This window comes from Amycolatopsis sp. 505, assembly GCF_031625235.1.
GTDB lineage: Bacteria > Actinomycetota > Actinomycetes > Mycobacteriales > Pseudonocardiaceae > Amycolatopsis.
This window is the reverse complement of the sequence record NZ_JACKQP010000005.1, coordinates 479044-533482: the sequence shown is the minus strand read 5'-3', so window position 1 is coordinate 533482 and position 54439 is coordinate 479044. Positions and strand designations below refer to the sequence as shown.

Genomic DNA, 54439 nt, shown 5'->3' with positions numbered 1-54439 from the left:
GTGCTGGTAAACGACCAGGACGAGGGCCTCCTTGGTCGGGAAGTTGCGGTACAAGGTGCCCGGCCCGACCCCGGCGCGCTGCGCGATCTGGTTCATCGAGACGTCGCCGTCCTCGGCGAACGCCTCGCGGGCGACCTGCAGGATGCGAGCCCGGTTCTCCCGGGCGTCCGAGCGGACCATCTACCCTCCTTGCTATCCGGAGAGGTCTCCAGTACGTTAAGTGGAGACCTCTCCAGAACCGTACCGGAGCGTCACCCGCCACACCAAGCTCGCCGACCTGAGCAGGCCGGTGCGTCACCGCGCGGTTCGACGGATCAACGACCCTCCCACTCATCCTCGTGAGGTAACCCATGGCTGAAGTACTGGTCACCGGCGGCTCCGGCTACATCGGCAGTTTTTGCGTGCTCGCGCTGCTGGCCGGCGGGCACACCGTCCGCACCACGGTGCGTGACCTCAAGAAGGAGCCCGCAGTGCGCGAGATGCTGCGTGCCGGCGGCGCACCCGAGCACGCGAAACTCACCGTCCTGCAGGCAGACCTGCAGCAGGACAGCGGCTGGCGCGAGGCCGCCGAGGGGTGTGACTACGTCCTCCACGTCGCCTCGCCCACGCTCACCACCCTGTCGCAGGACGACGACGACATGGTCGGCCCCGCCCGGGACGGGGTGCTGCGCGTGCTGCGGGCAGCACACGCGGCCGGGGTGAAACGGGTCGTGCTGACCTCGGCGTTCGGCGCGGTCGGCATGGGACACCCGGAAAAGTCGCGGGTGTTCACCGAGGACGACTGGAGCAATGTGGACGGTGGCCTCGCGCCCTACCAGAAGTCCAAGACCCTGGCGGAAAAAGCGGCGTGGGACTTCGTCACCGCACACCCCGGCCTGGAACTGGCGGTCGTGAACCCCGTGGGCGTGTTCGGGCCCGTCCTCGGCCCCGACTACTCCCCCTCACTCGGCCTGCTCCAGCGGATGCTCGACGGCGAACTGCCCGCGCTGCCGAAGTTCGCGATGGGCTACGTGGACGTGCGCGACGTCGCCGACCTGCACCTGCGCGCGATGACCCACCCGGCCGCGGCGGGCGAACGGTTCCTGGCGATCTCCGGCCACAGCCTCTGGGTCCGCGACATCGCCGCGATCCTGCGCGACCGCCTGGGCGACCGCGCGTCCAAGGTGCCCACCCGCGAACTGCCGGTCTGGACCGCGCGCGCCCTCGCGCGCGTCAACCCCGGGCTGCGGATCCTGCGCCCGCAGCTGGGCAAGAACTTCGACGCCACCTCGAAGAAGGCGCAGGACAAGCTGGGCTGGTCACCGCGGCCGATCGAGGACACCATCGCCGACACCGCGGAGAGCCTGCTCGCCCTGCGCGGCACGACCGTCTGACGGCGACCGGGCCGAAGTGCCGGTCACCGCGAAATGGCCAGCAGGACGCGCCCGAACGGGCCGTCCTCGGCGAGGTGGCGTTGCGCCTGCGCGGCCTGCTCCAGCGGGAACACCCGGTCGACCAGGGGCGTGATCTCCTTGCGAGCGACCAGTTCGAGCAGGCGGGTGTTGGCGGCGTTGATCCGTTCCGGGGTGAACAGGGCGAACGGAGCCGCCGACCCCGTCGAGGACGATGTCGACGCCCTTGCCGTCGGTGAGCCGGTGCACGCCGTCGCGCAGGGACTCGGTGGACAGGTCGATCACCTCGAACCCGGCCGCCCGGCCGCGCTCGGCCTTCGCGGTGCTCGTGGCGGTGGTGATCGCCGCGCCGGCACCGAGCACGCGGGCGACGTCCACGCCGCCCTGGCCGACGCCGCCGCCGACACCGGGTGCGAGCACCGACTGCCCGGGCCGGACCCGGCGAGTTCGGTGAGCGCGGCCGCGGCGGTGTCGTCGGGGACGGGCACGACGTGGCGCGGGTCGACGGCGATGTACTCGGCCCAGCTGCGTGTGCGTCACCGGGTTGAGCGTTGTCCCCACGGCGGCACCGTAGGCGAGGGCGATCGCGCCGCCTCACCGAATCCGCATGGTGAGGCGGCACGCGGGCGACGGAACCGAGGAAGCCGTGACCGTGCTTCAGGGTGCCTATCGGGCGGTGGACCGGTCACCGACCGGTGCGGGTGCCGGAGCGGCAACCCTTTCCCCGCCGAGGAAGACGTGGGCGATCGACCGCAGCGAGGCGATCGGGTCCGTGCCCACCGCGTGCAGGCCGACGTGGTTCGCTCCGGCCGCCAGCTCCGCTCGGACGCCCGCCGCGATGGCCGGTTCGTCGCCGTGGAGCACGAGGGCGTCGAGAAGCCGGTTGCTGAAGGGGTCGGTGAGTTCCTCGTCGGTGTACCCGATCCGGCGGAGGTTCGCGGCGTAGCTGGAAATGCCGAGGATGGGGCGCAGCCCGGCGCGGCCGGTTTCCCGGGCGCGCTCGGTGTCGGTGTCCGGCACCACGCCGTGGCCGGGGATCACCAGCTTGCCCGAGCCCAGCGCCTCCCGGGCGCGGCGGGTGTGCTCGGGGGTCACCTGGAGCGTGAGGGTGCCCGCCGCGCGCTCCGCCGCCAGCCGGAGCATCCGGGGACCCAAGGCGGCCAGCAGGACGCGGCCGGCGGGGACACCGGCCGCGTGCAGGCGGTCGAGGTAGCTCTCGACCTTCGCCACCGGGGACGTGTAGCCGGCGTCGGTTTCGCGGTGGCCGGCGCCGATGCCGACGAGGAGCCGTCCGGCGTGCTTCTCCGCGATCCGGTGGTAGGCGTCCGCGACGGTGCCCGCGTCGGTCTGCCACACGTTGAGCACGCTCGTGCCCACCACGATCCGGCTGGTGGCGTCGAGCAGGCGCTCCGCCTGGCGGAGGTCGGCGGGCGGTGACGCGGCCAGCCAGATCGCGCCGTATCCGGCTTCCTCCAGCGTGACGGCGTCCGCCGCGGTCGCCTCGGCAGTGGTCAGGTAGGCGCCGAGGAGGCCCAGTTCGATGGTCATGATCCCGACTTCAGCAGCGGACGGCGCCGTGTGCCAGCACCAACCGCCACGTGCTGCGATAAGCTCCGCTTATCATGGAGCTGCGGGCACTGCGGTACTTCGTCACGGTCGCCGACGAGCTGCACTTCGGCCGGGCCGCCGAGCGGCTGCACATCGCGCAGCCCGCGGTCAGCCAGCAGATCGCCCGGCTGGAACGCGAACTCGGGGTCCGGCTCCTCGACCGGTCGCCCCGCCGGGTCCGGCTCACCGCCGCCGGGCAGCGGGTGCTCGAAGCCGCGCGCCGCACACTGGCCGCGGCCGGGCAGGTGGAGCTCGCGGCGAAGCAGGCCGTGCCGACCGTGCGCATCGGCACCGCGGCCGGCCTGACCGCCCGCCTGGAACGCGGGATCGACGCCCTCCGCGAGCGGGCGCCGGAGTTCGACGTGATGCTGGTCGACCTGCCCGTCGAGGCCCGGCTCAACGCGCTCCGGCAGGGTGACCTCGACCTGGCGCTGACCAGGGGTGTGCGTTCGGTGCCCGGGCTCGAGGTCCGGCCGGCGTGGACCGAACGGCTGTTCGCGGTGGTGTCCCGGCACCACCCGGCCGCGGCCCGCCCCGCCGCGGGCCTGACCGAGCTGGCCGGCGACACGCTGCGCCTGCCCGCCCGCGAGCACGATCCGGCGCTCCACGACGCCGTGGCCCACGCCCTGCACGAAACCGGTCTGTGCGCGAAGCCCGGCCGGCCGACCGGCACGCTCCAGGACACGATCGTCGAAGTCGGCTCGGATCCCCGGAGCTGGACGGTGCTGCCCGCCGACCAGGTCGCCGAGATCCGTTCGACCCGGGTCCGCTCGATCCCGCTCGAACCGCCGATCACCATCGCCGGCAGCGTCGTGGTGGCCCGGCACCAGGCGAACAGCGGCGCCGAATGCGCGGTGGCCGCCTTCCGCGACGACCCGGCGCGCTGATCGGGCCGGGTCACCCGAAGCGAGGCAGGCTCCGGTAGAACGCCCGGTGCGCTTCGGCGGCCGCGGCCCACGTGTACCGCCGCGCCAGCGCCCGCCCGGGCTCCGGATCGACCCCGCCCAGCGCCGCCCGCAGCTCCCGGGCGAACCCGGGCGGGTCGGCGGCGAACCTCGCCGCCCCACCGAAGACCTCGCGCAGCACCGGCAGGTCGCGCGTCACCACGGGCACCCCGGCGGCGAGCGCCTCCATCGCGGCCAGCCCGAAACCCTCCTTCGTGGACGGGAAGGCGAACACCGTCGCGGACGCCACCAAGGAGGGCAGCGAGTCGTGCGCGACCGGGCCGAGCACGACCGGCGAGACGCCGAGTTCCGCCGCGCGTTTCTCCCAGCGCGTGCGGTAGTCGCGGTAGTCGAAGAGGGTTTCGCCGCCGGCGATGAGCAGGCGGACGTCCGGCTCGGCCAGCAGCGCGTACGCCTCCAGCAGGTCCAGCGAACCCTTCCGCGGCTCGATCCCGCCGACCGCCAGCACGTACCGGCCCCGCTCCGAAGTGCGCGGGGCGGTCGCGAAGCGGTCGTAGTCGACGCCGTTGGGGATCACCGTCGCCGAGATGCCCCAGCCGCCGCGGACTTCCGCGGCGACCGAGGCGGACACGCAGAGGTGGGCGTACGGCCGGACGATCGCGCGTTCGTGGCAGGCCGCCAGTTCCGGGGTGGTGAAGGTGTCGAGGTGGTGGATCGTCCGGACGCATCGGTCGACGGCGTTCGCGCTGATGCAGTCCTGCGCGTGCACGACGTCGTAGGCGTCCGGGGTGAACGCCGCGCGCAGCACCGCGATCGACCGCAGGATCCGCTCGCCGACGGACTCGGCCGGGACGTCGGGGAACGGGACGACCGCCGGCCGCACCCGCGGGTCGACCGGCCGGAAGAACCCCGCGTCGCCGCCGCGGCCGAGCGTCCACACGGTGACGTCCTCGCCGAGTTCCGCCAGCGCCTCGGCCAGGGCGAGCGTGTGCACCACCCCGCCACGGGGCTTGGTCGAGTAGCTCAGCAGGGCGATGCGCATCAAGCCTCCCGGTACACCGACGGTTTCCGCTCCCCCAGGTGGTGCAGCACCCGGCGGGCGTTGGCGATCTCCTGCCCGATGTCGAGCTCGGCCACCGCGATCCCGGCCTTGGACCAGGTACGGGCCAGGATGTCGCCGCCGGGCCCGACGACCTTGGCCTGGCCGAGGAACCGCATCCCGCCCATCGCGCCGGTCTGGTTGGACGAGACGAGCACGACCTGGTTCTCCGCCGCCCGGGCCTGGTCGTAGAGGTCGAACAGCCGGGACTGGCGGTCCTGGGCCATCCGCGGCGCCCGGTTGGTGATGCTGGTCGGCCACGCGCTCAGGCAGGCGACGATGTCGGCGCCGTCGAGGGCGAGGGAGCGGGCCGACTCGGGGAAGGTCTTGTCGTAGTCGATCAGCATGCCCAGCCGCCCCACCGGGGTGTCGAACGCGGCGAACCGGTCACCCGGCTGGTAGGCGACGTTCTCCCCCGGCGGCTGGTGGACCTTGCGGTGCCGGCCGAGCACGCCGTCCCCGGTCACGCAGACCGCCGAGTTGTACCGCCGCGGCCCGTCGGCCTCGCAGTAGCCCACGCAGACGACCATCTCCGCGGCGAGCGAGGCGATGGTCTTCAGTTCCGCGCAGTCCGGGTCGAGGGCCGGGGGCAGGGCGTCCGGGTCGGGGTGGCGCAGGTCGGCGAGGTAGCCGCCGAGGGCCGCGTCCGGCAGCACCAGCAGCGCGGCACCCGACGTGCGCGCGTGGTCGATCAGCGTCGTGATGCGCTGGAGGTCGAAGGCGAGGTCGCGGCCGAAGTGCGCGGCCACGGCGCCTATGCGGATCTGCCCCATCCACGTGACACTAACGCGTAGGTTTCGGGCCGTCTGTCGGCCAGGTGTCCCATCGACCGCCGCGCGGTCTCCAACGCCGCCCGGACGTCGAGTTCGGCGACCGCCAAGCCCTCGGCGACGCCGGTGTCGGCGAGGACGTCGCCGCCCGGGTCGACGACCTTGGCGCTCGCGACGAACCGCAGGTCGCCGAACGCGCCGGACTGGTTGGCCGAGAGCCAGACGATCTGGTTCTCCAGCGCGCGGGCCCGGTCGAACAGGTCGAACCGGCGTTTCCAGCGGTCTTCGGCGAGGTCGGCGGCCGGGTTGGTCCGGCTGCCGGGCCAGGCGCTCATGCAGACGACGATCTCCGCGCCGTCCAGCGCCAGCGCCCGCGCGGACTCGGGGAACGCCTTGTCGTAGCAGATGAGCATGCCCAGCCGCCCGACCGGCGTGTCGAACGCGGCGAACTCCCGCCCCGCGCCGTAGCTGGCGTTTTCGGCCAGGGGCTGGTGGACCTTGCGGTGGTGCCCGAGGACGCCGTCGCCGCTGACGCACACCGCGGAGTTGTAGCGGCGGCCGCCGTCGAGTTCGCAGTACCCGGCGGTGACCACGAGGTCGCCGGCCAGCGCGGCCAGCCGCGCGATCTCGGCGCCGTCGGCGGCGAGCGCGGGCGGCCCCTCGGCCCCGCCGTCGAGGTTGGCGAGGTAGCCGCCGAGCGCGGCCTCGGGCAGGGCCAGCAGCCGGACGCCTTCGGCTTTCGCCTCGCCGATCAGCTTCTCGATCCGGGCGAAGCCGGCTTCGAGGTCGCGGTCGAACGGCGCGGCGGCCGCGGCCATTCTCAGTGTCGTCATGAGTTCCCCAATCCGGTGACGCCGCCGTCGATGACGGTCGTCCGTTCGCCGTCGGGCCAGCGCAGCGTGACGCCGGCGCCCGCGACCAGTTCGCCGCAGGCCGCGGTGACCGCGGGTCCGGCGGGTGCCGGGGCACCGGCGGTCAGCATCGCGAAGCCCGGGAAGCAGGTGAGCCAGTCCCCTGTGGACGCTCCGCGCGGCCGCGGCACGCGTTCGACGTCGAGCACCGCGCCGCAACCGGAGGCCTCGGCGAGCATGCCGAGGGTGCCCGCGATCCCGGCCATCGAGACGTCCTTGGCCGCGGCCGGTCTCGCGGCCGCGACCGAGCCGAGCAGGGCACGCAGCTCGGGTGTGCGGCGGAAGCTCGTCGAATCCCACTGCCGCCCGGTGTAACCGGGCCGCCAGCCGCCGCCGAGGTCGGCGGTGAGCCAGACGCGCTGCCCCGGCCGCCCGCCACCGCCGGGCACCGGGTCGGCGGTCCGGCCCAGCGCCGTCACCGACAGCGAAGCCGGCACGCCGAACTGCGTGTGCCCGCCGAGCACGGGCACGCCATACGCCTCGCTCGCCTTCCGCAGTCCACTGAGGACACGGGCGGCGAAGGACGCGTCGCGGGCGCCGAGCGCGTCGAGCAGCCCGGTCGGGGCGGCGCCCATCGCCGCCAGGTCGTTGAGGTTGACCAGCACCGAGCACCAGCCCGCCCATTCCGGGTCGCGCTCGACCATGGCCGGGACGATCGCGTCGCAGGCGGCGACGACGTCGGTGCCGGGCAACGGGACGCCGTCGTCGCCGACGAAGCCGGGCACGCCGGTCAGCCCGCGCAGCAGCGGGCCGAGCGCGGCCTTCGTCGCCCGGGCCAGCGCGGCGATCCGGCCGATCGGCCACCGCATCAGCACGTGGTCGCGGCCGGCGACGGTCACCGGCCGCACGCGCTGCCACCCGAGCCGGGTGAACAGCTTTTCGGTGCGGGTCTGGACGGTGGCCTCGAACCGCAGCGCGCCTTCGGCCTCGGCTCGCGCGCAGGCCGCGCGGACCAGCACCGAGCCGATGCCGGGCGGCGAGCCGGGGGCGACGACCAGGCGGCCGCCGCGCCACCAGCCGAGGTCGGGCCCCTCGGTGGCCGGGCCGAGCCGGACCCCGCCGAGCACGGCTCCCCCGGTGTCCCGGGCGAGCAGCACGATGGTCCGCGAATCGAGGTCGTGGTCGTCGAGGTCGTGCCCGGTGAACAGTCCTTGCTGCGCCACGAAGGCTTCGTGGCGCAGCGCGCGGTAGGCCGCCAGGCCGTCGTGCCCGGCTTCGGCGATGTGGAACGCCGGGCGGGCGGCGACGCTGCGGACGTCGCCGAGCAGCGCGAGGATGTCGTGGTCCACGTCAGCCTCCGACCGCGCTGAGCAGCCCGCAGGCGCCGCACGCGGCGCAGCCCGCACCCTGGTCGGCACCGACCATCCCGGCGGCCCGCAGCAGCGTCGCGACCCGGCTGGTGACCTCGGCGACCAGCGACGGCGAAGGCGCGGTGGCGCCGTCGCGGCGGGCCAAGGTGCCGAGCATCGGCCGCATCGGGACGACGAACGGGTAGACGCCCAGGCCGATCAGCCGCCCGGCCCCGGCGACCAGGTCGTCCGGGTCCTCCCCGAGCCCGATCAGCAGGTAGGTCGAGACGCGGTTGCGGCCGAACACCCGGACCGCTTCCGCCCACGCCGCCTCGTACTCGGTGAGCGGCACGGTGGACTTGCCCGGCATCCAGCGCCGCCGGACCGCGTCGTCGAGCGACTCGACGTGGATGCCGATCGAGGTCGCCCCGGCGTCGCGCAGCTCGGTGAGCACGCCGAGGTCGCCCGGTGGCTCGATCTGCACCTGGATCGGCAGGCCCGGCACCGCGTCGAGCACCGCCCGGACGCACCGGACGAGGTGCCGCGCGCCGCGGTCGGGGCCGGCCGTCGTCCCGGTCGTCAGCACCATCTGCCGGACGCCGTCGAGCCGCACCGCCGCTTCGGCGACCTCCGCGAGCTGCTGCGGCGTCTTGGCGGCCACGGTCGCCCCGGCCCGCAGCGACTCCTCGATGGTGCAGAACCGGCACCGCTGGTCCTCGGCGTACCGGATGCACGTCTGCACGACGGTCGTTGCCAGGACGTCCTTACCGTGCAGCAGCGCGATCTTCCGGTACGGCACACCATCCGAAGTGGACAGATCGTAGAACCGCGGCCGCGCCACCGGGGTCACGCTGAGGCCGAGGTCGACGGCACCCCGGTGGATCCGGCCGTCGCGGACCTCGTACGGGCTGTCCGGGTTCAGCGGCAGCGTCGCGTTGGCACCGTCGACGACCAGGTGGCCGTCGTCGCTCGGCCCGGCGCCCTTGCTGCGTTGTACGGGTGCGTCCACTCGCACCCCGCGGACGGCGATGTCGGCGCGGGTGTCCAGGTCCTCTTCGATGCCAACGCGCACGAGCCGCTCCTAGAACATGTAGGTGGAGTTGATGATCGCGCCCTTGCGCGCGTAGTGGATCAGCGCGTCCTGCACGTCCAGAGGGTGCGTCGGGATGACACCCTCGATGAGGTCCTCCTCGCGGGCACCGTGCAGCGACAGGCCGAAGCGGCAGCAGTAGGCCTTGCCACCTTCGGAGATGAACGTCTTGAGCTGGTCGTTGATGTTCAGCTCGCCCGGGAACGCGGCGTTCCCGGTGGTCGGGAAGCCGCGGGTGGCCAGGCAGTTCAGCGAACCCGGGCCGTAGAAGTAGATCGCGGCCTCGAAGCCCTTCCGCAGCGCGCGGGTGGCCTGCAGGATCGCCACGAAGCTCACCGACGACTCGTGCGCGATGCCGTGCACGAGGGTGAAGTAGCTCTGGCCGGGTTCGGCTTGGTAATCCGGGAAGACCTTGGTCCCGCCGTACAGGCTGGAGCCCTGCGGCAGCGACGGGTGCGGGATCTCGTCGAGGCTGGTCTTCTCGGTCTCGGTCAGCTCTGCCATCGGTCTATTTCCCTTTCTTCGGTCCGTACAGCACGTCGAACGTGCCGCGGAAAACCAGGTCGGCGAGCTCGCCGTCGCCGGCCGCGGCGGCCAGCTTGGCGAGTTCGCCCTCGTGATCGCCCCACGGCTGGTCGGAGGCGAACAGCACGCGGTCGTGGCCGAGACCCCGGCGTGAGATTTCTTCGACGAGCCAGCGCGGGGTGAAACCGATCGCCCACGACAGGTCCGTGTAAACCTGCTTCCCGGCGGCGATCCAGTCGAAGAACCGGCCGCCGACGAGCTTGATGTGCCCGCTCATCCCGCCGCCGAAGTGCACGAGGTGCAGCTTGACGTCGTCGGCGTAGGCGTCGACGAGCTGGCCGACCTCGTCGATGTCGGAGGCGGCACCCGGTGAGGTGTGGACGTGCACGACGAGGTCGTGTTCCCGCGCGGTGGCGAAGATCTTCTCCAGCTGCGGTCGGCAGGCCGGGTCGGACGCCCGGCCGCCCAGCAAGAAGCTGAGCTTCAGCGCCCGGACCCCGCTTTCCCCGGCCAGCTTCAACGCGTCTTCGGTGCGTTCGGCGTCTTCGGGTCGTGGGGACACCCACAGCGCGGCGCTGATCCGATCGTCCTTCGCCGCGGCCTCGACGCAGAGTTCGTTGAAGGAGAACGCGATCGCCGGGTCGGGGACACCGTAGTTCGGGATCACCAGCGCGCGTTCGGTGCCTTCGCGGTCCAGATCGGCCAACAGCTCCCCGATCGTCGCGCGGGCGCCGATCGCGGGGGCGACCGGTGGGCCGCCGTAGAACGGGTACGTTGGCAGCACGCCCAGGTGCCGGTGGGCGTCGTTCGTCCACCGCATCACGCCACCGTCCGCGGAGCGACCCAGTCGTCATCGGCCGGGTAGGTGCTCACCGGCGTGCCCGAGATCCACCGGACGTCTCCCCGGCCGCCCCCGGTGATCCGCCGCGTCAGGTACTCCGCGTCCGCGGCGACACCGCAGAACCGGCCGGACCCCCAGGTGTGCTGCCACGGCAGGCCGATGAAGTACAGCCCGGGACAGCTGGTGACACCGCGGTGGTGCGTCGGGTAACCCTTGCCGTCGAACACCGGGACGTCGATCCAGCGGTGGTCACGACCGAACCCCGTGCACCAGACGACCGCCGAAAGGGCTTCCGCGTCGAGGGTGCGAGGCCCCTCCGGCGGTCCCCACACCGGCTGGTAGCGCTCTTCCGGCGGCGCCGTGATCCCCTGTTGCCCGATGAAGGCGTCGATCGAATCCTTGATGCCCTCGGAGACCGCGTCCGCGGCGTCGAGGTTGCGGCGCAGGTCGTCCGCGAAACTCAGCTGTCCACTTCGGACACCGAGCAGCCTGCCGTAGAGCTGCATGCCTTCGGTGGCGAACGCACGCAGGTCGATGTCGTGCCCGCCGTCGCGGCCGGTGACGTAGTGGTTCGCCCGGAACCGCACGGCGTCCGCGTCCGCGAACTCGTCGATGGCCCTGGCGTAGTAGCCCATGTCGTCGAGCCAGGCAACGACGTCCCGGCCGCGGTAGCGCCGGGCCACCCGCGGCGCCGACCCTACGGCGAGGTGCACGCGGCGCCCGGCCAGGTGCAGGTCCTCCGCGACCTGGCAGCCGGACTGCCCGGTCCCGACGACCAGCACCTCGCCGTCCGGCAGCTGCGCGGGGTTGCGGTACTCGGCCGAGTGCAGCTGGACGACGTGCTCGGGCAGCCGCTCGGCCGGCCGCGGCTTCAGCGGCACCTGGTAGGGGCCGGTGGCCAGCACCACGTGGTCGGCGGTCAGTTCCCCGGCCGACGTCGTGAGCCGGAACCCGCCACCGGCCAGCTGCCGCAGCCGCGTCGCTTCGACACCCTCGCACAGCGGGACGTCGAACTCCTTCACATAGGCCTCGAGGTAGGCGACGATCTCGTCCCGGCCCATGAACCCGTCCGGATCATCGCCCGCGTAGGGGAATCCGGGCAGCCGGCATTGCCAGTTCGGCGTGACCAGGCAGAAACTGTCCCAGCGGCGGGTCCGCCATTCGTGCCCCGTGCGCTCGCGTTCGAGCACCACGTGCCCGACCCCGGCGGTGGTCAGGCAGTGGGACATCGACAGTCCCGCCTGGCCGCCGCCGACCACGATCACCGGCCGGTGCAGGCCGTCGAGCTGGAAGTTCATGCCGATCAGTGCACCGGCGAACCATTTCCGGACGGTTTCATCCGGAACACCGGCGTGTTTCCAGGCCGCCGCAGCGTGACAACTTCCCCCGGCGCCGCTTAACATTCACCCGCCCGGGGTGGCCGGTAGCCGGCCTCGCCGGAGAACTCAGACCAGGGGCTCCCCACCGTCGACGGCGAGCGAAACCCCTGTCAGGAAAGCGTTTCCCAGCGCGAACACGACCGCTTCGGCGATTTCCTCCGGACGCCCGATGCGCCGCGCCGGGCTGGTGCTCGCGCGGGCTGCGAACAGCGCCGCCTTCTTCCGCTCGCCGAGACCGTCGTAGGCGCCGGTGTCGATCGTGCCCGGGGAGATGGCGTTCACCCGCCGCGGCGCCAGCTCCACCGCCAGGCCGCGCACCAGCGCGTCCACCGCCGCGTTCGTGGCACCGACGGCCAGCATGCCCGCGGCGGGCTTCCGTGCGGACGAACCCGAGAAGAAGACGAACGAGCCGTCCTCGGGCAGGCGTGGTGCGAAGTGTTTCGCCAGCAGCAGCGGGCCCAGCACCTTCACGTCGAACGACCTGAGCACGACATCGTGCTCGAGTTCCGCCAGCGCACCGCGGGCCCGGGCCGACGCGGTCGACACGACGTGGTCGACCCGGCCGAGCTCCTCGGCCAGCGCCGCGACGGAAGCCTCGTCGGCCAGGTCGACGTACGCGGTCTCGATGCCCGGGTCGGCGTAGGCCCCGGCCAGTGCCGCTCGGTCCCGCCCGGCCGCCACGACCTGCGCCCCGGCCACCCGCAGCGCTGACGTCACCTCCCGGGCGATGCCGCCGCCGCGGCCGACGACGAGGACTTTGCGGCCTTCCAGCGAAGCCATTTCAGTTCCCTTCCGGAACGCGCGAGCGCAGCTCGTCGGGGTCGAGCCCACGGTCGATGCCGTGCGGGGTGACCGTCTGGCCCGGTTCGAGGACGAGCTTGCGGCCGTCGAGGGTCACCTCGACGACGTCGGGCTCGAACGACACGAACCCGGACACGCGCTCGACCTCGGGCCACGCCTCGGGGTACGACCAGGCCGCGCGCCGGCCGGATCCGATGTCGAAGTAGCCGGCCAGTCCCTTGTACGGGCAGAACGTCTCGCCCTGCACCGGCGTCAACGCCGCCAGGTCGATGTCCTCGCGCGGCACGTACCAGCGCGGCGCGAACCCCGACTCGTAGAGCACGACCGGGCGCCTCGTCTCGGCGACGACTCGGTCGCCGTCGCGCACGACGAGGTGCCGGGAGGTCCGCCGGATGTCGATGCGGTGGTACGGGTCGGCCGCGTGCCCGACGATCCGCTCGTCCTCTTCGTAGAAGGCGTCCATCGCCCGCCAGGCGAAGGCGACGCGGTCGCGCAGGACGTCCGCGTGGCCGGGGAGATCCGGGTACCGCCAGGCCGCGTGCGGCGCCGCCTGGCCGCCCGCCCGCACCGTGAACCACTCGGCCGGGCCGAGCTCGGGGTGGTTCGTCGTCCGGTTCTCGGCCGCCAGCACGTCTTCGCGGACGTCGGCGACCGGGAAGTACGCGACCGGGTAGCGCCCGGGTTCGTGCAGCAGGACGACGTCCTCGCTGTCGGCCACCCAGTCGCCGCCGAACCGCACGCGCATCCGCCGCCGCAGCGGCTCGGCGAACAGCAGGCGCTCGGGCAGTGGCTGCTCGACCAGGAAGTGACCCACCGCCCGGGTGGCCAGTGGTCCTTGCTGCCAGGCCAATCCCATGACCATCTCCTAACCCTTATAAGTTGGTTTGATGGTTAGACATGGAAGCAGCGCATGCTGTAACCTGTCAAGCATGGGTTTGGAGGTTAGGTTGACGAAGACCGACGAGGCGCTGCTGCTCGACCTGCTCAACACCACCCCGGTCCGGGACGGCCGGGCCGGGGACGACCTCGCCGGCCCGCGGGCGGGCCGGGCGTGGCTGGCCGGCCACGGGCAGCCGGCCACCGACGACGAGCTCCGCGCCCTGCTCGAAGTGCGCCCCGTGCTGCAGGCCGTCGTGCGCGGCGACGCCTCCCCCACCGCGGCCGCCCGGTTCGTCGACGGCGCGAGCTACCGGGCCGCTTTCGGCGACGACGGCGTCGAGTGGGTCCTCGACGTCCCGCCCGGCCGGTCCGCCGCCGCACGGGCCGTGCTGGCCTGGGACGCGCTCGCGAAGTCGAGCCCCGGCCGGCTGCGCCCGTGCGCCAACCCCGAATGCCGGCTGTTCCTGATCGACCACAGCAAACCCAACAGTGCCCGCTGGTGTTCGATGGCCGTGTGCGGCAACCGCATGAAGGCCCGGCGGCACTACCAGCGCACGCGGATCTCGGCCGACTGAAGCCGCCCGAAGGAGACGACCACCATGGCCCGCTTGGTGTCACTGAACGTCGGACTGCCCCGGGACGTGCCCTGGCAGGGGCGGACCGTCCACACGGGAATCTTCAAGTACCCCGTCGAGGGCCGCCGCATGGTCCGCCGGCTCAACGTCGACGGCGACGGCCAGGGCGACCTGGGCGGCCACGGCGGCGAGAACCGCGCGGTGCTCGTCTACCAGCGCCAGTCCTACGAACACTGGCGGCGGTTCCTCGGCCGCGACGACCTCGAGGACGGCCAGTTCGGCGAGAACTTCACCGTCGACGGCCTACCCGACGACGAAGTGCACATCGGCGACCGGTACCGCATCGGCGAGGCCGAGTTCGAGGTCACCCAGCCGCGCGTCACGTGCTTCCGCGTCGGGATGCGCCTCGGCGAGCCGCGGATGCCCTCGCTGCTGGTGGCCCACCACCGGCCCGGCTTCTACCTGCGGGTCATCACCGAGGGCCACGTCCAGGCCGGCGACGAGATCGTCCGCACCCGGACCGGACGGCACGAACTGAGCGTCGCGGCCGTCGACGCCCTGCTCTACCTGCCCGGCCGCGACCGGGACCTGCTGCGCAAGGCCGTCGACGTCCCGGCGCTCAGCCCCGGCTGGCAGGGATCGTTCCGGGACCTGCTGGCGGAGGAGCCCCCGGCACCCCGCGGCTGGAGCGGGTTCCGGCCCCTGCGCGTCACCCGCGTGGTGCCCGAGAGCACGACGGTGGTCTCCTTCCACCTGGCCGCCGAGGACGGCGCGCCGCTCCCCCGGCCCGAGCCGGGCCAGTACCTCACCCTGCGCGTCCCCGGCGCCGCCGACCCGGCACCGGTCCGCAGCTACTCGCTGTCGGCGACGCCATCGGAGCGCGAGTACCGCATCAGCGTCAAACGGGACGGAGTCGTCAGCAGCTACCTCCACGCACAGCTGACCGCCGGCGCCGTCGTCGCCGTCGCGGCCCCGCGCGGCGACTTCGTGCTGGCCGAAGAGGACCGGCCCGTGGTCCTCGTCTCCGCGGGCATCGGCGTGACCCCGGTCCTGGCCATGCTGCACACCCTCGCCGCGAACCGGACTCCGCGGGAGGTCTGGTGGCTGCACACCACCCGGACCGCCGCCGAGCACGCGTTCGCCGCCGAGGCACACGCCTTGCTGGCGAGCCTCCCGCACGGCCACGAGCGCGTCCACTACACCGCGGAACACGGCCGGCTGACCCGCGAGACGCTGTCGGACCTGCCGGTCGACGGCGCCGTCTACCTGTGCGGACCGGACGCCTTCATGACGGCCGTGCGGGAATCCCTGACCTCTCAGGGGTTCGACCCGGCACGTGTCCACAGTGAACTCTTCGGCGGCGTGTCCGCGATCAACCCGGGCCTCACCGGCGTCGTCCGCAAGACCCCGCATCCTCCGGCCGGCGCGGCCGGAGCGGGCCCCGCGGTCACGTTCGCGCGGAGCGGGCTCACGGTGCCGTGGAGCGACCGCTACCCCAGCCTGCTCGAGTTCGCCGAGGCGTGCGACGTGCCGACGCGCTGGTCGTGCCGCACCGGCGTCTGCCACACCTGCGTGACCCCGGTGCTTTCGGGCCGGGTGCGCTACGACACCGAACCGCTCGAACCGCCGGCGCCGGACGAAGCACTTGTCTGCTGCGCCCAGCCGCAGGACGACGTCGTCCTGGACCTGTGAGGACCCGATCGAGGACCGCAGCTGTCCGCATCCGGTGGCAAGGTGGGCACCCTCAGCCCGACGACCGACGGAGCACCCCGATGAGCCGACACGTCCAGGTCACCTTCGACGCCCACGACCCGCGAGCGCTTTCGGCGTTCTGGCGCGAGGTGCTGGGCTACGTCCACCCCGCACCACCCGGCGTCGAGCTGCCCGAAGGCGCCGACCCCTTCGCCGCGTGGGACGAGTTCCTCGAGCGGGTCGGCGTGCCGGAAGAGCAGCGCACCAGCAGCTCCGCCGTCGAAGACCCCGACGGGCAGGGGCCGCGCCTGTTCTTCCAGCGGGTGCCGGAGGGCAAGACCGCGAAGAACCGGGTCCACCTCGACGTCCGGGCCGCGCCCGGCCTGCAGGGCGACGAGCGGATGGCGGCGCTCGAAGCGGAGTGCGCACGGCTGGTCGCCCTCGGCGCGGCCCGGGTCCGCCGCAGCGAACCCGCGCCGCCGCTCAGTGCCGGGTTCATCGTGCTGACCGACCCCGAAGGCAACGAGTTCTGCCTGGACTGAGCGTGTCAGGGGCCGTGTCAGCGCAGTGGCCGTCCGGTGTCAGGGCGGGAGGCGATCGTGGTTCTCGTGATCAGGTCATCGATCGCCCTCGCCACCACCGGACGCGTCACCGCCAGCGGGACGCCCGACACTTCGGAGAACACGATGCAGAAGCTCGACACCGCCGCCGTCGAGGCCCGGCCCGAACTGCAGCAGGCCGTCCAGGCGTTCGTCGACGCGGGATTCGCCGGGGCGCGGGTCCGCGTGCACGACGAACACGGCGACTGGACCGGGGGCGCCGGGGTCAGCGAGCTGGGCGGCACCGCCGAGCCGCCGGCGAACGGGCAGGCCTGGGCGGGCAGCGTCACCAAGACCTTCACCGCGACCCTGGTGCTGCAGCTGGTGGCCGAGGGCCGGTTCGGGCTGGACGACCCGGTGGCCGGGCACCTGCCCGAGCTCGGGCTGGACGCGCGGATCACGGTGCGGATGCTGCTGCAGCACACCAGCGGGCTGTACAACTACACCGGCGAACTCGGCGCCGACGGCGCGTTCGAGATGGGGCTGCCGTCCGTCGGCAAACCGTGGGTGGACAACCGGTTCCACACCTACCACCCCGAAGAGCTCGTGCGGTTCGCGCTGGCCCGACCGGCGCGGTTCGCGCCGGGGACCGACCAGAGCTACTCCAACACGAACTACACGGTGGCCCTGTTGCTGATCGAGAAGATCACCGGCCGCTCCTACGCCGAGCAGGCGCAGCAGCGGATCCTGGGGCCGCTCGGCCTGTCGGGCACCGTGGTGTCGGCGACGTCGCCGCAGCTGCCCGGGCCGCACGCCCACGGCTACTACCGCTACCAGGACGCCGGCGAGTGGAAGGTGGTCGACGTCAGCCGCCAGAACCCGTCGCTGCTGGCCGGCGCCGGCCACCTCGTCTCGACGGCCGAGGACCTCGGCACCTTCATCTCGGCGCTCCTGGGCGGCCGGCTCCTGCCCGCCGGGCTGCTGGCCGAAATGCTGACGCCGCAGGGCAAACTCGGCCTCGGCCTGGGCATCTGGGTGCAGGACCTCGGCCACGGCACCATCGTCCACCACAACGGCAGCGCGCCGGGAGGCTACGGAGCGCTGATGATCGGCACGCCCGACGGCAGCAGGACCCTGACCGCCACCCTGACCACCGGGGAAAGCGACCCGGCCGGCGTGTTCCCCGCGGCGTTGGGCGGGCTCATCGGCGCGGTGTTCGGCTGAGCTGCCGGCCGGCGGGTCGTCCGACCGGGATGCCGCGGCGCGAAGCCTTGCCCGGCGCCCTCCACCGCCCGCACACTGTCGTCGTCGCTTCGGCACGGCAACGGGAGAGCGCCGATGACAGCGCACGGTCTGCCACCACTGTTCCCGTTCGACGAACCACCTTCGACCGATCCGGCCGCCGAGGCGCTCCGGCTGCTGCACACCGACCCGGTGCCCCTGGTCCGCTTGGCCGGCGGGCACCGGGTCCGGCTGGTCACCCGCTACGACGACGTCCAGCGCACGATGTCCGACCCCCGGATGAGCCGCGCCGCCCTGGCGACCCCGGACGCCCCCACCATCGTGCCCGGCCTGCAGTCGCCGGACATGATGCCGAACATGGACCCGCCCGACCACACGAGACTGCGTCGCCTGGTGGCCAAGGCGTTCACCGTCCGCAACGTGGAACTCCTGCGGCCGAGAGTGGAGGAGGTCGCGGCCGGGCTGGTGGACCGGATGCTGGCCGCCGGGCCGCCGGCGGACCTGGTCGGCGCGCTGGCCGAACCGCTGCCCGGCATCGTGATCTGCGAACTGCTCGGCATCGCCCGCGACGAGCGCGAACCCCTGCTCGCGTTCATCGAAGCCATGTCCATCACGACCACGTTCGACCAGGAGGAATTCGGGGCGACCGGAGCGGTCGCCCCGTCGCACTTGCTCGGGCTGATCGAGCAGAAACGTCACCACCCGGGCGACGACCTGCTTTCCGGCCTGACCCAGGTGCACGACGAGGACGGCGATCGGCTCAGCGAAGCCGAGCTGCTGATCACCGTGATGCTGCTGATCGGCGCCGGCCAGGAGACGACCATGGCTCAGCTGGCCAAGTCGGTGCTGTTGCTGTCCCGGCACCCGGACCAGTGGGCACGGCTGGTGGCGGAGCCGGATCTGGTGCCGAACGCGGTGGAGGAACTGCTGCGGGTGGTCGCCCTGGGCCACGCCGGGCAGCCACGCATGGCGCGGGAGGCCGTGGACTTCTCCGGCCGGACCGTCGAAGCCGGCACCACGGTTTTCCCGGTCGTGAACGCGGCCAACCGGGACCCGGCCGTGTTCGCGGACCCGGACCGGTTCGATGTGGCTCGCGGCGAAGCGGCCCACCACCTGTCCTTCGGCCGCGGCCCGCATTTCTGCCTCGGCGCGCCGTTGGCCCGGATGGAACTGCAGGTGGCGTTGCGCGGCCTGGTGACCAGGATGCCCGGGCTGCGGGTGGCCGAGGGGGACGACGAGCTGGCCTGGCAGCCCGAGAGCCTGACCCGAGGACTCCGGCGGCTGCTGATCACGTGGTGACCGGGTGGAATTGCGTTGGTGCGCACCTCATGATCGGGAACAATCGCCGGAATGGACATGCGCGCCCTTCTCGCCCGGATCGATCCGCTGGCCGCGCCGGCGCGCCGGCGGGTCCTCGCCGACACCGCACGCGCGCTGGCCGGTACCCCGGAGCTCGCCGCCCTGCTCGCGGAGCTGGCCGCCGTCCCCGGCATTCCCCGGGTCTGGGCCGCCACGATGGCCGTCGTCGCGGACGACGACACGCACCTGCGCCGCCTCCTCGTCTCGGCCGACACCCGGGTCGCCGGTCTGGCGATGACCCACTGCGCCCGCCGCGACCGCCATCTCGACGTCCTGACCGCGGCACTCGCGACCGCGCCCCTCGCGTGGCGGCACACCCTCTACCGCGCCGTGCGCGCCACCGGCGCCACCACCTGGGCCGAAGCTCTCCTGCCCTCGGTGCGCGCCCGCTTCGGTGACCACGAGGCGGCCGCCGTGCTCCCCGCTTGCGAAGCCGGCACGGTGACGACCTTGCTGCCGGAACTGGACTTCGCCGTGCCCAACCTCGCCGCGCTGGCCCGCCGGCACCCCGCCGTCGTGCTCGCGCACCTGCGGCGCCGGCTGGCCGTGGCCGGTGCCGCCGGCCGCAACGCCACCTGGGCGCGCTTCGGACCCGCGCTGAAGCAGCTGGTCCGGCACGACCCCGCCCAGCTCGTCGACCTGCTCGCGCACTCGGGACCGCCGACCGGGCTCCCGGCCGGCGCGAGCCGCTGGCTGGCCACGGCGATCGCCGCCGATCCGGACCGGGTCGTCGCGATCCTCGCCGATCCCACGCGGCGCATCGGGTTCCAGCCGGGCCGAAGCACGGAACGGGCACTGCGGCGGGCATCGGACGAAGCACTGACTTCGCTCGCGCGCACCTGGCTCACCGATGCGACGCGGTTGGCGGCGTTGGTGCGCGCGCTTCCGCCCGGCCGGCGCGCCACCGTCCTGAGTGGCGCGTTGGGCGACCGCAACCTGCAGCAGGCCGGCCTGCCGATGACGGTGCTCGACGTCCTGCCGTGGCGGTCCCGGCACGAGCACGCCCGCCGGTTGCTCGCCACCCGGCCGGTGGTCGACGACCCCGACCTGCGCCGGCAGGCGACCGCCCGGCTGCCGTGGCCGGAAGCCGAACCGCTCCTGCGCGCCGCGACCGCCCGGCCGTCCGCCGCCGAGCGAGCTCTCGGCTACCCGCTTCTGATCGGCGCGGCGGCCGCGACCCGGGACCCGGACGTCGTCGCCGGCCTGCTGGCGTCGTTGCCCCGGCTGCCCAACGAACAGGACCCGGTCCGCCACGCCGCGCTCGCCGCCGTCGCCGCCATCCCGGGCTGGCTGCTGCGGTCGGCCGACCCGTCCGCCCTGGTGAAGCCGGCCACCGACGCCGTTCAGGCCAGGGACGCGTCGTGGGGTACCCGGCAAGCGGTCGGCACCACAGCCGTCACCCTCGTCCGCCAAGGCACGCTCACGGGGCAACCCGGCTTGGTCGAAAGCGGCCTGCGGATCTTGGAGCTGTCCGGCGGCCACGCGCACACCCTCACCCTGCACCGGCTCGACCAGTCCCTGCCCCGCGGCGCCGAGCACGTCGTGTGGGCGGCGCTGCGGCCGCGCATCGCCGCCGACGCCCGCGCCGGCCGCTACGACCTGGTCCTGTCGCTGGCCGCGGGACTGCACCGGCGGGCCTGGCCGATGGCCGACCTGCAGGCGGTCCTCGGCGAAGCGACCCGCGCGGCCGAGGACCACACGGTCCACCGGGCCCTCGAGCTGTGGCTGGCCCCGCCCGCGACCCGCGACGAACGCGTCGAGGCCGTGCTGCGGCGCGACTCCTCCACGATCACGGTGACCGCCGTGGCGAACGCGGTCGGCGGACGCCGGACCGACCTGCTCGACCGCGTCCTGGACCGGCCGCCGCGGGGACGGTTCGCCACCCGCGGCGTCCGGCTGGTGCCGGCCTTCGGCGGGTCGGCGTGGCACTGGCTGCCGCGTCAGGTCGCCCGCTACGCCGAACTGCTGGCCGACCTCGCCACCGCGCCCCGCAAGCCGGTCTGGGAGCGGGTCTCCGCCGTGCAGCGGCTGGCCGGCCTGCCCGGCGCCCGCATCGAAGACGTGGAGCCGTTCCTGCAGGACGACGAAGTCGCCGTGGTCGAGGCCGCGCTGGCCGGGCTGGCCTGGGTCGATCGGCCCGGCGAGGCACTGGGCACGTTGCTCGGCCACGCCGACACCGACCGCGCCCGGGTCGCGGTGTACGCGGCCGGCCGGGCCGCCCGGACCGTCCCTCCCGCCGAATTGGGTGCCGCGCTCCGGCCGGTGCTGGCCGGCAAGAAGGTGACCTCGCGCAAGGAGGCGATCCGGCTGCTCGCCGAGCACCGTGTGCCGGGCGCGGCCGGCGAACTGGCCGCGCTGTGGGCGGCCCCGGACCTGCACCGCGATCTCCGCCGCGCCATCGTGTCGGCCGCGCGCCGGCTGCTCGACGACGAACGCGCGTGGCAATGGCTCACTGAAGCGACCGCGATGGCCGCGGTGGCCACGGCGGTGACCGAAGCCGACCCGCTGACCATCGCCGAGCACCACCGCGCGCCGTACGGCGCGCTGGTGCGGACCGTGACGGCAAGCGCCGACCCGGACACCGCGCGGATCGGCTTGGCGGCGTGGCCCGCGTGGAGCGTCTGGGACCGCGCAGGACCCGCTGCGGTGGTCACCCTGATCGGCGACCTGACGAGCACCGCGACGTGGCGATACGCGCTCGACGCGCTGCTCACCGCGTGCGCGGTCACCGGTGACCCGGCACCGGTGCACGACGTGGTCACGACACTCGTCGAACAGGCCGGCGTGGCCGTCGCCGGGCGGGACCAGCCGGCGCGGCAACGGCTTCGCCTATTCCTCGTCCGTTTCGCCGCCCGCCTGGACGCCGGTGGCGACGCGATGCGCGCGGCGGCGGAGCAGCTGTCGATGACGCTGGCGGAACGGGCGGAGTACCGGACGGACGCGCTCCTGCTCGCCGTCAGCGCCCTACCCCGCCGCGGCGACCTGCTGCCGGCCCTCCGCCGGATCGCTGCCCTCGCCGACCGTCCCACAGCGGCGTGGCAAGTGGCGGATCGGCTCGCGGCCTGGCTGGCCGGCCACGATCCCGGCCGCTCCGAGCTGTTCGACGCCGCGCAAGCCCTGACGGCGAGCCCGGCGGAGGCGTTGCTGGCAGCGAGTGTCGCGAGCCAAGCCGGCCCGCACGCCGGCTGGCCACGTCCGTGGCGCGAGCGGGTATCGGCACTGCGTGATCACCCTGACGCCGACGTCCGCGAACGCGCGTCGCACATCGTGCTCGCTTCCGAGTGACGAAGCCCGTGCGGGATTACGCCGGGTTCTCCGCGACGGCGAGGTAGTCCGTGTAGATCTGCGGTGAGCCGGAGAACGAGGCCAGCTGCTTCCACTCCTCGTACATCTGCTTGGTGTCGCGGTGGGCGGCCGCGAACTCCGCGGCCTCGCCGGTGGCGATGTCGGGCTCGGGGTAGAAGACGTCCAGCGCGTCCAGGCTCGCGATCTCCATCATCATCACGTACTGGTCGAGGCGGTTGCCCCGCTCGCCCTTGAGCACGTGGAACCGCCAGTCCGGGTAGTCGTCGATCCGGTGGTGGTTCTCGGCGATGAAGCGGTCGAACATCTCCTCGGTCACCCCGGCGCGCAACGCCAGGTTGTGGATCCCGACGACCCGGGCGACGGGCTCCTCCCCCGGGCGGTCGCGGTAGCGGGGGCCGGGCGTGACCGTGCTCCGCGGATTGTCGGCCAGCAGCCGGTAGTCGGTGAACAAGGTCGGCAGCTCAGCGAACGTGCCCAGCCGCCGCCACCGCGCCAGCACCGCCTCCGCCTCCGGGTGCCGCGCCCAGAACTGCCGCGCCGAGTCGGTCTGCTCGCCCCGGGCCGTGACGTAGCGGTCGCGCTGCTCGGCGCTGTCGATCTCGTACAACATCAGGTACTGCCCGGTCCGCTCTCCGCGCAACCCGCGCAGCAGAGTCCACCGCCACCCCGGGTACAAGGGCAGGTGAACGCCTTCGCCGCGCACGAAGGTCTCGAACTCCTCCGGCGTCACCCCAGCCTCGGTGTCGATGGCGATGTACTGGAAGGTGAACACCGACGAGCGTCCCATTGCACGTCCAATCCTCGGGCCGGGAACGGGATCGCGCGTCCGGCAGGCACGACTCCCCTGCACCACATCCTGCCCGCTCCAGAGCAACGGTGCGCTTCCGGTCGACAGCCCTACCGGGATGGATCCGAAACAGGCGCCGGTTGGTCGTTTCGAGTCGCCCGATCACGCAGGAGCGCGGCGGCCCGCGCCGACCATTCGTGGTGTTCCTGCTCGAACCGCCGGCCGCGCAAGCACGTCAGGTAGGGCCCGATCGGAGATCCGTGGCGCAGGTAGGTTTCCTCGTCGAGATCCCCGCGCAACCGCCGCAGGATCTTGTCGAGGAGCTCCACTTTGGCCGCGGCTGCCGCGGCGCGGTGCTCCAGTTGCGCGATCACCGGTGCCGCGTCGACGTGGTCGACGGCCTGGACCTTGACCAGCAGGTCGTCGCGGATGAACGACGGCTTGCCCACGGCGGCGGCGAAGTCCGCCAGCTCGGCGAGGCCGGCGTCGGTGACCAGGAACAGCCGCTTGGTGGGCCGGGTTCGCTGGACCACTTCCCGGCCGCTGATCAACCCGTCCTTCTCGAGCTTGGCCAGCTCCAGGTAGAGCTGCTGCGGCCGGGCGTACCAGAAGTTGGCGACGCCCACGTCGAACGCCTTGGCCAGCTCGTAGCCGCTGTACTCGCCGGACAGCAACGCCGCGAGCACAGCATGCCGCAGACTCACCGGCGCCTCTCTTCCTCGTCGCCATGGGGGCGAGCCCATCATAGCCATGGTTATGATTAGTCATTATTATGACTAGGAGGACGTGTGACAGTCAGCGGCCCGTACCTGCGCTACGTCGCCTTGGGTGACAGCCAAACCGAGGGCGTCGGCGACGGTGACGACACCGCGGGCCTTCGAGGATGGGCCGACCGGCTCGCCGAACGCCTCACCGCCGACAACCCCGATCTCCAGTACGCCAACCTCGCCGTCCGTGGCCGCCGCGCGGACGAAGTCCGGTCCGAGCAACTGGAGCCGGCTCTGGCCCTGCGACCCGACCTGGCCACCGTCGTCGCCGGAGTCAACGACCTGCTCCGGCTCCGGGTCGAGACCGCCACGGTGGCCGCTCACCTGGAAGCGATGTTCGCCGCGCTCACCGGCGCCGGAGCCCGCGTGGCGACGCTGACCTTTCCCGACATCACCAGGGTCATCCCCCTCGCCCGACCGGTTCGCTCCCGCATCCTCGACATCAACGACCGGATCCGCGCCGCGGCCGCCCGGCACGGAGTCGCCGTCGCGGAGATCGCCCGGCACCCCTCCGTCGCCGACCGCCGGTTCTGGAGCGAGGACCGGTTGCACTGCAGTCCCCTGGGGCACCAGCTGATCGCCGACGCGGTCGCGCACGCCCTGCGGGTGCCGGGCAGCGACGATTCCTGGAACGAACCGGCGCCACCGTTGCCCACCCCACCGTCAACGCCGGGGCGCGCCACCGCCGAACTGCGTTGGGCAGCCACCTTTCTCGGCCCCTGGCTCGGCAGGCGCCTGCGCGGCCAGTCTTCCGGGGACCAGCGCACGGCGAAACACCCTCAACTGCACCGCATCGAGGCACCGAGGAGTTGAGTCTTACCGGCGAGCGATCTGGAAGGTGAAATCGAGCCGGCGCCATTCGCCGTCGACGGCCCGGCCATCGGGCGTCGGGCCGGTTCGGGGTTCGAAGTTCACGACGAGGTCGTCCTTGACGCCGAACACGGCGTCGGAGTCGAGGTACTTGCCGTCCGCGACGAAGAGCTGGGTGATCAGGCGCCGGCAGCCCTCGGCCGCGATCATGAAGTGCAGGTGCGGGGCGCGGTAGGGGTGCCGTTCGGTCGCGGCCAGCATCGCGCCGACCGGGCCGTCGGCCGGGATGGGGTAGTCCGAAGGCAGGATCGACCAGAACCGCAGGCGGCCGGCCCGGTCGGTGCGGAGCCGTCCGCGGAGGACCGGCCCGTCGAGGTCGGGCAGTTGCACGTCGTAGAATCCGTCCTCATTGGACTGCCAGACGTCCACGACCGCTTCCGCCACGGGCTCGTCGTCCGTGTCGGTGATCAGCACGTCCACCCACAGCGGGGTGCCCGGCATCCCCGCGGCGATGTCGGCGCCCTGTTCCAGTTCGGGTGGGCCGTCGACGTAGAAGGGACCGAGCACCGCGGACGGGGTGGTGTCGGGGGTGCGGGAGTTGGTGAGGACGTCGACGACGCTGGACAGGCCGAGCGTGTCCGACAGCAGCACGAACTCCTGCCGGGTGGCATCGCAGAGCTGCCCGGTGCGGGTCAGGAACTCGATGCCGTACTGCCATTCGTCCTGGGTCAGGTCGTTGTCGATCGCGAAGGCGTGCAACCGCGGAACCAGGTCCTGCAGCAGCGCGCGCAGCCGCGGATCGGGGGTGCCGGCGAAGGTGGACACGACCTGGGCGGTGAGCCGGTCCAGCACCGACGCACCGGTGGGCTCGGGACGCTCACCGGCCCAGGCCCGGCGCAGCAACCGCGCGACGCCGTCCCGGGTCGGCTCGGCGGGATTCGGGTACGGGGCAGCGGTGGCGAGTCCGGCCGCGCGGTCGAGGTCCGACTCGGCCAAGCCGAGGTCCCGCAGCGACGTCGGCCCGCCGGCCTCGACGACCAGGTCGTACACGGCCGCCGGGGCGTCGGTGGCGCCGAGCGCGTCGGCGATGCGGCGCATCGCGTCGGGTGCCGCGGCGGCGTTGTAGGCCATGACGTGCGGGAGCACGACGGCGTGCGTCGGAGCGTGGGGAAGGCCGAAGCTGCCGCCGAGGGTGTGGCAGAGCTTGTGGTGCAGGCCCATGCCGACCGCGCCGAGGCAGGTCCCGGCGAGCCAGGCGCCCTGCAACAGTTCGGTCCGCGCTTCGACGGTGTCTTCGGCGAGCCCGCGGAGTCCGCGTGCCAGCCGCCCGATGGCGTCGAGCGCCATTCCGTCGATGACGGGGTTGGCGTCGGGCGAGTAGAGCGCTTCCACGGCGTGCGCGAGCGCGTTCACGCCACTGGTCACCGCGATCGGGACGGGCAGTCCCCGGGAAAGCTCGACATCGTAGATCACGGTTTCGGGGAGGATGTCCGGCGATGAGCGCGTCGTTTTGACCCCGTCCGCCGTCTCGCCCAGGACCGGGGTGACCTCCGATCCGGCGTAGGTGGTCGGCAGGATCACCTGGTCGACCCCGGTGCGGACGGCGAGGGCCTTGGCCAGCCCGGTCGTCGAACCGCCGCCGACCGCCACCACGCAGTCCGCTCCGGCCTCCCGGAGCAGCGCGAGGGCCTGCTCGGTGACCGCCACCGGGGTGTGCATGGCGGCGCCGTCGAAGCGGCCCGCGGCGAGTGGGCCGAGGACCTTCTCGACCCGGTCGCCCGGTTCCGCCAGGTCCGGGCCGGCCAGGACGATCGCCCGGGACCGGCCGAGCCGTTCGACCTCGGCACGGACCTGCTCGAGGGTGCCGGGCCCGAAGACGATGCGTGCGGGCCGAGCCGTGTAGGTGAACATTCTCCGGGCCTCCTCAGGCGCGGTCGAGCAGGCGGGCGAGTGCCTCGGTGAGCGCTTTTTCCGGATCGGCGGGCAGTTCGTGCGCCCGCCAGCCGACGTGGGCGTCCGGCCGGACGAGCACGCACCCGGACTCGGTGACCTCGCGCAGCCGCGACCAGTCGTCGTAGACGTCGGTGTACTCGCGGCCGGGGCCGATCACGTGCGCCTCGATGTCGACACCGAGCGACCGGGCGGCGCCGGTGGCGGCCTCCGCCCAGGCCTGCCCGGAGATGCCGGTGAGCACGGCGAACCGGCCCTTGCCGGCGATGTCGTGGGTGCTGACCCGGTGCCCGCCGTGGCCGAGCCAGCAGTGCGGCAGGCGCGCCCCCGGCCAGGTGGTCGGGTGGTAGTACAGCTCGGGATCGCGGGTGAACTCCGGCTCGGGCGTGTCGTCGCCCACCACCGCGCGGGAGACGTACCGCTGGCCGAGTTCGACACCGTGGGCGTTGAACTCGTAGTCCTTCAGCTCCAAGGCCTCCCGCAGCGCGGCCCGCTGCGCGGCCGCCTCCGGGGTGTCCTCGGTCCGGGCCCGCATGTTCGCGATCTGCTCGGCCGGGTCGTCGGTCGCGGTGAACCCGAGGGCGTCGAAGATCGGGCCGAACTCCTCGATGGACTTGTTGGCCCGCACCACGATCTGCTTGCCGACCGGGGCGCGCTCGGCGTCGTAACTGTCGAGCAGCCCCTCCCCCGCCTTGCCGGACAGCACCGCGGCGAGCTTCCAGGCGAGGTTGTAGGAGTCCTGGATGGACGTGTTGGAGCCCAGGCCGTTCGACGGCGGGTGCCGGTGCACGGCGTCGCCCGCGCAGAACACGCGCCCCGTCCGGTACCTGGTGGCATACATCTTGTTGTTGCCCCACAACGAGGTGGAGCGGATGGTGACCGGGATGGTGTCGTCGCCGACCAGGTCGTGCACGATCTTGGTGGCCATGGCGTCGTCGACCCGCGGGGGCGGCCGGCTGATGTCGTAGCCCCAGACGACGAGCCACTCGTCCCACGGCCGGACCATGCGCACCAGGCCCATCCCGATGCCGCCGATGTCCGACCCCGGCTGCAGCACCCAGTACAGCACGCTCGGCCGGTGCTCGACGTACTTCGTCAGGTCGGCGTGGAAGACGATGTTCATGCTCCCCGCGAGATCCATCCGTCCTTCGAAGGGGAGCCCGATGTCGCGGGCGACCTGGCTGCGGCCGCCGTCGGCGCCGATCACGTACTTCGCGCGGATCGGGTAGGTCTGACCGGACAGCCTGTCCCGCACGGTGACGGTGACGCCGTCGTCGTCCTGCTCCAGCGACAGGTACTCGGTGTCGAACCGGATCCTGCTGCCGCGCTCCGCGGCGTGCCCGATCAGGATCGGCTCGAGCAGGGTCTGCGGGAGGTCGCAGTTCTCGGACGGGCTGGCCAGCGTGTAGTCGGCCTTGCGGGCCGGGTGCGTCCCCCAGGTCCGGACCCGGCCGATCTCGTCGCCGGCGAGGCTGGTGCAGAAGACCGTGTCGCCCATCAGCCCGGCGGGCGTGCCCTGCGCCTTGACATCGGCTTCGATGCCCATGTCGCGCAGGATTTCCACGGTGCGCTGGTTGGTGATGTGCGCGCGCGGGGTGTTGGCCGTCCACCGGTACTTGGTGATCACCAGGTGGTCCACGCCGTAGGTGGCGAGGAACAGCGCGGCCGAGGCGCCCGCCGGCCCGCTGCCGATGACCAGGACGTCCGTGGTGACTTCGCCGGGGTTGTCAGGGTTGTCGCTCACGCTGCCTCACCTCTGGGTCCGCATCGACCGGTGGAACGAGTATGCGAACCAGCCGGCCATACGTCCAATACGAAGTCACCGTCGCTGATATAGCCTCAGAATATGGATCTGCGCGCGTTAGAGTGCTTCCTGGCCGTCGCGGAGGAAGGCTCGGTCAGTCGTGCGGCCGCAGCACTGCACATGACACAGCCTCCGCTGAGCGTGCGGCTCCAGACGCTGGAACGCGAACTCGGGGTGCCCCTGCTGATCCGCCACGGCCGCGGAGTCGAGCTGACGGCCGCGGGCCGGGCGCTGGCGGAACGCGCTCGCCGCCTGTTTTCCGAACTCCACACCACGACCGAGCTGGTGCGCACCATCGGCCTCGGCACCCGGGGCCGGCTGACCGTCGCCGTCGGCCACACCGTCTCGCCCCGGCTGCTGCCCCACCTGATCGGCGGCACCGTGCTCGAACCCGGCGTCGACCTCGTCCTCACCGAAGACTCCGATTCCGACGTGGTCGAGCGGGTCCACCGCCGCGACGCGCACGCCGGCCTGCTCCACCTCGAACCCGGCGGCCCCGGCCGGACCCGCCACGCGGCGAGCCGGGCCCGGGCGCTGGAAGTCGCGGTGGTGGCCCGCGAGCCACTCGTCGCGGTGCTGGCCCGGACGCATCCCGCCGCCGGCCAGGAACGCATCGACCTGGCCGAGCTGGGCGGCGAACGGGTGGTGGTCACGGCCGAGGCCGCAGCGGGGCTCGCCGCCCACATCCGCGCCGCCTGGGCCGGCACCGGGCATTCGTCCGACGCCCGCCGCGATGCGACCTCGGTCATGCACGCGCTCGCCCTCGTGGAGGCCGGCGCCGGCGTGACCCTGCTGCCCGCCCAGTACAGCTCGATGCTCTGGCCAGGATTGGTCGCGCGACCGTTGCGCCGGCACACCGCCGTCGTCGAAACCGCCGTCTGCTGGCGCCCCGACGAGGACTCGCCGGTCCTGCGCCGCTTCCTCCGGACGGCCCTGTCCACCCCCGAACCCGACATGCTGGGCCCGGAGGTGAGTCCGGGGGGACGCGAATAGGCCTGGTCCGCGATCCGGCCGGACTCCGTATCCGCCCGTGCAGTGTTCATGTCCACCCGTGCACCCGGGTGGGTCGCTCTTCTCAACGCGGCGGGCATTGGCCAGGATGGACGCCTGGGTGGCGAGGGAGGACCTCCATGGCGACTGTTCGGGACGAGGCCGACGCGCGGCGGCAGCTGCGCGCCGAGCAGCGGCACGAGACGAACGAGCTGGTCGTGGCGGAGCCGGTGACCACCGCGGGCATCGAACTCCACTACGACGGGGTCGAGGACGTCAAGCGGGCCATCGACGAGCGCTACGACGAGTTGAGCCGTCACCTCGAGACGGCCCGTGCCCTCGACACCGGACTGGCCGACGGCAAGGGACCGGTCGCCCACTGGATGCGCCGCTCGTTCGCGGCGCGCGGCGGGGCCGAGGCCGGCGGGGTGCAGGCCGCACTGCAGTCGTACCTGGCCGAGCTCGCGACGCTGCGGCAGACGCTCGACACGGTCGTGGCGATGCACCAGGGCAACGACGAAGCGGCCGCCGCGGCCCTGCCGACGGGGGACGCCGATGCCTGAGTTCCACTCGACGCACCACGCTCCGACCGCCCGGCAACGGGCGAAGGCGCGGCGAGTCCGCCGCGAAAAAGCCGTCAACAACCGCGAAGCCACGTTCGGCCGGATCAACTGGGACAGCTACGAGCACCGCGAGCTGTGGGACATGGTGCAGTCGGCCGTCCCGGCGAAGCTCGGCCAGCACGCCGCCTGGTGGCAGGAGGTGGCCACCGGCGTCCGCAATGCGACCGAAGAGGTGTCGGTGCTGGTCCGGAAGCTGCAGGAGTCGTGGAGCGGGCCTGCCGCCGACTCGGCCGCGGAATCGGTCAACCGGCTGACCGGCTGGGCGAGGACCGTGGGCGAGAACGCCCAGCGCGTCGGGTCCGGCCTCGACACGTACACGTCGGTGGTCAGCGAAGCCCGGCAGCGGATGCCCGAGCCGGTGCACTACTGGGCCGAGCGGTGGTTCCGGCAGGGGTACGCGGTGAAGCGGCTCGACGGCCCCGAAGGCACGTACATGCTGGAGCAGCTGCTCGACGACAAGCTGCCGACGAAGAAAGAGGCCGACGACGCCAAGGCCGCGGCCGTCCGCGTGATGGAACAGTACGAGAGCGCGAGCCACGACGTCCGCCACCGCCTGCCCCCGGAGTTCGACACGGCCCCGCCGGTGACCACCGGGTCCGGGACCGGACCACGGCCGCCGGTGGTCCGGACCCCGCCCGCACCTCCGGTCCCCCGCGATCCGGCCCCGCCGCACGAGGACTTCCCCGGCGAGCCGGGCGCCGGACCGGACGACTCGACGTCGACGGCCTCCGCGCTGCCGCCCACGTTCACCGGCGCCGGGCTGCCGGGCGCGCTCGACGGGGTCATCGGCACCGCCGGGCCGGGTTCGCCGGCTGCGGCCGGCTACGGTCCCGGCTTCGCGGGCGTTCCCGTGGCCGGAACGCCGGGCTCCGGGCCGCTCGGCGAAGGCGGCCGGGCCGGCGCGGGACGGTTCGGCGCCGGGACACCGGGCTTCGGGCCGGGCGGGACGAGCGGCCGCGGCACGGCGGGTGGGTACGGGATGTACCCACCGGGCCAGGGCACGCGGCGCGAGGAGGACACCGAGCACCGCGACAAGTACGCGAAGGGCTACGACCTGCTCGACGACCTCCCGCCGGCGTATCCCCCGGTGTTCGGCGAATGACCGGCTTCCACGCCGACCCGGCCGCCCTCGACGCCTTGGCGCTGCGCCTGGAGGACACGGCGGACGAGTACCGCTCGGCCGCGCACTCGCTGGAGGTGCCGGACGACCTCGGCCCGGCCCCGGTCTCGGCGGCACTCACCGCGCTGACCGGCGAGTGGTCCGGCAGGATACGGGCGGTGGAAAGGGACTTCGCCGACGCGGCGGCGGGTGTCCGGACGGCCGCGAACGCCTACCGCGCGACGGACGCCGCCGCGGCCGACGAGCTGGGCAGGGCCGATGGCTGACCGGAATCGCGGGCCGGACCGCCCTGCCTCCGGCGAGTGGGAGCGCGCCCTCGCCACCCCAACGCCCGAGCGCCGCCGCTCGGCCCCCGGCGAACCGAAGCGCACCCCCGCCACATCCGCCCCCGAGCCCGGCCGACCGAGTGGCACCGTCACCCGCCCGGCACCCAAGCCCGACCACCCCGCGCCCGGCGAATCGCAGCGCACCTCCACACCCACTCCCGAGCCCAGCCGACCGAGTGGCACCATCACCCGCCCGGCACCCAAGCCCCACCACCCCGCGCCCGGCAAACCGCAGCGCACCACCACACCCACACCCGAGCCCAGCCGACCGAGCACCGCCATCACCCACCCGGCACCCAAGCCCCACCACCCCGCGCCCGGCAAACCGCAGCGCACCACCACACCCACACCCGAGCCCAGCCAACCGAGCACCGCCATCACCCACCCGGCACCCAAGCCCCACCACCCCACCCCCAGCAAACCGAAGCGCACCACCACACCCACTCCCGAGCCCATCGGACCCAGCGGCGCCATCGCCCACCCGGCACCCAAGCCCCACCACCACACCCCCGGCGAGCCGGCCCGCGCCCATGGCTGAGTTCCGCGGCCTCGGCTTCGACCCCGTCCCCGGCAGCCCCGGCGCCGTGGCCGAAGCCGCCCGCCGGTGCGCCGCCACTGCGGCCCGGCTCGAGGAAATCCCCTCGCCCGGCACGATCCCCGAGTGGGCCGGGCGGTCCGCGCAAGCGCTCGCGGACCGGGCCGGACGCGCCGCCGGCGGTCTGTCCGCCACTTGCGAGGCCCTCCGGGCCGCCGCCGGGGTTCTCGAAGGCTGGGCCGGCACCCTCCTCGCGAACCACCGCCGGGCCGAGGACCTCGACCGGCGCGCCACCGCCGCGCGCCGGGCCGTCACCGCCGCGCGCGACGACGTCGAACAAGCCGAAACCGAAGCGCAGTTCTCCCCCGCCGCCCAGCCGGACCTCACCGCGGCCCGCGCCCGGCTGGCCGCCCACCAGGACGACCTGGACCGCGTCCTCGCCGAAGCCCGCGTCCTGGAACGCGCCCACCACACCGAAGCGACCCGCGTCGCCGGGCGGCTGACGGCCCTCGGCGACGGCGCCCCCTTGCCGCAAGCTCCCGGTTTCGCCGGGATCGCCGCCCACCTCGAGACCTTCTCGGCCGTCGGGCGCGAGCTCGGCGGCACCGTCGCGAAGACCCCCGCCGCACCGGTCACGCCGCCGCCGGGGGCCGTCAGCGCGTTCGCCGCGGCGCTGGGTGGCCGGTGAAACTGCCCGCCGTTCCGGGGATCACCCCGGTCACCCTGGACTCCGTCGAGCGCACCACCGCCGAGCTGCACACGCTGATGGCCCGCCTGCGCGGCCCCGACGCCGCCCGCGACCTCGGCCTGGAAGCCGCCGCCGTCCAGTGCGCCGAGATCGCCCACGAGCAGGGGGCCGGTCTGCTGGCGCTGGTCGAACACCGCGATGCCGATCCCGCCCTGCTCATCGCCGGCGTCGTCCCCGTCGACGACCCCGGTGAGGCCGCCGACCTCGGGCACTTCGTCGCGGACACCACCCCCGGCATCCGCGAAGTCAGCACCGCGCGGACCGGCCGCGGCTACCCGGTGGTGATCGTCGAGCGGATCGGCCTGTCCGGGGCGCAGCTGCAGGCCGTCGTGCTCGACCCGGACCGGCCGCGCGCGGCCATGTTGACCCTGCACTCCCCCGGCGGCCGCGGCTGGCTGGAGGTGGCCGGCCTGGCCGGGACGCTCGTCGCGGGCGTCGACCTCACCCCCGCAGCGCCCGCTCCCGGAACTCGCGCGGGGTCCGGCCGGTCGACTGGCGGAACGTCCGCGAGAAGTGCGGGGCGCTGGTGAACCCGCAGTCCCGCGCGATCTCGGCGATCCCGCGCCCCGCCTTCGCCGGGTCGGCCAGCAGCGCCTTCGCGCGCTCGACCCGCAGGCCCTTGAGCCGTTCCGAGACGCCTTGGCCGTCGTCGAACAGCTGGTACAGGCGCCGGCGCGAGATGTACAGCGCTTCGGCGATCCGGTCCGCGCTGAGCGACTGGTCGCCGAGGTGGGCGCGCATGTACTCCAGGGCTTCGCGCCGCCGGGCCGCCAACGCGTCGACGCGGTCGAGCTCGACCCGCAGCGCACTCCGCAGCACCAGTTCGGCCAGCCCGAGCAGGTGGTGCGCGAGCCCGTGCGGGTCGAGCCGCGGACCGGCCGCCACGACGTGCGCGACCGCGCTCGCGAACAGCGACCGCAGCGGCGCGTCCACCTCGACCGGCCGGAACATCAGCGGCCGCAGCTCGGCGAAGGAGATCGACAGCTTCGCCGCGGCGACGGTCAGCATCACGACGCCCGAGGGCTGCAGGTGCAGCGTCGCGTCGGCGAACGTCAGCTTCGCGCCGGACTCGGCGACCGTCCGCGGGACGGGACAGCGCAGCAGCAGTTGGACGTCCTCGGGGTCGCCGCGGCCGCCGAGGATCGCGGCGCGCGCGACCGCCGCCCCGGACGCGCGGACGACGAGGTACCCGCTCGCGGGGACGTCCATCGACTGCGGCTCGGCCATCGGCACCATCGTGCCGGACACGGGCCGCTCGGCACGGGAAGGGGGACCATGGCGCGGCGCACCGCGACGGCGGCGGGAGTGATCCTGTCGCATCTGGAATTCGATCTCCTCTGGGAGGACCTGGGGCCGGGCGGGCCGCCGCCGTACCCGTTCGACGTGCCGTCGCACGGCGCGACGCACGCCGAGCGCGACGACCTGGGCGTCGAAGTCTTCGCCGGCCTCGCCGAGGCGGGCCTCACCGACGGCGACGACGCCGACCCCGACCTGGCGGACCTGATCGTGCTGCTGGGTTCGCCGTCACTGAGCATCGACGGGCTGGTGCTGGGGGAAGCGCCGTGGCGGCTGCTCGCGGCAGCGCGGACCGGCGCCGGCGTGGTCGCCGTGCTCGACGACCGCGACCTGGTGCTGGAGCCGGTGCGCCCGGACGGCCTGGTCCCGGCGGTGGCCCGGATGCTCGGCGACGCGGAGCCGGGCCCGGGCGACCAGCTGCGCCTCCCCCGGGCCGCTTACTCGGCGGCGATGGACGCCTACGCGCGCAGCGGGTACGACGCGTTCGAGCGGGCGCTGAGCACGGCCGGGATCACCGGCCGCGCGGTCCGGCCGCTGGCGACGCTGGTGACGGCGCAGCGGGACACGGCCGGCCAGCTGGCGGCGACCGGCCCCGCGGGCCGCAGCCCGGTGCTGGCGTGGTTCGACACGGCGGCCGGCCGGTACGCGGTGACCCCGGAGGACGTGGGCGGCGAGCCGTGGGTGACGCTCACCCCCGCCGACGGCCCCTGGCTCGCCGACCGCCTGGCCCGGATGGTCGACGACGTCCGCTGAGCCGTCACGTCGCCCAGGTCGCGGGCAGGAAGCCGGCGGGTTCGGGGTCCTGCCGGGGCCGGATCCGCGGCCCGGCGTCGGTCACGCTCGCCGGCCGCTCCGCGATCTTCGGGCCGTCCGTGTCGTCCGGGCCGTCCGGCATTAGGTCGCCGAGCAGCTCGCGACCCTGCCGCAGGGCATCCGCGCCCGCCTCCGCGGCCAGCCACCGGATCAGCCGGGCCAGCTCCCCCGGCGGCTTGTTCAGGGCCCACCGGTCGAACCGCAGGTCGACCAGTCCCCCGTGCAGGTCGACCACCACCGACACGCCGTCGTCCGCCGCCGAAGCGCGGATCGCGGCCAGCCAGGCCCCGTAGCCCGGCTCCGGGGCCGCGAAGGCCTCATCGGCCAGCTCCACCGCCGTCCTGGTCACTGGGCCCGCCAGCTGTCCGGAGTGGTCTCTTCCGCGGCTTCCCCCGGCTCGGGCAGGCCGAGGGCCCCGGCACCGTCGTGGGTGTGCCACAGGGAAGCCGTGGCCCGCGCCGAGGCGGCCGCCGTCAGCAGCAGGATCCGGCGCGCCAGCTCGTCCGGCTCCAGCCGCAGCGCCGCGGCTTCCAGGGTCAGCTCCTGCAGCGCCCCACCGGGCGCGACCTCCACGGCGACCGTCCGGTCGGCGGCTTTTCCGGTGATCACGGGTGGACCCCTCCGTAGAACGTCGACGCCGAGAGCGGGTGCGTGTTCCGGCGGACGGCGTCCCCGGAGTTGCCCTCGATCATCGTGACCTGGTTCCCTTCGACCTTCTCGACGATGCCGATGTGCGTGCTCGTCGACGTGTTCTGCGGGCCGGTGCCGAAGATCAGCACGTCCCCCGGCCTCGCTTCGTGCAGCGCGTGCTTGCCGTAGGCGTGCCCGTTGCGTTCGCCCCAGTGGTAGACGTCGCCGCTGAAGGGCAGGACCGGGATCTTCACCCCGGCCTTGCGCCACATCGCCGTCGCGAACGAGGAGCACCACGCGGCGGTCGGCCCGTACGGGTTTCGGTTGCTGCCCGGCGGGTTCTCGCGCGTGCCGAGCTCTTTCCGGGCGGCGTCGACGATGTCCTTGCCCCGCCCGGAGGCCTTGCTCGGGTGCGTCGCCTTCGCCGTCTTGTCCACGACCCCGTCGTGGCTCAGGTCCGTGCGCAGCTCGTGCAGTTTCTTCGCCGCCGCCTCGAGTTCCGCGTCGACGTGCCGCAGGGTCGACGCCGATTGCCGGGTGTACCGCGGTGCCAGGTCGGCGGCGTGCCCGACGGCCCGCATCAGCGCCGCCTGCGTCCCGGCCGCGACACCGGCGTCGAGCACCTGCTTGGCCCGGGCGGTGTACTCGTCGACCAGGCGCTGCACGGCCGTGTGCCCGCTGTCCACTGTGGACGCCACGTGCGCGACGACCTTCTCCGCCGCCGCGCCGGCCGCGCCGGTGACCCTCAGTTCTTTCGTCAGCTTCGCGCTGTTGTGCCGGAAGCCATCGGCGCCGTGGCCCTGCCAGTGGCCGAGGACCGTCGTGCTTTCCTTGTGGTAGGCGTCGTGCTGGGCGTCCAGCACCGCGGCCACCTGGTGCAGGGCGTATTCGGCGCGGACGGCGTCTTCGGCCTTCCCGGCGAGCTTGTTGCGGTGCGCGATGAGGTCCTGCGCGAAGGACCGCGCGAGCGCGGCGGTGTCCATGTCAGCCCTTTCCCGTCAGCGCGGCGGCGGTCGCCGTCTCGTGGTCGCGGTAGGACTTCGCGGCTTTACCGGCCGCCGACGCGAGCCCGTCGGCGTGCGCGCCGACGCCCTTGACCTGGCGTTGCAGCGCCAGGCCGAACCCGGCCAGTGCGTCGGCGAACCCCGACTCCTCGCCGATCTTCCCGAAGCTGTCCCGGGCGATCTCGCGGACGTCGCGCAGCTGCCCGGTCGCGGTGCCCAGCGCGTCGGCGACGTGCCGGGTCCGGTGGACGTAGGAGTGCAGCACCGCGTCGTCCACCCGCAGCGGGCCGCCACCCGGGTGCGCGCCACCGCCGGCTTTCCCGTGGTGCTTCGTGACGTCCCGGGCGGCCTCGCGCGCGGTCGTCAGATGGTGCCGGTACGCGCCGTTCGTGTACGTCGACCAGGGCGTGAAGTCGTGGCCGTCGCCCGAAATGCGGTTCGCGACCCGCGCGTTGGTGTCCGGGTCGAAGAGCTGGTCGTCGGACTTCAGGTGGTACTGCCGGCGCCGTTCGGGACCGAGCGCGCCCAGCATGTTGATCTGCCAGAGGCCGTAGGAGTCGTCCGGCGGGGTGGCGTTGTGCGCGGTCGTCCGGCCGCCGGACTCGGCCAGCGCGACCGCGACCGCGGTGGTCAGGCCCTGGCCGCGGAACCCGGCCGCGTAGGCGTGCCGGGCGATCTGCTCGGCGCTCAGCTTCGTCATGGGTCCGACCTTGCCCGCCCGGCGGACGGTCCCGGTAGGCGTGCTGCACGCAGGGACAACCCCGGTGCACGCCCGGCTCACCCGGTCTTCAGCGCAAGGACGGCAATCCGGCGGCCAAGGCGGCGAGGGCACGCTTCAGCGTCGGGGCGAGCGGCAGGCACGCCACGGCCAGTTCCGGGTTCTGGGCGTAGACCTCGAGCAGCGTCGGCGGCGGGTTCGCGGCCGGGTAGAGCATCCCGGCCAAGCCGCTGGCCGCCGCGACCAGCTCGAACCCTTCGCCCTCGGTCAGGTCCGGGCTCGCCTGGGCGACCGCCGCGCCGAGTTCGGCGACGGCGGCGAGCACCCCTCGCTTGAAGTCGCGGGCGGCCGGCACCGAGACGTTGTGCTCCAGCGACGTCGCGGTGTGGCCCAGCAGGTCGCAGAACAGCGTCCGTTCGGCGAGCGTCTCGGCCAGCACGTCGACGACGTCTTCCCCGGCCGCGAGCCGGCGGGCGGCCTCGTCCACCCAGTCGCGCCAGCACGCGGACGCCAGCTCGAGGTAGATCTCCTCGCGGGTACCGAAGTAGCGGGTGACGTTGGACTTGGCGAGCCCCACGGCCGTGGCCACGCTGCCCAGGGTCACGTTGCGCACGCCGGATTCCAGGGCCAGCTCACGGGCCGCCGCGAGGATGGCCACGCGCCGCTGCTCCTTCTGCTCCGGCCGCCTGGCCCGCATGAACATCGACTGAGACATTTCTCAGCCATCATACGGTCCACTTAACAGAACGACGTCCTCTTGTTAGAAGAACGTCGTTCTGTTAACTTGGCGGCACCGGCACGAGCGAAGGGGATCCACGTGGTCGAGGTGCGGTTGCGGGTCAACGGGGTCGACGAGCTGCTCGATCTCCCACCACAGGTCAGCCTGCTCGACGCGCTGCGCGAGCGGCTGGGGCTGACCGGCACGAAGAAGGGCTGCGACCAGGGCGCCTGCGGTGCGTGCACGGTGCTCGCCGACGGCGAGCGGATCAACTCCTGCCTCGCGCTCGCCGTGCAGTACACCGGCCGCGAAATCACCACCATCGAAGGCGTCGACGACCCGCTGCAGCGAGCCTTCGTCCGCAACGACGGCTTCCAGTGCGGGTACTGCACCTCCGGCCAGATCTGCTCGGCCATCGGGATGCTGGCCGAGCACGCGCAGGGCGCGCCGAGCGCGGTCACCGAGCACCTCGCCGGTCCCGCCGAACTGACCGGCGCGGAGATCCGGGAGCGCATGAGCGGCAACCTGTGCCGCTGCGGCGCCTACAACGGGATCGTCGACGCCATCCAGGAGGTCGCGCGATGAGGTCGTTCACCTACCTGAGCGCCCCCGACGTCGAGACGGCGGTCCGCACGATCGCCACCGAGCCGAACGCGAAGTTCCTCGGCGGCGGGACGAACCTGGTCGACCTGATGCGGGAGGACATCGAGCAGCCCGACGTGGTCGTCGACATCACCCGGTTGCCGCTGACCGGGATCGAGGACCTGCCCGGCGGCGGCCTGCGGATCGGCGCGCTCGTGCGCAACAGCAGGCTGGCGGCCCACGCGAGTGTCCGGACCCGCTACCCGGTGCTCGCCCAAGCCGTCCTCAACGGAGCTTCGGCGCAGCTGCGGAACATGGCGACCGTGGGCGGCAACCTCCTGCAGCGCACCCGGTGCCTGTACTTCTACGACGGCGCGGCCGCGTGCAACAAGCGTGCACCGGGCAGCGGCTGCGCCGCGATCGACGGCTTCGCCCGCAACGCCGGCGTCCTCGGGGTCAGCGACCACTGCATCGCCACCCACCCCTCCGACATGGCCGTCGCGCTGGCCGCGCTCGACGCGGTGGTCGAGGTGGAGAGCACGCGCGGTGTCCGCCGGCTCCCGCTGACCGAGCTGCACCTCCTGCCGGGCAGCACGCCGCAGGTCGAGACCGCGCTGGCCGCGGACGAGCTGATCACCGCCGTCGAGCTGCCGGCCCTCCCGGTGGCCGCGAACTCCCGCTACCGCAAGGTGCGCGACCGCGCGTCCTACGCCTTCGCGCTCGTCTCCGTCGCGGCGGCGATGGAGGTCGAAGACGGCGTCGTGACCGACGTCCGGGTGGCCCTGGGCGGCGTCTCCGCGAAACCGTGGCGAGCCCACGAGGCCGAGCGGATCCTCCTCGGCGCACCGGCGACCGAAGAGTCCTTCCTCCGCGCGGCCGCGGCCGAACTCGCGCCCGCGGCGGCCCGGCCGGACAACACCTTCAAGATCGAGCTGGCGCAGCGCACGATCGTCGCGACGCTGCGCCGCCTGCGCACCGACGGGAGTGCGGCATGACCACCACCCTGCCCGCGACGGAGACCGCCGGCCCGGTCGTCGGCCGTCCGATCGACCGGGTCGACGGCACGGCCAAGACCACCGGCGCCGCCCGCTTTTCGGCCGAATACCCCCTCCCCGACCTGGCGCACGCGGCGCTGGTGCACTCGACGATCAGCCGTGGCCGGATCACCGCGATCGGGACCGAGGCCGCGGCGGCCGTCCCCGGCGTCGTCGCCGTGCTCACCCACCTGAACGCTCCCCCGCTGAAACCGGCCCCGAAGGTCAGCCCGCTCGACCTCAGTACCCTGGCCTCCGGCACCTCGGTCGACTACCTCAACACCGACGAGGTGCACTGGGACGGCCAGCCGGTGGCGGTCGTCGTCGCCGACACCCTCGACGCCGCTCGCGAAGCCGCCGGGCTGGTCACCGTGACCTACGAAACCCGTCCGTCCACTGTGGACTTCGCTGCCGAGGAGAAGAACGCCAAACCCCAGAAGAGCACCCTGATCATGTCCGGCGCGGCGAAGAAGGGGGATGCCGAGGCCGCACTCGCCGCGGCACCGGTGTCGCTCGACCTGCGGTTCACCACGCCGACGCACCACCACAACGCGATCGAGCCGCACGCGACCACCGCGGCCTGGGACGGCGACCGGCTGACCGTCCACGACGGCACGCAGAGCATCGACTGGGTCCGCACGCACCTGGCCCTGCGGTTCGGTGTCCCGGCCGCGAACGTGCGGGTGATCGCCCCCTTCGTCGGCGGCGGCTTCGGCGGCAAAGGCATGGTCTGGCCCGGCACGATCCTCGCCGCGCTGGCCGCCCGCGCGACCGGACGGCCGGTCCGGCTGATGCTCACCCGGGAAGGCGTCTACCGCACGGTCGGCGGGCGCACCCCGTCCACGCAGCGGGTCGCGCTCGGCGCCGGCACCGACGGCAGGCTGACCGCGCTCATCCACACCAGTGTGACGCGCACCGGGCGGGTCGGCGGCGGACCCGAGCAGGTGACGTCGCAATCGAAGCACCTCTACGCCGCCGAGAACATCCTGGTGCGGCAGAACCTGGTCGAACTGGACCTGATCCCGAACACCTCGATGCGCGCGCCCGGCGAGTCGATCGGCACCTACGCCCTGGAGGCGTCGATCGACGAGCTCGCCTACCGGGTCGGCGTCGACCCGATCGAGCTGCGCATGCGCAACGAACCGGCGGTCAACCCCATCGACGGCAAGAAGTTCGCGCACCGGATGCTGCGCGAGGCCTACGCCCAGGGTGCCGAGCGGTTCGGCTGGGCCGACCGGACACCCGAACCGGGCTCGATGCGCGACGGGCGGTGGCTGGTCGGCATGGGCGTCGCGTCGGCGTACCACCCGTCCTGGCAGTTCACCGCGAGCGTCACGGTCCGGCTTTCGGTCGACGGCACCGTCCTGGTGCGGTGCGGCTTCCAGGAAATGGGCATGGGCGGCGCGACGGCGCAGGCGCAGATCGCCGCCGACGCACTCGGGGTGCCGTTCGAAGCGGTCCGGGTCGAGTACGGCGATTCCACGCTGCCGGTGAGCCCCGGGGCCGGGGGGTCCATGCAGACGGCGAGCATCGCCAACAGCCTCCTGGCCGCGTGCGAGAAGCTGAAGCGAGAGCTGGCCGCACTGGCGAAACGCTCGGGATCGGCCGGGCTGAGCCCGGCGGCGATCCTGGCCGAGGCCGGCGTGCCGTCGGTCGAGGCGGCCGTCGGCTCGGACACCCGGTTCGGCCGGAAGGCCGGCCAGCTGAAGTTCATGGCGAAGTTCGTGCGCGACCAGCGGCGCTGGATGAAGGCCGCCTGCGGCGCCCAGTTCTGCGAGGTGCGCGTCGATCCGGACACCGGCGAGGTGCGGGTGTCGCGGTGGGTCGGGGTGTTCGACGTCGGCCGGGTGATCAACGCGAAGACCGCCTCCAGCCAGCTGCGCGGCGGGATCGTGATGGGCATCGGCATGGCGTTGGCCGAGGAGACCCTGGTCGACCCGCGCACGGGCCGGATCATGAACCCCAGCCTCGCCGAGTACCACGTCCCGGTGCACGCCGACATCCCGCCGATCGGCGTCGGCTACCTCGACGACCCGGACCCGACGATGCCGCTCGGCCTGATCGGCGTGGGCGAGGTGGGCATCACCGGCGTCGCAGGCGCCATCGCGAACGCGGTCCACCACGCCACCGGCAAGCGGATCTACGACCTCCCCATCACCCTCGACAAACTGCTGTGACGCACCCTCAGTGGCCCGGTGGTGCTGCCGCCCGCCGTACGAGGTAAATCGGGATGGCGATGCCGATCAGCAGGGAAACCGCGCTGCCGAAGAGGATCGGCACCTCCCAGGTTTCCAGCAGCGTGGCCGCGGAGGTGGGGTCGACGGTGGAGGTGACGATGGCGACCCCGAGGCCGGAGCCGAGGTAGCGCGCGGTGTTGTTGGTGCCGCTGCCCATGCCGGCGTGGTGTGCCGGGACAGTGGCCACCGCTTGCCCGCCCAGGGCGGCGTTGAGCAGTCCGGTGCCGAGTCCGGCGATGGCGAAGCCCGGAAGCAGCCGGACCACCGTGTCGCCATCGTGCAAGGGCCCGAGGGTGGCCAGACCGGCGCCGGTGACGACCAAGCCGATCGCCAATTGCGCGTCCGCGCTGATCCACCGGCGCAGGTGCCGAGCGAGGACGGCGACGATGACGCTGACACCGGACCACACCAGAATCGGGACGGCGCCGGCCAGTGCGGAGCCGTGCATGCCCTGGCCGACGAAGATGGGGGTGTAGGAGGTGACCGCGATGATGCCGAGTCCGGTGGCGAACGCGACCACGGTGACGATGACGAAACGCGGGTTGGCGAACAGCCGGATGTCGACCAGCGGTGACGCGGTTCGCCTCTCGTGGATCGCGAACACGGCCAGCACGAGCAGGCCGGCGGCCAGCAGGACCAGCACGGCGGGCCGGGTCCAGCCGCCCCGGCCGAGGGTCAGCCCGGCCAGCAGCAGGCTCGGCCCCAGGACCAAGCAGGCCGCGGCGAGGTAGTCGATCCGGCCGTGGAAGGCCGAGGAGTGCGGCGGGTTCGCGGGCAGAACCCGCGCGAAGGCGATCAGCGCCAGGCTGAGCACCGCCACGACCACATACGGGACGCGCCAGCCGGTCGCGGGCCCGAGGAGGGCGGTGAGCAACGGTCCGATCAGGATCCCGCAGCCCAGGCTCGCGCCCCAGATCCCGGTGGCGCGGGTGCGGCGATGTCCGGCTTGCGCGGTGACCTGGGCGATCAACCCCAGGCTGGTCGCGATCAGGGCAGCCGCGCCCAGCCCCTGGCCGACCCGCGCCACGGTGAACAGGATCGGGCTCGGCCACGAGGCACCCAGGAACAGGAACAATGCTTGGACGGCGGCGCCGGTCGTGAACACGGTGCGGCGGCCCACCCTGTCCGCGAGCGCGCCGCTGACCAGCAACCCGGCGCCCAGCCCGACGCTGGCCGCCGCGAGTATCCAGGTCCGCTCGGTCACGTTCGCGTCCAGCGTGCTCGCCAGCTCGACCAGGGTGCTCATCGGCATGGTGAACATGACCATGGCCAGCGCCGTGGCGAGGCAGGTGAGGGCCAACGTCGGGCCTTCCGGCACCGGTCGTTCCTCAGCCGCCTGCGCTCGCGCGCCGGACGATGACCGGTGATCTTCGACAGCCACGATGGTCTCCCCGGTCCCCGTCACCAGTTGATTTCGTAGGGGAAGAAGATCTCGTCTTCCGGCGAACTCTTGCGCGCGGCGAGGACCTTGGTCGCCGACGGGCCGGCCGCGACGCGCAGCGGTGGGTTCTCCTGCTCGATCGTGTCGGCCACCACCGTGGCGACCTCCTCCGGTGTCACGACCTCGCCCCGGATCCTGCCCAGCTGATCGAACAGCGGACCGTACGGGTCGTCGTCGGTGCGGTAGACCTTGGCCTTCGCGCCGCCGTCGGTGGTCACCACGCCGGGCTGGATCACGCTGACCTTCACGCCGAAGTGGCCGGCCTCGATGGCCAGCGCCTCGGCCATGGCCTCCATCGCCCATTTGCTCATGCCGTACGCGCCGATGACCGGCAGCACCATCCGGCCCTGGATGCTGGACATGAACACCAGGTGGCCGGAGCCCCGTTCGCGCATGCCGGGCAGAGCGGCCTGGACGACGCGCAGCGCGCCGAGCGTGTTGAGGTCGAACAGCCGGGCGACTTCGGCTACCGGGACGGTCTCCAGCGGGGCGCGCATGGTCTCGCCGGCGTTGTTGACCACGACGTCGATCACGCCCGCGGCCTTGATCGCGGCGTCGACACCGGCCGCGTCAGTGACGTCGAGAGGGAGCCGCGCGGCGACGGGCAGGTCGGCCAGGCTGTCCGGATTGCGCGCGGTGCCGACCACACGGTGGCCACGGCTCGCCAGCTCCAGTGCCACGGCACGGCCGATCCCCTGCGAGGCGCCGGTGATGAGGATGGACGACATGTCGGAATCTCCCGGTTCGCTGAGTGATCTGCGGCAGAGGCGGTGAGAGCGCGCCGATGCCGTCCCCAGGAGGCTAACATGTATCTATGTCGCCCGACATAATTTCGCGCCGGCGGAACCTGGTGGATCCGACCTGGAGGTCAGCTGCGGTCGGCGACCAGACTGCGGGCGCGGGCGGCGAGGGCGTCTCGGATCGCGTCGAACGGCTCGGTGCTGCGCAACGCGCGCGAGGTCACCATCGCCCCCTGGACACCGGCGATGGTCGCGTGCGCCAGCTCGCGGGCGCCGGCGTTGTCCGCCCCGAGCACGACACACTGGAGTGTCAGCGTCTCGACCATGAGGAAGAAGGCCCGCCGGCCGGCGGCACCCAATTCTTCGGACGCTTCTCCGACCTCGAGCACCAGCGGGGCGATGGCACAACCACGGCCATAACCGCCGGCCAGCATGCCTTCGCGGGCCAAATCGACGTAGGCCCGGACCAGACCTTCGACCGTGACGGCTTCCCTGGCGAGCTGGTTGATCAGGTCGACCTGCTCGCGGGTGTGCACCTCGGCCGCCTCGGCGACCATCTGCACTTTTCCCTGGGGGAAGTGGTAGTAAAGCGACCCACGCGGCGAGGCACTGCGCTCGACCACGTCGGACAGCGCCATGGAGTGGTAGCCGTGTTCGCGGATGAGCTGGCGGGCGGCCGCGACCATGCGCTGCTTGGTGTCCGAACGTCGAGCCATACGTCGAAGCCTACCGCTTGTTATGTGTGACGACATAGATAGTGTGCCCCGCGGAAAGTCGTCCGCGGCGCCTACACCGTCGTCGACTCCGGCCGGTGAGCTCGAGCGCCGGGTCCGCTGCTTAAGCCTGGCGACGGCGCTCGACGAGCCAGGCGGCGACCTGGTGGAGTTTCAGGTTGGTTTGCTGGGAGGACTCGACGAGCATCCGGAACGCGTCGGTCGGACCGAGGTCGTGGCGTTCCATGAGGATGCCTTTGGCCATGCCGATGACATCGCGGCTTTCCACCGCGGTGTACAGCTGGGCTTCGGTCTGCGCGCCGGCGAGGGCGATGGCGGCGTGGGTGGCGCGAAGAGCGTGCCATCGGCTTCGGTGCGGTCGCTGAAGGCGTTGCGGGCGCGGGCGTAGAGGTTCAGGGCGCCGAGGGTGGTGTCGGTGACGAACAGGCGGTAGGACAGCAACGAGCGGATCCCGGTGCGGGCGGCCTCGGGCGAGAAGTCCGGCCAGCGGGCCTCTTGGGTGAGGTCGCCGGTCCGGTACACCTGGTGGTCGGCGATGGCGTCCAGGCCGGGGCCCTGGCGGGTGCGTTGCTGGATCTCGTCGAGGGTCGCGACGACGCGGTCGGTCGGGGTGACGGTGCGGACCCCGCCGCCCTTCTCGATCAGGGAGATACCGGCGTATTCGGCGCCGTCGACGTGGTCGACGGCGGCCTTGACGATCGCGGCGAGGGTGGAGTCGACGTCCGGCTCGGCCTGCAGCGTCCGCGCTATGTCGCTGAGCGCACCGCTCAGGTCCGGGGTCGCGTAGCCATTGTCAGTCATGCCCATCCCTCCCGCATTGACCTATACACAAGCGTATCGGGACCGGCGGATCGCCGCGCGGATCGGAGAACCGGTCGACCGATCCGGCCCCACCGGCAGCGAGGCGGTGTTCGCGCCGTCTCCGCAGTTGACAGTGACGGTGGAAGAGATCGAGGGTGTACCGGATGTCCATATGCACGCGGGCGGGCAGAGGGTGTGGCAGTCGCGGATGATCGAGTCGCTGGGGGCCGCGTACGTGCACGACCGGCCTGAGTCCGGCGCTCGCGTCGTCGTGGTGTCGCGGGCCGCCGAAGACGCGCTTGCGCTCGTCGAGGACGAACTGTGGCTTGTGGAATCACCCGAATTGACGCCGGTGGACCCGCGTGGCGGAGGCGATTCGATGACCGCCGGGCCGGCGGTCGGCCTGGCCCAGGGCCTGTCACCGCGCCAGGCGCTGGAGCTCGGCGCGGCGAACGTGACGCGGCACAGCCTCGGGTCGAGCAGCGGCGAAGCGGTGCGCGAGCTGGCCGGCCCCGTACGCCTGAAGAACTGGGAAGACGCGGCATGAGGGCGCTGATCACGAACGACGACGGCATCGGCTCGCCGGGACTGGTGGCACTCGCGCGCGGCGCGGTGGCGCACGGCTGGACGGTCGTGGTCGCCGCACCGGCGACGGAGGCCAGCGGCACCAGCGCGGGCCTGTCCGCCGCCGGGGACGACGGCCGGATCGCCGTCGAGCGGCGGGAGCTGCCGGACCTGCCGGGCGTGCCCGCCCACGCGGTCGCCGCGCACCCCGGGCTCATCGTGCTGGCGGCGGCGCAGGGCGCCTTCGGCGACCCGCCGGACATCGTGCTGTCCGGCGTCAACCACGGCGCGAACGTCGGTCGCGCAGTGCTGCATTCGGGGACCGTCGGAGCCGCGCTGACCGCATCCATCAACGGCGCCCGCGCGCTGGCGGTGTCGCTCGACGTCGGGCTGGAGCCACGAACGCGGCCGCACTGGGACACCGCGGTCGAGGTCGCGGCGACGTTGTTCGACCGGCTCGCCCGATGGCCGGCCGGGACGGTGCTCAACCTGAACGTCCCCGACCGAGCCGAAGTGGGGACGCCACAGCGGGCTGAGCTGGCCGAGTTCGGAACGGTGCGCAGCCGCGTCGAGGACAGCGGCGACGGCGCGATCCGCCTCGCCGCCGTGGTCGTCGAAGGTGAACTGCCCCCGGACAGCGACGCCCGGCTGCTCGCCGACGGGCATCCGACGATGACCGCCCTCCGCTCGGTGACCGAAGACCCCGACCTGCGCCTCTGACCTCGGCCGCAGCGGGCCGCAGCGGGCCGCACCTGTCCGCCTGCCCGTTGCCAGGGCGTGTTGCGCGCAGCCGTTCAGATCAGCAGATCGAACACCCGGAAGACCTGATCCCATTTCGGCGGAGCCGGGGTTCTTCACGCGTGGGTCGATGATCTTGAACGCCTGCGGCGGACGGCACGGCGCCGAAGGCGATGGACTTTGCTCACGCCGGCGAGGGTGGGCCAGGCGGCCGAGCCGGCCCCGGTCCCGCTGGCCGGTCGCGGTGCGCGGCGTTTTCCTGAGGCTGAGCCCGCACGGTCCCGTCCACCAGCCGGCGGCGGGATCGTGCGGAGCGCCGTCAGCCCACCAGCTGCTCCGCAACCGCGTCGCGGTGTGCGTGGAGCGGCTCGCTGCACTGGCTTGGCCCCGGCAGGCAGATCTGGATCTTCACCCGGTCGAAGCCGCCGACCACGTTTGTGCTGAGCGAGACGTCGAACGGCACGTCCGCGCCGGGGCGCGCAGTGCGGGTGTCGCTGTCGACCTTGGTGCTTCCGGCGTAGGCCTCGAAGTACACGGTCGTCCCGGAGGTGGACAAGGACCTGATCTGCCCCTGCACCAGCGCCGAGCGATTGCCCCAGACAATGCCGCCGTTGGACTGGGCGGGACAGGGCGCGACCGGGACACACACGATGAACTCGTCGTTCGGCCAGGTGGCGGCCGGGCTCGCGGTGGCGGGCGTCGACGCCGTCACCAGCGCGGCGGCGACCACCGCGCCGGTCAGCAGAAGTCGGGTCATGAGCCGGATCCCTTCCCGGGGGCCCCGGTCGGTCCGGAGCCTTCAGCGACGTCCACGCCCGAACCCGCGAAGCGGTTGAGTCTGCACGCTGTCGGGCCTCCGGCCACGACGAACACCGCTGCCGCTCGACACGGACAGTCGCCACGACCGCACCAGTCGCACCCGAGTCCACCCCGGGCACGGGTGCCCGGGGCGCACACCGGCGAGCGTTGTCGGCGGTGATCGTATCGCTTATCGTATACGACGCTGCATCCTCCCGACGCTGCGAGGTGACCCGTGCCTGCCCCGACGACCCTCATCGCCCGCGACTTCACCGAATTCCGCGCCGCCGTCTCCCAGTCCTTCGTGCCGCTGCACGTGACCGCGGGCGGTGACGGCTTCCGCGGCCGGATCCGCTCATCAGCGGCCGACGACGTGCAGGTTTCCGAGGTGACCGCCTCGCCCCACGTCGTCGAGCGGACGCCGGAGCTGATTGCGCGCGGCGAGCGGCGCTACTACAAGCTGAGCCTGATCCTGGCCGGCACCGGGCTGCTGGTGCAGGACGACCGGCAGGCCGTGCTGCGCCCCGGCGACGTCGCCCTCTACGACACGCACCGGCCGTACTCGCTGGTGTTCGAAGAGGACTTCCGGACCCTCGTCGTGATGTTCCCGCAGCGGCTGATCGACCTGCCCACCGAGCTCGTCGGGCGGCTGACCGCCGTCCGGATGTCGGGCAAGGAGGGCGTCGGCAACGTCGTCGTGCCGTTCCTCGCCCAGCTCGGTGGCAACCTCGAGCAGCTGGCGGGCCCCGCGGGCGCGCGGCTGGCGCACAGCGCCGTCGATCTGCTGTCCACCCTGGTCGCCACCGAGCTCGACCTCGCGCGCGCGAACGCCGACCCGCACCACGAGCTGATGCGCCGCATCCGCGCCCACATCGACGCGAACCTGCAGTCCACCGACCTCACCCCGGCGCGGATCGCCGCCGAGCACTTCATCTCGACCCGCCACCTGCACGGGCTGTTCCAGGAGCAGGGCACCACGGTGTCCGGCTGGATCCGCACCCGGCGGCTGGAGCACTGCCGCCGCGACCTGCTGGACCCGGTGCACGCCGGCCGCCCGGTCGCGGCCATCGCCGCGCGCTGGGGGTTCGTCGACGCCGCGCACTTCAGCCGGGTGTTCAAGAGCGCGTTCGGCCGGGCGCCGAGCGAGGTGCGCCGGGAGTTGACCGTCAGCGTCCGGTAGTTGCCCGCCAGCGCGTGACCGCTCGCCCGGATCCCGGGGCCGCCCGACGATGAGGCCATGCCCGAAGCCCCCTCCGACGACTGGCGCACCTACGACGAGTTCGCCGCCGGCATCGCCACCTACCGGCTGCCGAACGCCGACCTCACCGGCCGGGACGTCACGATCACCCTCGACGACGGCGAAACCCTCGCGCTGACCTTCAAAGACGCCGGGCACGTCGTGTGCAACGGCGTCGAGGACCCCTACGACGCCGTCGCCGTGCGCGACGACGTCTTCTTCGTGAACCTGCCGCTCACCAGCGTCGACGGCGAAGCGCTGACCGTCGTCTACTCGACGGCCACCCACCGCGCGCTCGCCGTCCGCTCGGTGATCGGTGCCGAGGACGTCGAGGGCGTTCCCCGCGTTTCGCAGACCTTCCGGGCGGGTGTCACCGACGTCGGCGAACCGTCCGGGGCCGTCCCCGGGCCGTCTCGCGACCTGATCGGCAAGCGGAACCTCTACCGCTACAGCCCCGACCACCTGTACGAACACGTCTACGTCTCTTCACAGCGCTACGCCTGGCAGTGCCTGGAAGGCGTGCAGCGCGGCCACGGCGACATGGACCTCTCGACGGTGTGGAAGTTCGCCGACGGGCTGTACCTGTTCTGCTTCCGCGAGTTCCGGATCGCCGTGGCGAGCGTCTGGCTGCACGACCTCGGCCACGCCCTGCGCACCACCGGCGTGTTCCTCGGCCTGACCGGCGACGGGCGGTCCGAGCACTCCCGCGCCGGCGGGCACATCTATCCCCTGGGCGCGGTGGCCTACCCCGACGCCCAGCCCGTCTGAAGGAGCCACTCGTGTCCAATGTGGACGTCATCCGCGCGCACTACGCCGCCAGCGACGCCGGCGACCTGCCCGGCATGCTCGCCCCGCTCGGCCCCGGGACGACGTGGACGGAGGCGGCCGGGTTCCCCTACGCCGGCACGTACACCGGCCCGGACGAGGTGCGCGAGCACGTGTTCGAGGCCATCGGCCGGGACTGGGACGGCTACCGCTTCACCCTCGGCGACCTGCTCGACGCCGGGGACGCGGTGGTCGGCGTCGGCACCTACACCGGCACCCACCGCCGGACCGGCCGGTCCTTCACCGCCCGTGTCGCGCACCTGTGGCGCTTCGCGGGCGGCGAGGTCGTGTCTTTCGAGCAGATCGTCGACTCCGCGCCCGTCGTGGCCGCCCTCCGGGAGCAGCAATGAGAAAAACCTTGCCCGTACTCGCGATCGCCGTCCTGCTGGCGGCCGCGGGCTGCGCCGGTTCCGAAGCAGGCGCGAACGGCCCGATCGTGGTCGGTTCGGTCAACGCGCTGTCCGGCGCGGCCACCTTCCCGGAAGCCTCCGCGGCCGCAAAAGCCGTGTTCGACGCGGCCAACGCGGCCGGCGGGGTCAACGGCCGCAAGATCGAGTACAAGGCGATCGACGACAAGGGCGACCCGGCGGCCGCCGCGGCGGCCGCCCGCGAGGTGGTCGGCGGCGACCAGGCCGTCGCGCTCGTCGGGTCGTCGAGCCTGATCGAGTGCGAGATCAACGAGAAGTACTACGAGCAGCAGAAGATCCTGTCGATGCCGGGCATCGGCGTCGACCCGGCGTGCTTCTCCAGCCCGAACATCGCGCCGGTCAACGTCGGCCCGTTCCACGACATGACGCTCACCCTCCTCTACGGCTCGGAAGTGCTGAAGCAGGACGACATCTGCGCGTTGCTGGAGATCGCCGGCAATACGCTGCCGGCGTACCGGGCGGCCATCGACGAGTGGACGAAGATCACCGGCAAGAAGCTGAAGTACGTCGACTCGACCGTGCCCTACGGCGGATCGGACTACACGCCCTACATCGTCAAGGCGCGGGCGGCGGGCTGCAAGGCGATCACCGTCAACCCGGTGGAACCGGACTCGATCGGCCAGCTCAAGGCCGCGCAGGCGCAGGGCTGGACCGACGTCACCTGGTTGCTGCTGACCAGCGTCTACAGCGAGAACTACGCCAAGGCGATCTCGAACGCGGGCGCCGGCGTGTACGTCCCGGCCGAGTTCTACCCCTTCACCGACGCCGCCGCCCCGGCCAACAAGGACTGGCGGGAGCTGATGGCGAAGAGCCGGATCCCGCTGACGTCGTTCAGCCAGGGCGGCTACCTGGCGGCCAAGTACTTCCTCGCCGTGCTGCGCGGGATGAAGGGCGACATCACGCGCGAGGCGGTGTCGAAGGCGCTGCGCGAGATGAAGCCGATCAGCGACCCGATGGTCGGCACGCCGTACGTGTTCGGGCCCGCGCAGGCACACCACGACAACACCGCGGGCTGGCCGATCAAGCTGGCCACCGGCGCCGGGAAGTGGGAACTGGCCGCGCAGGACTGGCTCCGGATCCCGAAGCAGTAGGAGGACGTTCATGCTGCAGGGCGCTTTGGCCGGGCTGGCCGCCGGCGGGCTCTACGCGGTGCTCGCGGTGTGCCTGACCCTGATGTCGCGGCTGGTGCGGGTGGTCAACTTCGCCCAGTCGGCGACCGGGATGTTCGGCTGCTACGTCGCCGTCTTCCTCGCCGTCCACCTCGCCGTCCCGTCGTGGCTGGCCACCCTGGCGGGCATCCTGCTCGGCGGCGCGTTGAGCGCGGTACTCGGCTGGATCGTTTCCACCTGGCTGGCCGAGGCCGACACCGGCACGCGTTCGGCGACGACGGTCGCGGTGCTCCTGCTGCTGATTTCCCTGGCGTTCATCCTGTTCGGGAACAAGCCGCAGCCGTTCCACCCGCTGCTGGCCGGCCCGGCGTTCACGATCGGTGGTGTGGTGGTCAGCCAGGTCACCGTGCTCACGGTCGCGCTGGCGATCCTGGTCGCCCTGGGCTGCCGGGCGGTGCTGGCCCGGACGGCGCTGGGTGTGCGCCTGAGGGCCCTGTCGGAGCGCCCGACGACGGCGGAGCTGCTGGGCATCCCGGCCCGGCCGCTGTCGGTCGGGGTGTGGACGGCGACCGGGGTGATCGCGACCCTGGCGGTGTCGATCGTGGCGCCGTCGCAGTCGAACGACCCGACCTCGCTGGCGATGCTGGTGGTCCCGGCCGCGGCGGCGGCCCTGCTGGGCGGCTTCCGGCGGCTGGACCTGGCGGTGCTCGGCGGCCTGGTGCTGGGCATGGCCCAGGGCGCGGTCGCCCAGAGCGACCGGCTGTCGGTGCTGCGGTACTTCCTCCCGTTCCTGGTGATCGTGGCGCTGCTGCTGTGGACGCAGCGCAAGGAGGTGTGGGATGCGGCTCGCTGAGAAGCTCGTGCCGTTCGCCGTCGCCGCGGCGGCGGTCGCCGTCGGCTACGCACTGAGCGTCGGGCTCGCCGGGTACTTCGTCTACCTCGGGGTCAGTGCCGTCGTCGCGGCCATCGCGTTGCTCGGGCTCGGGGTCGTCACCGGGACCGCCGGGATGATCTCGCTGTGCCAGCTGACCTTCGCCGCCGTCGGAGCCTTCGTCGTCTCCGCCTGCAACGTGGCCGGTGTGCCCGGCGGGTTCGGCACCTGGCTGCTGCTCGGCGGCCTCGCCGCCGCCGTGGCCGGAGTGCTCGTCGGGCTGCCCGCGCTGCGGCTGCGGGGCATCACCCTCGCCGTCGTCACCCTCGGGCTCGCCGCGGCCGCCGATCTCACGCTCGTGCAGATCCAGTTCCCCGGCGCCACCGAAGGTCTCTCCGTCGAGCGGCCCGAGGCGTTCTCCGACGACCGCTCCTACTTCCTGTTCGCCGTGCTGGTGCTCGTCGCCTGCGGGCTGGTCGTGCACTTCCTGCGGCGCGGGCGGTGGGGCAGCAGCTGGCACCTCGTCGCCTTCTCCGAGCGTGGGACCGCGGCGGTCGGCGCGGGCGTGCGGACGTCGAAGCTCACCGCCTTCGCGGTCAGCGCCGCCCTCGGCGGGATCAGCGGCGGCCTGCTCACCGGGCAGGTCGGCCTGGCCTTCCCGGCCAGTTTCACCGCCATCCAGTCCCTCGCGCTGTACGTCCTGGCCATCATGTCCGGCGCGCACCTGATCGACATGGCCGTGTTCGGCGCGCTGCTCTGGGTCGCCGTGCCCGAGCTGCTCAAACGCTGGGGCGTGCCGCAGGACTGGGGCTTCGTCGTCTTCGGCGTGCTCGGCGTCCAGGCCCTCACCGGCCGCGGCAACCTCGGCACCGCCGTGCGGGCCCTCTGGTACCGCCGCCGCTCCGGCCGGACCGCCGGGGTCGGGCTCACCGAACCCGTCCCCGACGTCGAGCCGCTGCCACCCGGCGACCCGGTGCTCGAAGTCCGCGGGCTGAGCGTCTCCTTCGGACACGTCACCGCACTGTCCGAGGTGGACATCACGGTGCCGGAACACGGGATCCTCGGGGTGATCGGCCCGAACGGCGCCGGGAAGTCCACTTTGGTCGACGCGATCAGCGGCTTCCTGCCCCGGGCCACCGGCACCGCCACCCTCGGCGGCCGGCCGCTCACCGGCTCGCCCGCCCGGCGGGCCCGTGCCGGCCTGCGGCGGACGTTCCAGCAGGACCGCGTCCCGCCCGGCCTCACCGTCGGCGCCTACGTCCGGTTCGTCGCCCGGCGGCGGCTCACCGGCCGCGAGCTCGACGGCGCCCTGGCGTTCTTCGGCTGCCCGGCGGCGCGGACGCCGCTGTCGCGGGTCGACGCGGGTGCGCGGCGGCTCGTCGAGGTCGTCGGGCACCTGCTCGCCCGCCCGCGGGTGCTGCTGCTCGACGAGCCGGCGGCCGGCCTGCCGCACGAGGAGCACGTGGCGTTCGGGCGGCGGCTGCGGCAGGTGCCCGCGCGGTTCGGGGTGTCGGTGCTGCTCATCGAGCACGACCTCGACCTCGTCCGGTCGGTCTGCGACACGCTCACCGTGCTCGACTTCGGCCGGGTGCTGGCGAGCGGGCCGCAGGCGGACGTCCTGGCCGATCCGGCCGTGCTGAAGGCGTACATGGGTGAAACGGAGCTGCTGTGAACGCGTTGCGAGTCCACGGGCTGACGGTGAAGCGCGGGGCCGGCCCGGTCATCCGCGACGTCGACCTGGTCCTCGAACCGGGCCGGATCACCGCACTGGTCGGGCCCAACGGCGCCGGGAAGACGAGCCTGCTGGAGGCGGTGTCGGGCGTGGTGCCCCCGTCGGCGGGCAGCGTCCACCTGGGCGGGGTGGACGTGACCCGGCACTCCCGGGTGGCGCGGGCCCGGCTCGGACTGGCCCACATCGAACAGGGCCGCGCGGTGTTCCCCGGCCTGACGGTGCTGGAGAACCTCCGCCTGACCGCCCGCACGCCCGCGGCCGTCGACGAGGTCCTCGGGCTGTTCCCCGAGCTGGAGAAGCGGCGTGACTCCCCCGCGGCCCTGCTGTCCGGCGGCGAGCAGCAGATGGTCGTGCTGGCGCGGGCGTTCGCCGCGCGCCCGGCCTACCTGCTCATCGACGAGATGTCGCTGGGCCTGGCCCCGGTGGTCTTCACCCGCCTGCTGCCGGTCGTGACGCGGTTCGCGGCCGAGGGCGCGGCGATCCTGCTGGTGGAGCAGTTCACCCACCTGGCCCTCGGCGTCGCGCAGGAGGCGGTGGTGGTCTCGTCGGGCCGCGTCACCCACACCGGTGACGCGCAGACCCTCCTCGACTCCCCCGCCACCCTGCACTCCGCCTACCTCGGGTCCTGACTCACATCCCGGCGCGCTCGAACGCCAAGGTCGGCAGGTCCACGGCATGGGCGCCGCCGTCGGCGACGAGCACCGCGCCGGTGATGTACGAGGACTCCG

The 54439-nt window shown here is 72.9% G+C and carries 56 protein-coding genes and 3 pseudogenes (2 of these 59 running past the window's edge); 28 read left to right on the top strand and 31 right to left on the bottom strand.

Annotated features, from left to right (window positions below; all coding sequences use genetic code 11):
• A protein-coding gene (locus H5965_RS21785) for a TetR/AcrR family transcriptional regulator (protein ID WP_310971883.1) crosses the window boundary here: on the bottom strand, positions 1–180 show its start. The gene continues 363 nt to the left of window position 1, outside the view; only the first 180 of its 543 coding nucleotides appear in the window; the start codon lies at positions 178–180; the stop codon falls past the left edge of the window.
• Positions 181–350: 170 nt separating this feature from the next.
• Between H5965_RS21785 and H5965_RS21780 the strand changes: the two genes are divergently transcribed.
• Positions 351–1373, top strand: a complete 1023-nt coding sequence (locus tag H5965_RS21780) for an aldehyde reductase (RefSeq protein WP_310971882.1) — start codon at positions 351–353, stop codon at positions 1371–1373.
• Positions 1374–1396: 23 nt separating this feature from the next.
• Here the strand turns inward: H5965_RS21780 and H5965_RS21775 are convergent.
• The 3 genes and pseudogenes from H5965_RS21775 to H5965_RS21765 form a co-directional block, all read right to left on the bottom strand.
• Positions 1397–1582 (bottom strand): annotated as a pseudogene (locus H5965_RS21775) (zinc-binding dehydrogenase); the annotation flags it as partial.
• Positions 1583–1643: 61 nt separating this feature from the next.
• Positions 1644–1754: pseudogene (locus H5965_RS46195) on the bottom strand (zinc-binding alcohol dehydrogenase family protein); the annotation flags it as partial.
• Between the two features lie 303 nt (positions 1755–2057).
• A complete protein-coding gene (locus H5965_RS21765; protein WP_310971880.1) occupies positions 2058–2939 on the bottom strand; it encodes a TIGR03620 family F420-dependent LLM class oxidoreductase in 882 nt (293 codons plus the stop codon).
• A 74-nt stretch (positions 2940–3013) separates the two neighbouring features.
• Here H5965_RS21765 and H5965_RS21760 point away from each other — a divergent pair, with 74 nt between their 5' ends.
• The gene (locus tag H5965_RS21760) at positions 3014–3886 is read left to right on the top strand and encodes a LysR family transcriptional regulator (protein WP_310971879.1); all 873 of its coding nucleotides are present in this window, start codon (positions 3014–3016) and stop codon (positions 3884–3886) included.
• 10 nt (positions 3887–3896) lie between these two features.
• On the opposite strand, the gene H5965_RS21755 is transcribed toward H5965_RS21760, so the two are convergent.
• From H5965_RS21755 to H5965_RS21710, 10 genes are all read right to left on the bottom strand, one after another.
• A complete protein-coding gene (locus H5965_RS21755; RefSeq protein WP_310971878.1) occupies positions 3897–4946 on the bottom strand; it encodes an MSMEG_0565 family glycosyltransferase in 1050 nt (349 codons plus the stop codon).
• Positions 4946–5776 (bottom strand): carbon-nitrogen hydrolase family protein, encoded by an 831-nt coding sequence (locus H5965_RS21750; protein ID WP_310971877.1) that lies wholly within the window; start codon positions 5774–5776, stop codon positions 4946–4948. The genes H5965_RS21755 and H5965_RS21750 overlap by 1 nt, the downstream gene beginning before the upstream one ends.
• Positions 5758–6606 (bottom strand): carbon-nitrogen hydrolase family protein, encoded by an 849-nt coding sequence (locus tag H5965_RS21745; protein ID WP_310971876.1) that lies wholly within the window; start codon positions 6604–6606, stop codon positions 5758–5760. Before H5965_RS21745 ends, H5965_RS21750 begins: the two co-directional genes overlap by 19 nt.
• Positions 6603–7973 carry an MSMEG_0567/sll0787 family protein gene (locus H5965_RS21740; RefSeq protein ID WP_310971875.1) on the bottom strand — a complete coding sequence of 457 codons (1371 nt, stop codon included), beginning with the start codon at positions 7971–7973 and terminating at the stop codon, positions 6603–6605. Before H5965_RS21740 ends, H5965_RS21745 begins: the two co-directional genes overlap by 4 nt.
• 1 nt (position 7974) lies before the next feature.
• The gene (locus H5965_RS21735; protein ID WP_310971874.1) at positions 7975–9045 is read right to left on the bottom strand and encodes an MSMEG_0568 family radical SAM protein; all 1071 of its coding nucleotides are present in this window, start codon (positions 9043–9045) and stop codon (positions 7975–7977) included.
• Positions 9046–9054: 9 nt separating this feature from the next.
• Positions 9055–9567, bottom strand: coding sequence for an MSMEG_0572/Sll0783 family nitrogen starvation response protein (locus tag H5965_RS21730; RefSeq protein WP_086864132.1), 513 nt, complete (start codon positions 9565–9567; stop codon positions 9055–9057).
• 4 nt (positions 9568–9571) lie between these two features.
• Positions 9572–10408 carry an amidohydrolase family protein gene (locus tag H5965_RS21725; RefSeq protein ID WP_310971873.1) on the bottom strand — a complete coding sequence of 279 codons (837 nt, stop codon included), beginning with the start codon at positions 10406–10408 and terminating at the stop codon, positions 9572–9574.
• Positions 10408–11727: an MSMEG_0569 family flavin-dependent oxidoreductase gene (locus tag H5965_RS21720; protein ID WP_310971872.1), complete on the bottom strand. Its 1320-nt coding sequence runs from the start codon at positions 11725–11727 to the stop codon at positions 10408–10410. Before H5965_RS21720 ends, H5965_RS21725 begins: the two co-directional genes overlap by 1 nt.
• Positions 11728–11874: 147 nt before the next feature.
• A complete protein-coding gene (locus H5965_RS21715) occupies positions 11875–12588 on the bottom strand; it encodes an SDR family oxidoreductase (protein WP_310971871.1) in 714 nt (237 codons plus the stop codon).
• A gap of 1 nt (position 12589) precedes the next feature.
• Entirely contained in the window at positions 12590–13465 is an 876-nt protein-coding gene (locus tag H5965_RS21710; protein WP_310971870.1) for a DUF427 domain-containing protein, read from the bottom strand.
• 73 nt (positions 13466–13538) lie between these two features.
• Between H5965_RS21710 and H5965_RS21705 the strand changes: the two genes are divergently transcribed.
• The 6 genes from H5965_RS21705 (at position 13539) to H5965_RS21680 (ending at position 22180) form a co-directional block, all read left to right on the top strand.
• Positions 13539–14063: a CGNR zinc finger domain-containing protein gene (locus H5965_RS21705; protein WP_310971869.1), complete on the top strand. Its 525-nt coding sequence runs from the start codon at positions 13539–13541 to the stop codon at positions 14061–14063.
• Positions 14064–14087: 24 nt separating this feature from the next.
• A complete protein-coding gene (locus H5965_RS21700) occupies positions 14088–15755 on the top strand; it encodes an MOSC and FAD-binding oxidoreductase domain-containing protein (RefSeq protein WP_310971868.1) in 1668 nt (555 codons plus the stop codon).
• 80 nt (positions 15756–15835) lie between these two features.
• Positions 15836–16297, top strand: a complete 462-nt coding sequence (locus H5965_RS21695) for a VOC family protein (protein WP_310971867.1) — start codon at positions 15836–15838, stop codon at positions 16295–16297.
• A gap of 66 nt (positions 16298–16363) precedes the next feature.
• Positions 16364–17518 carry a serine hydrolase domain-containing protein gene (locus H5965_RS21690; protein ID WP_396136922.1) on the top strand — a complete coding sequence of 385 codons (1155 nt, stop codon included), beginning with the start codon at positions 16364–16366 and terminating at the stop codon, positions 17516–17518.
• Between the two features lie 114 nt (positions 17519–17632).
• The gene (locus H5965_RS21685) at positions 17633–18835 is read left to right on the top strand and encodes a cytochrome P450 (protein ID WP_310971866.1); all 1203 of its coding nucleotides are present in this window, start codon (positions 17633–17635) and stop codon (positions 18833–18835) included.
• 51 nt (positions 18836–18886) lie between these two features.
• Positions 18887–22180 carry a hypothetical protein gene (locus H5965_RS21680; protein ID WP_310971865.1) on the top strand — a complete coding sequence of 1098 codons (3294 nt, stop codon included), beginning with the start codon at positions 18887–18889 and terminating at the stop codon, positions 22178–22180.
• 16 nt (positions 22181–22196) lie between these two features.
• Here H5965_RS21680 and H5965_RS21675 read toward each other — a convergent pair whose 3' ends face one another.
• Positions 22197–22988: a hypothetical protein gene (locus H5965_RS21675; RefSeq protein ID WP_310971864.1), complete on the bottom strand. Its 792-nt coding sequence runs from the start codon at positions 22986–22988 to the stop codon at positions 22197–22199.
• A gap of 110 nt (positions 22989–23098) precedes the next feature.
• On the bottom strand, positions 23099–23692 hold the full coding sequence (locus tag H5965_RS21670; protein WP_310971863.1) for a PadR family transcriptional regulator: 594 nt from the start codon (positions 23690–23692) through the stop codon (positions 23099–23101).
• 84 nt (positions 23693–23776) lie between these two features.
• On the opposite strand from H5965_RS21670, the gene H5965_RS21665 reads away from it, so the two are divergent.
• Positions 23777–24568 (top strand): SGNH/GDSL hydrolase family protein, encoded by a 792-nt coding sequence (locus tag H5965_RS21665; RefSeq protein WP_310971862.1) that lies wholly within the window; start codon positions 23777–23779, stop codon positions 24566–24568.
• Between the two features lie 3 nt (positions 24569–24571).
• Here H5965_RS21665 and H5965_RS21660 read toward each other — a convergent pair whose 3' ends face one another.
• Complete coding sequence (locus H5965_RS21660; RefSeq protein ID WP_310971861.1) at positions 24572–26476, bottom strand: maleylacetate reductase and hydroxyquinol 1,2-dioxygenase domain-containing protein; 1905 nt, start codon at positions 26474–26476, stop codon at positions 24572–24574.
• 13 nt (positions 26477–26489) lie between these two features.
• Positions 26490–28259, bottom strand: coding sequence for an FAD-dependent monooxygenase (locus H5965_RS21655; RefSeq protein ID WP_310971860.1), 1770 nt, complete (start codon positions 28257–28259; stop codon positions 26490–26492).
• A gap of 102 nt (positions 28260–28361) precedes the next feature.
• Between H5965_RS21655 and H5965_RS21650 the strand changes: the two genes are divergently transcribed.
• The 6 genes from H5965_RS21650 to H5965_RS21625 all read left to right on the top strand — a co-directional run bounded on the left by H5965_RS21650 (position 28362) and on the right by H5965_RS21625 (position 33191).
• The gene (locus H5965_RS21650; protein WP_310971859.1) at positions 28362–29312 is read left to right on the top strand and encodes a LysR substrate-binding domain-containing protein; all 951 of its coding nucleotides are present in this window, start codon (positions 28362–28364) and stop codon (positions 29310–29312) included.
• A gap of 137 nt (positions 29313–29449) precedes the next feature.
• A complete protein-coding gene (locus H5965_RS21645; protein WP_310971858.1) occupies positions 29450–29872 on the top strand; it encodes a hypothetical protein in 423 nt (140 codons plus the stop codon).
• Positions 29865–31034 carry a PPE domain-containing protein gene (locus tag H5965_RS21640; protein WP_310971857.1) on the top strand — a complete coding sequence of 390 codons (1170 nt, stop codon included), beginning with the start codon at positions 29865–29867 and terminating at the stop codon, positions 31032–31034. Before H5965_RS21645 ends, H5965_RS21640 begins: the two co-directional genes overlap by 8 nt.
• On the top strand, positions 31031–31318 hold the full coding sequence (locus H5965_RS21635; RefSeq protein ID WP_310971856.1) for a type VII secretion target: 288 nt from the start codon (positions 31031–31033) through the stop codon (positions 31316–31318). The genes H5965_RS21640 and H5965_RS21635 overlap by 4 nt, the downstream gene beginning before the upstream one ends.
• Before the next feature lie 590 nt (positions 31319–31908).
• Positions 31909–32601, top strand: coding sequence for a hypothetical protein (locus tag H5965_RS21630; protein WP_310971855.1), 693 nt, complete (start codon positions 31909–31911; stop codon positions 32599–32601).
• Positions 32598–33191 (top strand): hypothetical protein, encoded by a 594-nt coding sequence (locus tag H5965_RS21625; RefSeq protein ID WP_310971854.1) that lies wholly within the window; start codon positions 32598–32600, stop codon positions 33189–33191. Before H5965_RS21630 ends, H5965_RS21625 begins: the two co-directional genes overlap by 4 nt.
• On the opposite strand, the gene H5965_RS21620 is transcribed toward H5965_RS21625, so the two are convergent.
• Positions 33103–33888, bottom strand: a complete 786-nt coding sequence (locus tag H5965_RS21620; RefSeq protein WP_310971853.1) for a helix-turn-helix transcriptional regulator — start codon at positions 33886–33888, stop codon at positions 33103–33105. The two genes, H5965_RS21625 and H5965_RS21620, sit on opposite strands and share 89 nt — an antisense overlap.
• 48 nt (positions 33889–33936) lie before the next feature.
• Here H5965_RS21620 and H5965_RS21615 point away from each other — a divergent pair, with 48 nt between their 5' ends.
• Positions 33937–34710 carry an ESX secretion-associated protein EspG gene (locus H5965_RS21615; protein WP_310971852.1) on the top strand — a complete coding sequence of 258 codons (774 nt, stop codon included), beginning with the start codon at positions 33937–33939 and terminating at the stop codon, positions 34708–34710.
• A 4-nt stretch (positions 34711–34714) separates the two neighbouring features.
• On the opposite strand, the gene H5965_RS21610 is transcribed toward H5965_RS21615, so the two are convergent.
• The 5 genes from H5965_RS21610 to H5965_RS21590 all read right to left on the bottom strand — a co-directional run bounded on the left by H5965_RS21610 (position 34715) and on the right by H5965_RS21590 (position 37837).
• Positions 34715–35119, bottom strand: coding sequence for a hypothetical protein (locus H5965_RS21610; protein WP_310971851.1), 405 nt, complete (start codon positions 35117–35119; stop codon positions 34715–34717).
• Positions 35116–35379, bottom strand: a complete 264-nt coding sequence (locus H5965_RS21605) for a YbaB/EbfC family DNA-binding protein (RefSeq protein WP_310971850.1) — start codon at positions 35377–35379, stop codon at positions 35116–35118. The genes H5965_RS21610 and H5965_RS21605 overlap by 4 nt, the downstream gene beginning before the upstream one ends.
• Positions 35376–36383, bottom strand: a complete 1008-nt coding sequence (locus H5965_RS21600) for a CHAP domain-containing protein (protein WP_310971849.1) — start codon at positions 36381–36383, stop codon at positions 35376–35378. Before H5965_RS21600 ends, H5965_RS21605 begins: the two co-directional genes overlap by 4 nt.
• A gap of 1 nt (position 36384) precedes the next feature.
• The gene (locus H5965_RS21595; RefSeq protein ID WP_310971848.1) at positions 36385–37104 is read right to left on the bottom strand and encodes a transglycosylase SLT domain-containing protein; all 720 of its coding nucleotides are present in this window, start codon (positions 37102–37104) and stop codon (positions 36385–36387) included.
• An 88-nt stretch (positions 37105–37192) separates the two neighbouring features.
• Positions 37193–37837, bottom strand: coding sequence for a TetR family transcriptional regulator (locus tag H5965_RS21590; RefSeq protein WP_310971847.1), 645 nt, complete (start codon positions 37835–37837; stop codon positions 37193–37195).
• A 102-nt stretch (positions 37838–37939) separates the two neighbouring features.
• Between H5965_RS21590 and H5965_RS21585 the strand changes: the two genes are divergently transcribed.
• From H5965_RS21585 to H5965_RS21575, 3 genes are read left to right on the top strand one after another with little or no spacing between them, the layout of a single operon-like run.
• The gene (locus tag H5965_RS21585; protein ID WP_310971846.1) at positions 37940–38425 is read left to right on the top strand and encodes a 2Fe-2S iron-sulfur cluster-binding protein; all 486 of its coding nucleotides are present in this window, start codon (positions 37940–37942) and stop codon (positions 38423–38425) included.
• Complete coding sequence (locus tag H5965_RS21580; RefSeq protein ID WP_310971845.1) at positions 38422–39417, top strand: xanthine dehydrogenase family protein subunit M; 996 nt, start codon at positions 38422–38424, stop codon at positions 39415–39417. Before H5965_RS21585 ends, H5965_RS21580 begins: the two co-directional genes overlap by 4 nt.
• Positions 39414–41633, top strand: a complete 2220-nt coding sequence (locus tag H5965_RS21575; RefSeq protein WP_310971844.1) for a xanthine dehydrogenase family protein molybdopterin-binding subunit — start codon at positions 39414–39416, stop codon at positions 41631–41633. The genes H5965_RS21580 and H5965_RS21575 overlap by 4 nt, the downstream gene beginning before the upstream one ends.
• A gap of 7 nt (positions 41634–41640) precedes the next feature.
• On the opposite strand, the gene H5965_RS21570 is transcribed toward H5965_RS21575, so the two are convergent.
• The 5 genes and pseudogenes from H5965_RS21570 to H5965_RS21550 all read right to left on the bottom strand — a co-directional run.
• Positions 41641–43011, bottom strand: coding sequence for an MFS transporter (locus H5965_RS21570; RefSeq protein WP_396136921.1), 1371 nt, complete (start codon positions 43009–43011; stop codon positions 41641–41643).
• An 83-nt stretch (positions 43012–43094) separates the two neighbouring features.
• Positions 43095–43862 carry an SDR family NAD(P)-dependent oxidoreductase gene (locus H5965_RS21565; RefSeq protein ID WP_310971842.1) on the bottom strand — a complete coding sequence of 256 codons (768 nt, stop codon included), beginning with the start codon at positions 43860–43862 and terminating at the stop codon, positions 43095–43097.
• Positions 43863–44002: 140 nt separating this feature from the next.
• On the bottom strand, positions 44003–44590 hold the full coding sequence (locus H5965_RS21560) for a TetR family transcriptional regulator (protein WP_310971841.1): 588 nt from the start codon (positions 44588–44590) through the stop codon (positions 44003–44005).
• A gap of 121 nt (positions 44591–44711) precedes the next feature.
• Complete coding sequence (locus H5965_RS21555) at positions 44712–44834, bottom strand: ANTAR domain-containing protein (protein ID WP_310971840.1); 123 nt, start codon at positions 44832–44834, stop codon at positions 44712–44714.
• 185 nt (positions 44835–45019) lie between these two features.
• Positions 45020–45409: pseudogene (locus tag H5965_RS21550) on the bottom strand (antitermination regulator); the annotation flags it as partial.
• Between H5965_RS21550 and H5965_RS21545 the strand changes: the two are divergent.
• Together H5965_RS21545 and surE are read left to right on the top strand one after the other, a co-directional pair.
• Complete coding sequence (locus H5965_RS21545; RefSeq protein WP_310971839.1) at positions 45408–45956, top strand: PfkB family carbohydrate kinase; 549 nt, start codon at positions 45408–45410, stop codon at positions 45954–45956. The pseudogene H5965_RS21550 and the gene H5965_RS21545 sit on opposite strands and share 2 nt — an antisense overlap.
• Positions 45953–46693, top strand: coding sequence for a 5'/3'-nucleotidase SurE (surE, locus tag H5965_RS21540; protein ID WP_310971838.1), 741 nt, complete (start codon positions 45953–45955; stop codon positions 46691–46693). Before H5965_RS21545 ends, surE begins: the two co-directional genes overlap by 4 nt.
• Before the next feature lie 337 nt (positions 46694–47030).
• Here surE and H5965_RS21535 read toward each other — a convergent pair whose 3' ends face one another.
• Positions 47031–47468, bottom strand: coding sequence for a hypothetical protein (locus H5965_RS21535; protein ID WP_310971837.1), 438 nt, complete (start codon positions 47466–47468; stop codon positions 47031–47033).
• Positions 47469–47744: 276 nt separating this feature from the next.
• Between H5965_RS21535 and H5965_RS21530 the strand changes: the two genes are divergently transcribed.
• Genes H5965_RS21530 through H5965_RS21500 form a run of 7 tightly spaced genes read left to right on the top strand, consistent with a single transcriptional unit; the run spans position 47745 to position 54340 of the window.
• Positions 47745–48689, top strand: coding sequence for a helix-turn-helix domain-containing protein (locus H5965_RS21530; protein WP_310971836.1), 945 nt, complete (start codon positions 47745–47747; stop codon positions 48687–48689).
• 57 nt (positions 48690–48746) lie between these two features.
• On the top strand, positions 48747–49514 hold the full coding sequence (locus H5965_RS21525) for a MoaF C-terminal domain-containing protein (RefSeq protein WP_310971835.1): 768 nt from the start codon (positions 48747–48749) through the stop codon (positions 49512–49514).
• 11 nt (positions 49515–49525) lie between these two features.
• Positions 49526–49921 carry a nuclear transport factor 2 family protein gene (locus H5965_RS21520; RefSeq protein ID WP_310971834.1) on the top strand — a complete coding sequence of 132 codons (396 nt, stop codon included), beginning with the start codon at positions 49526–49528 and terminating at the stop codon, positions 49919–49921.
• The gene (locus H5965_RS21515) at positions 49918–51090 is read left to right on the top strand and encodes an ABC transporter substrate-binding protein (RefSeq protein ID WP_310971833.1); all 1173 of its coding nucleotides are present in this window, start codon (positions 49918–49920) and stop codon (positions 51088–51090) included. Before H5965_RS21520 ends, H5965_RS21515 begins: the two co-directional genes overlap by 4 nt.
• A gap of 10 nt (positions 51091–51100) precedes the next feature.
• Positions 51101–51961 (top strand): branched-chain amino acid ABC transporter permease, encoded by an 861-nt coding sequence (locus H5965_RS21510; protein WP_310971832.1) that lies wholly within the window; start codon positions 51101–51103, stop codon positions 51959–51961.
• Positions 51948–53651 carry an ABC transporter permease subunit gene (locus H5965_RS21505; RefSeq protein ID WP_310971831.1) on the top strand — a complete coding sequence of 568 codons (1704 nt, stop codon included), beginning with the start codon at positions 51948–51950 and terminating at the stop codon, positions 53649–53651. Before H5965_RS21510 ends, H5965_RS21505 begins: the two co-directional genes overlap by 14 nt.
• Positions 53648–54340 (top strand): ABC transporter ATP-binding protein, encoded by a 693-nt coding sequence (locus H5965_RS21500; RefSeq protein ID WP_310971830.1) that lies wholly within the window; start codon positions 53648–53650, stop codon positions 54338–54340. Before H5965_RS21505 ends, H5965_RS21500 begins: the two co-directional genes overlap by 4 nt.
• A gap of 1 nt (position 54341) precedes the next feature.
• Here H5965_RS21500 and H5965_RS21495 read toward each other — a convergent pair whose 3' ends face one another.
• Positions 54342–54439 carry the 3' end of an SDR family oxidoreductase gene (locus tag H5965_RS21495; RefSeq protein ID WP_310971829.1) on the bottom strand. 703 nt of this gene lie beyond the right edge of the window, so only the last 98 of its 801 coding nucleotides appear in the window; the start codon falls outside the window, past its right edge; it ends in the stop codon at positions 54342–54344.

What these genes read in the sequence shown, in the direction of transcription:
- H5965_RS21780 (WP_310971882.1), top strand. Translation starts at nt 351, where the DNA reads ATGGCTGAAGTACTGGTCACCGGCGGCTCCGGCTACATCGGCAGTTTT.
- H5965_RS21765 (WP_310971880.1), bottom strand. Translation starts at nt 2,939, where the DNA reads ATGACCATCGAACTGGGCCTCCTCGGCGCCTACCTGACCACTGCCGAG.
- H5965_RS21760 (WP_310971879.1), top strand. Translation starts at nt 3,014, where the DNA reads ATGGAGCTGCGGGCACTGCGGTACTTCGTCACGGTCGCCGACGAGCTG.
- H5965_RS21755 (WP_310971878.1), bottom strand. Translation starts at nt 4,946, where the DNA reads ATGCGCATCGCCCTGCTGAGCTACTCGACCAAGCCCCGTGGCGGGGTG.
- H5965_RS21750 (WP_310971877.1), bottom strand. Translation starts at nt 5,776, where the DNA reads ATGGGGCAGATCCGCATAGGCGCCGTGGCCGCGCACTTCGGCCGCGAC.
- H5965_RS21745 (WP_310971876.1), bottom strand. Translation starts at nt 6,606, where the DNA reads ATGACGACACTGAGAATGGCCGCGGCCGCCGCGCCGTTCGACCGCGAC.
- H5965_RS21730 (WP_086864132.1), bottom strand. Translation starts at nt 9,567, where the DNA reads ATGGCAGAGCTGACCGAGACCGAGAAGACCAGCCTCGACGAGATCCCG.
- H5965_RS21725 (WP_310971873.1), bottom strand. Translation starts at nt 10,408, where the DNA reads ATGCGGTGGACGAACGACGCCCACCGGCACCTGGGCGTGCTGCCAACG.
- H5965_RS21720 (WP_310971872.1), bottom strand. Translation starts at nt 11,727, where the DNA reads ATGAACTTCCAGCTCGACGGCCTGCACCGGCCGGTGATCGTGGTCGGC.
- H5965_RS21715 (WP_310971871.1), bottom strand. Translation starts at nt 12,588, where the DNA reads ATGGCTTCGCTGGAAGGCCGCAAAGTCCTCGTCGTCGGCCGCGGCGGC.
- H5965_RS21710 (WP_310971870.1), bottom strand. Translation starts at nt 13,465, where the DNA reads ATGGGATTGGCCTGGCAGCAAGGACCACTGGCCACCCGGGCGGTGGGT.
- H5965_RS21705 (WP_310971869.1), top strand. Translation starts at nt 13,539, where the DNA reads ATGGGTTTGGAGGTTAGGTTGACGAAGACCGACGAGGCGCTGCTGCTC.
- H5965_RS21700 (WP_310971868.1), top strand. Translation starts at nt 14,088, where the DNA reads ATGGCCCGCTTGGTGTCACTGAACGTCGGACTGCCCCGGGACGTGCCC.
- H5965_RS21695 (WP_310971867.1), top strand. Translation starts at nt 15,836, where the DNA reads ATGAGCCGACACGTCCAGGTCACCTTCGACGCCCACGACCCGCGAGCG.
- H5965_RS21685 (WP_310971866.1), top strand. Translation starts at nt 17,633, where the DNA reads ATGACAGCGCACGGTCTGCCACCACTGTTCCCGTTCGACGAACCACCT.
- H5965_RS21680 (WP_310971865.1), top strand. Translation starts at nt 18,887, where the DNA reads ATGGACATGCGCGCCCTTCTCGCCCGGATCGATCCGCTGGCCGCGCCG.
- H5965_RS21675 (WP_310971864.1), bottom strand. Translation starts at nt 22,988, where the DNA reads ATGGGACGCTCGTCGGTGTTCACCTTCCAGTACATCGCCATCGACACC.
- H5965_RS21660 (WP_310971861.1), bottom strand. Translation starts at nt 26,476, where the DNA reads ATGTTCACCTACACGGCTCGGCCCGCACGCATCGTCTTCGGGCCCGGC.
- H5965_RS21650 (WP_310971859.1), top strand. Translation starts at nt 28,362, where the DNA reads ATGGATCTGCGCGCGTTAGAGTGCTTCCTGGCCGTCGCGGAGGAAGGC.
- H5965_RS21645 (WP_310971858.1), top strand. Translation starts at nt 29,450, where the DNA reads ATGGCGACTGTTCGGGACGAGGCCGACGCGCGGCGGCAGCTGCGCGCC.
- H5965_RS21640 (WP_310971857.1), top strand. Translation starts at nt 29,865, where the DNA reads ATGCCTGAGTTCCACTCGACGCACCACGCTCCGACCGCCCGGCAACGG.
- H5965_RS21635 (WP_310971856.1), top strand. Translation starts at nt 31,031, where the DNA reads ATGACCGGCTTCCACGCCGACCCGGCCGCCCTCGACGCCTTGGCGCTG.
- H5965_RS21630 (WP_310971855.1), top strand. Translation starts at nt 31,909, where the DNA reads ATGGCTGAGTTCCGCGGCCTCGGCTTCGACCCCGTCCCCGGCAGCCCC.
- H5965_RS21620 (WP_310971853.1), bottom strand. Translation starts at nt 33,888, where the DNA reads ATGGCCGAGCCGCAGTCGATGGACGTCCCCGCGAGCGGGTACCTCGTC.
- H5965_RS21615 (WP_310971852.1), top strand. Translation starts at nt 33,937, where the DNA reads ATGGCGCGGCGCACCGCGACGGCGGCGGGAGTGATCCTGTCGCATCTG.
- H5965_RS21600 (WP_310971849.1), bottom strand. Translation starts at nt 36,383, where the DNA reads ATGGACACCGCCGCGCTCGCGCGGTCCTTCGCGCAGGACCTCATCGCG.
- H5965_RS21595 (WP_310971848.1), bottom strand. Translation starts at nt 37,104, where the DNA reads ATGACGAAGCTGAGCGCCGAGCAGATCGCCCGGCACGCCTACGCGGCC.
- H5965_RS21590 (WP_310971847.1), bottom strand. Translation starts at nt 37,837, where the DNA reads ATGTCTCAGTCGATGTTCATGCGGGCCAGGCGGCCGGAGCAGAAGGAG.
- H5965_RS21580 (WP_310971845.1), top strand. Translation starts at nt 38,422, where the DNA reads ATGAGGTCGTTCACCTACCTGAGCGCCCCCGACGTCGAGACGGCGGTC.
- H5965_RS21575 (WP_310971844.1), top strand. Translation starts at nt 39,414, where the DNA reads ATGACCACCACCCTGCCCGCGACGGAGACCGCCGGCCCGGTCGTCGGC.
- H5965_RS21565 (WP_310971842.1), bottom strand. Translation starts at nt 43,862, where the DNA reads ATGTCGTCCATCCTCATCACCGGCGCCTCGCAGGGGATCGGCCGTGCC.
- H5965_RS21560 (WP_310971841.1), bottom strand. Translation starts at nt 44,590, where the DNA reads ATGGCTCGACGTTCGGACACCAAGCAGCGCATGGTCGCGGCCGCCCGC.
- H5965_RS21555 (WP_310971840.1), bottom strand. Translation starts at nt 44,834, where the DNA reads ATGGAACGCCACGACCTCGGTCCGACCGACGCGTTCCGGATGCTCGTC.
- H5965_RS21545 (WP_310971839.1), top strand. Translation starts at nt 45,408, where the DNA reads ATGCCCATCCCTCCCGCATTGACCTATACACAAGCGTATCGGGACCGG.
- surE (WP_310971838.1), top strand. Translation starts at nt 45,953, where the DNA reads ATGAGGGCGCTGATCACGAACGACGACGGCATCGGCTCGCCGGGACTG.
- H5965_RS21535 (WP_310971837.1), bottom strand. Translation starts at nt 47,468, where the DNA reads ATGACCCGACTTCTGCTGACCGGCGCGGTGGTCGCCGCCGCGCTGGTG.
- H5965_RS21525 (WP_310971835.1), top strand. Translation starts at nt 48,747, where the DNA reads ATGCCCGAAGCCCCCTCCGACGACTGGCGCACCTACGACGAGTTCGCC.
- H5965_RS21515 (WP_310971833.1), top strand. Translation starts at nt 49,918, where the DNA reads ATGAGAAAAACCTTGCCCGTACTCGCGATCGCCGTCCTGCTGGCGGCC.
- H5965_RS21510 (WP_310971832.1), top strand. Translation starts at nt 51,101, where the DNA reads ATGCTGCAGGGCGCTTTGGCCGGGCTGGCCGCCGGCGGGCTCTACGCG.
- H5965_RS21505 (WP_310971831.1), top strand. Translation starts at nt 51,948, where the DNA reads ATGCGGCTCGCTGAGAAGCTCGTGCCGTTCGCCGTCGCCGCGGCGGCG.